Origin of the sequence: Patulibacter defluvii (genome assembly GCF_034096925.1) — a bacterium.
GTDB classification, from domain to species: Bacteria; Actinomycetota; Thermoleophilia; order Solirubrobacterales; family Solirubrobacteraceae; genus Patulibacter; species Patulibacter defluvii.
The window spans coordinates 227,198-283,221 of record NZ_JAWZSQ010000002.1 but is presented as its reverse complement, the minus strand read 5'-3'; the positions used below and the strand labels follow the sequence as shown (position 1 = coordinate 283,221).

At 74.9% G+C, this 56,024-nt stretch carries 51 protein-coding genes (2 of these 51 running past the window's edge); 21 read left to right on the top strand and 30 right to left on the bottom strand.

Going from position 1 to position 56,024, the window contains the following annotated elements; all coding sequences use genetic code 11:
• A protein-coding gene (locus SH587_RS03425) for a TetR/AcrR family transcriptional regulator (RefSeq protein WP_320669160.1) crosses the window boundary here: on the bottom strand, nt 1-433 show its 5' portion. The gene continues 209 nt to the left of window position 1, outside the view; only the first 433 of its 642 coding nucleotides appear in the window; the start codon lies at nt 431-433; the stop codon falls past the left edge of the window.
• Nucleotides 434-587: 154 nt separating this feature from the next.
• Here SH587_RS03425 and SH587_RS03420 point away from each other — a divergent pair, with 154 nt between their 5' ends.
• Entirely contained in the window at nt 588-1,457 is an 870-nt protein-coding gene (locus SH587_RS03420; protein WP_320669159.1) for an esterase/lipase family protein, read from the top strand.
• Here SH587_RS03420 and SH587_RS03415 read toward each other — a convergent pair.
• Nucleotides 1,454-2,863, bottom strand: a complete 1,410-nt coding sequence (locus SH587_RS03415; protein WP_320669158.1) for a cytochrome P450 — start codon at nt 2,861-2,863, stop codon at nt 1,454-1,456. The two genes, SH587_RS03420 and SH587_RS03415, sit on opposite strands and share 4 nt — an antisense overlap.
• A gap of 71 nt (nt 2,864-2,934) precedes the next feature.
• Here SH587_RS03415 and SH587_RS03410 point away from each other — a divergent pair, with 71 nt between their 5' ends.
• Nucleotides 2,935-3,585 (top strand): TetR/AcrR family transcriptional regulator, encoded by a 651-nt coding sequence (locus tag SH587_RS03410; protein WP_320669157.1) that lies wholly within the window; start codon nt 2,935-2,937, stop codon nt 3,583-3,585.
• 17 nt (nt 3,586-3,602) lie between these two features.
• Here SH587_RS03410 and SH587_RS03405 read toward each other — a convergent pair whose 3' ends face one another.
• Entirely contained in the window at nt 3,603-5,600 is a 1,998-nt protein-coding gene (locus tag SH587_RS03405; RefSeq protein ID WP_320669156.1) for a hypothetical protein, read from the bottom strand.
• A 224-nt stretch (nt 5,601-5,824) separates the two neighbouring features.
• On the opposite strand from SH587_RS03405, the gene SH587_RS03400 reads away from it, so the two are divergent.
• Both SH587_RS03400 and SH587_RS03395 read left to right on the top strand, forming a co-directional pair.
• A complete protein-coding gene (locus SH587_RS03400; RefSeq protein WP_320669155.1) occupies nt 5,825-6,721 on the top strand; it encodes an SDR family oxidoreductase in 897 nt (298 codons plus the stop codon).
• Entirely contained in the window at nt 6,718-8,241 is a 1,524-nt protein-coding gene (locus SH587_RS03395) for an aldehyde dehydrogenase family protein (RefSeq protein ID WP_320669154.1), read from the top strand. The genes SH587_RS03400 and SH587_RS03395 overlap by 4 nt, the downstream gene beginning before the upstream one ends.
• A gap of 13 nt (nt 8,242-8,254) precedes the next feature.
• Here SH587_RS03395 and SH587_RS03390 read toward each other — a convergent pair whose 3' ends face one another.
• Nucleotides 8,255-9,286: an AraC family transcriptional regulator gene (locus tag SH587_RS03390; protein WP_320669153.1), complete on the bottom strand. Its 1,032-nt coding sequence runs from the start codon at nt 9,284-9,286 to the stop codon at nt 8,255-8,257.
• Nucleotides 9,287-9,392: 106 nt separating this feature from the next.
• Between SH587_RS03390 and SH587_RS03385 the strand changes: the two genes are divergently transcribed.
• A complete protein-coding gene (locus SH587_RS03385; RefSeq protein WP_320669152.1) occupies nt 9,393-10,271 on the top strand; it encodes an SDR family NAD(P)-dependent oxidoreductase in 879 nt (292 codons plus the stop codon).
• Nucleotides 10,272-10,357: 86 nt separating this feature from the next.
• Here the strand turns inward: SH587_RS03385 and SH587_RS03380 are convergent, their stop codons facing one another.
• The 9 genes from SH587_RS03380 to SH587_RS03340 all read right to left on the bottom strand — a co-directional run bounded on the left by SH587_RS03380 (nt 10,358) and on the right by SH587_RS03340 (nt 22,248).
• Entirely contained in the window at nt 10,358-11,542 is a 1,185-nt protein-coding gene (locus SH587_RS03380) for a serine hydrolase domain-containing protein (protein ID WP_320669151.1), read from the bottom strand.
• Nucleotides 11,543-11,631: 89 nt separating this feature from the next.
• A complete protein-coding gene (locus SH587_RS03375; RefSeq protein WP_320669150.1) occupies nt 11,632-13,104 on the bottom strand; it encodes an MlaD family protein in 1,473 nt (490 codons plus the stop codon).
• Nucleotides 13,101-14,474 (bottom strand): MlaD family protein, encoded by a 1,374-nt coding sequence (locus SH587_RS03370; RefSeq protein WP_320669149.1) that lies wholly within the window; start codon nt 14,472-14,474, stop codon nt 13,101-13,103. Before SH587_RS03370 ends, SH587_RS03375 begins: the two co-directional genes overlap by 4 nt.
• Entirely contained in the window at nt 14,474-15,874 is a 1,401-nt protein-coding gene (locus SH587_RS03365) for an MlaD family protein (RefSeq protein WP_320669148.1), read from the bottom strand. The genes SH587_RS03370 and SH587_RS03365 overlap by 1 nt, the downstream gene beginning before the upstream one ends.
• Nucleotides 15,871-17,253 carry an MlaD family protein gene (locus tag SH587_RS03360; RefSeq protein WP_320669147.1) on the bottom strand — a complete coding sequence of 461 codons (1,383 nt, stop codon included), beginning with the start codon at nt 17,251-17,253 and terminating at the stop codon, nt 15,871-15,873. The genes SH587_RS03365 and SH587_RS03360 overlap by 4 nt, the downstream gene beginning before the upstream one ends.
• Nucleotides 17,250-18,713 carry an MlaD family protein gene (locus tag SH587_RS03355; protein WP_320669146.1) on the bottom strand — a complete coding sequence of 488 codons (1,464 nt, stop codon included), beginning with the start codon at nt 18,711-18,713 and terminating at the stop codon, nt 17,250-17,252. Before SH587_RS03355 ends, SH587_RS03360 begins: the two co-directional genes overlap by 4 nt.
• Complete coding sequence (locus SH587_RS03350) at nt 18,710-20,056, bottom strand: MlaD family protein (RefSeq protein ID WP_320669145.1); 1,347 nt, start codon at nt 20,054-20,056, stop codon at nt 18,710-18,712. The genes SH587_RS03355 and SH587_RS03350 overlap by 4 nt, the downstream gene beginning before the upstream one ends.
• 339 nt (nt 20,057-20,395) lie before the next feature.
• The gene (locus tag SH587_RS03345) at nt 20,396-21,268 is read right to left on the bottom strand and encodes a class I SAM-dependent methyltransferase (protein WP_320669144.1); all 873 of its coding nucleotides are present in this window, start codon (nt 21,266-21,268) and stop codon (nt 20,396-20,398) included.
• Between the two features lie 53 nt (nt 21,269-21,321).
• Nucleotides 21,322-22,248 carry a nitrilase-related carbon-nitrogen hydrolase gene (locus SH587_RS03340; RefSeq protein WP_320669143.1) on the bottom strand — a complete coding sequence of 309 codons (927 nt, stop codon included), beginning with the start codon at nt 22,246-22,248 and terminating at the stop codon, nt 21,322-21,324.
• 172 nt (nt 22,249-22,420) lie between these two features.
• Here SH587_RS03340 and SH587_RS03335 point away from each other — a divergent pair, with 172 nt between their 5' ends.
• Together SH587_RS03335 and SH587_RS03330 are read left to right on the top strand one after the other, a co-directional pair.
• On the top strand, nt 22,421-23,392 hold the full coding sequence (locus SH587_RS03335; RefSeq protein ID WP_320669142.1) for an agmatinase family protein: 972 nt from the start codon (nt 22,421-22,423) through the stop codon (nt 23,390-23,392).
• 6 nt (nt 23,393-23,398) lie between these two features.
• A complete protein-coding gene (locus tag SH587_RS03330; protein ID WP_320669141.1) occupies nt 23,399-23,956 on the top strand; it encodes an Lrp/AsnC family transcriptional regulator in 558 nt (185 codons plus the stop codon).
• A gap of 7 nt (nt 23,957-23,963) precedes the next feature.
• Here SH587_RS03330 and SH587_RS03325 read toward each other — a convergent pair whose 3' ends face one another.
• Genes SH587_RS03325 through SH587_RS03310 form a run of 4 tightly spaced genes read right to left on the bottom strand, consistent with a single transcriptional unit; the run spans nt 23,964 to nt 28,869 of the window.
• The gene (locus SH587_RS03325) at nt 23,964-25,241 is read right to left on the bottom strand and encodes a nitrilase-related carbon-nitrogen hydrolase (RefSeq protein WP_320669140.1); all 1,278 of its coding nucleotides are present in this window, start codon (nt 25,239-25,241) and stop codon (nt 23,964-23,966) included.
• Nucleotides 25,238-26,203, bottom strand: coding sequence for an agmatinase (speB, locus tag SH587_RS03320; RefSeq protein WP_320669139.1), 966 nt, complete (start codon nt 26,201-26,203; stop codon nt 25,238-25,240). The genes SH587_RS03325 and speB overlap by 4 nt, the downstream gene beginning before the upstream one ends.
• A gap of 30 nt (nt 26,204-26,233) precedes the next feature.
• Nucleotides 26,234-27,412, bottom strand: coding sequence for a M24 family metallopeptidase (locus SH587_RS03315; RefSeq protein WP_320669138.1), 1,179 nt, complete (start codon nt 27,410-27,412; stop codon nt 26,234-26,236).
• Nucleotides 27,412-28,869, bottom strand: a complete 1,458-nt coding sequence (locus SH587_RS03310) for an APC family permease (protein WP_320669137.1) — start codon at nt 28,867-28,869, stop codon at nt 27,412-27,414. Before SH587_RS03310 ends, SH587_RS03315 begins: the two co-directional genes overlap by 1 nt.
• 95 nt (nt 28,870-28,964) lie before the next feature.
• Here SH587_RS03310 and SH587_RS03305 point away from each other — a divergent pair, with 95 nt between their 5' ends.
• The 4 genes from SH587_RS03305 (at nt 28,965) to SH587_RS03290 (ending at nt 33,562) form a co-directional block, all read left to right on the top strand.
• Nucleotides 28,965-29,984: a LacI family DNA-binding transcriptional regulator gene (locus tag SH587_RS03305; RefSeq protein ID WP_320669136.1), complete on the top strand. Its 1,020-nt coding sequence runs from the start codon at nt 28,965-28,967 to the stop codon at nt 29,982-29,984.
• 130 nt (nt 29,985-30,114) lie between these two features.
• Complete coding sequence (locus SH587_RS03300) at nt 30,115-31,449, top strand: citrate synthase (protein ID WP_320669135.1); 1,335 nt, start codon at nt 30,115-30,117, stop codon at nt 31,447-31,449.
• A gap of 154 nt (nt 31,450-31,603) precedes the next feature.
• Complete coding sequence (locus SH587_RS03295; RefSeq protein ID WP_320669134.1) at nt 31,604-32,803, top strand: calcium-binding protein; 1,200 nt, start codon at nt 31,604-31,606, stop codon at nt 32,801-32,803.
• Nucleotides 32,804-32,959: 156 nt separating this feature from the next.
• Entirely contained in the window at nt 32,960-33,562 is a 603-nt protein-coding gene (locus tag SH587_RS03290; protein WP_320669133.1) for a GNAT family N-acetyltransferase, read from the top strand.
• On the opposite strand, the gene SH587_RS03285 is transcribed toward SH587_RS03290, so the two are convergent.
• Nucleotides 33,559-34,812 carry a serine hydrolase domain-containing protein gene (locus SH587_RS03285; RefSeq protein WP_320669132.1) on the bottom strand — a complete coding sequence of 418 codons (1,254 nt, stop codon included), beginning with the start codon at nt 34,810-34,812 and terminating at the stop codon, nt 33,559-33,561. The genes SH587_RS03290 and SH587_RS03285 overlap by 4 nt on opposite strands.
• A 102-nt stretch (nt 34,813-34,914) precedes the next feature.
• On the opposite strand from SH587_RS03285, the gene SH587_RS03280 reads away from it, so the two are divergent.
• Nucleotides 34,915-35,670, top strand: a complete 756-nt coding sequence (locus SH587_RS03280) for a methyltransferase domain-containing protein (RefSeq protein WP_320669131.1) — start codon at nt 34,915-34,917, stop codon at nt 35,668-35,670.
• A 105-nt stretch (nt 35,671-35,775) separates the two neighbouring features.
• Nucleotides 35,776-36,246, top strand: coding sequence for a hypothetical protein (locus SH587_RS03275; protein WP_320669130.1), 471 nt, complete (start codon nt 35,776-35,778; stop codon nt 36,244-36,246).
• A gap of 8 nt (nt 36,247-36,254) precedes the next feature.
• Here the strand turns inward: SH587_RS03275 and SH587_RS03270 are convergent, their stop codons facing one another.
• On the bottom strand, nt 36,255-37,157 hold the full coding sequence (locus SH587_RS03270) for a LysR family transcriptional regulator (RefSeq protein ID WP_320669129.1): 903 nt from the start codon (nt 37,155-37,157) through the stop codon (nt 36,255-36,257).
• A 111-nt stretch (nt 37,158-37,268) separates the two neighbouring features.
• Here SH587_RS03270 and SH587_RS03265 point away from each other — a divergent pair, with 111 nt between their 5' ends.
• Together SH587_RS03265 and SH587_RS03260 are read left to right on the top strand one after the other, a co-directional pair.
• The gene (locus SH587_RS03265) at nt 37,269-38,024 is read left to right on the top strand and encodes an SDR family oxidoreductase (RefSeq protein ID WP_320669128.1); all 756 of its coding nucleotides are present in this window, start codon (nt 37,269-37,271) and stop codon (nt 38,022-38,024) included.
• A 43-nt stretch (nt 38,025-38,067) separates the two neighbouring features.
• Nucleotides 38,068-39,258, top strand: coding sequence for a low temperature requirement protein A (locus SH587_RS03260; protein ID WP_320669127.1), 1,191 nt, complete (start codon nt 38,068-38,070; stop codon nt 39,256-39,258).
• Here the strand turns inward: SH587_RS03260 and SH587_RS03255 are convergent.
• A complete protein-coding gene (locus SH587_RS03255) occupies nt 39,255-40,847 on the bottom strand; it encodes a long-chain-fatty-acid--CoA ligase (protein WP_320669126.1) in 1,593 nt (530 codons plus the stop codon). The two genes, SH587_RS03260 and SH587_RS03255, sit on opposite strands and share 4 nt — an antisense overlap.
• Before the next feature lie 132 nt (nt 40,848-40,979).
• Entirely contained in the window at nt 40,980-42,491 is a 1,512-nt protein-coding gene (locus tag SH587_RS03250) for a flavin-containing monooxygenase (protein ID WP_320669125.1), read from the bottom strand.
• Between the two features lie 111 nt (nt 42,492-42,602).
• Between SH587_RS03250 and SH587_RS03245 the strand changes: the two genes are divergently transcribed.
• Nucleotides 42,603-43,622 carry an AraC family transcriptional regulator gene (locus tag SH587_RS03245; protein ID WP_320669124.1) on the top strand — a complete coding sequence of 340 codons (1,020 nt, stop codon included), beginning with the start codon at nt 42,603-42,605 and terminating at the stop codon, nt 43,620-43,622.
• Between the two features lie 18 nt (nt 43,623-43,640).
• Complete coding sequence (locus SH587_RS03240; RefSeq protein WP_320669123.1) at nt 43,641-43,955, top strand: YciI family protein; 315 nt, start codon at nt 43,641-43,643, stop codon at nt 43,953-43,955.
• On the opposite strand, the gene SH587_RS03235 is transcribed toward SH587_RS03240, so the two are convergent.
• The 4 genes from SH587_RS03235 to SH587_RS03220 are packed head-to-tail and all read right to left on the bottom strand — an operon-like array spanning nt 43,947 to nt 46,924.
• Entirely contained in the window at nt 43,947-44,624 is a 678-nt protein-coding gene (locus tag SH587_RS03235; protein ID WP_320669284.1) for a M48 family metallopeptidase, read from the bottom strand. The two genes, SH587_RS03240 and SH587_RS03235, sit on opposite strands and share 9 nt — an antisense overlap.
• Nucleotides 44,625-44,650: 26 nt before the next feature.
• Nucleotides 44,651-44,887, bottom strand: a complete 237-nt coding sequence (locus SH587_RS03230; RefSeq protein ID WP_320669122.1) for an antitoxin — start codon at nt 44,885-44,887, stop codon at nt 44,651-44,653.
• A gap of 55 nt (nt 44,888-44,942) precedes the next feature.
• Nucleotides 44,943-45,869 carry a methylenetetrahydrofolate reductase [NAD(P)H] gene (gene metF / locus SH587_RS03225; protein WP_320669121.1) on the bottom strand — a complete coding sequence of 309 codons (927 nt, stop codon included), beginning with the start codon at nt 45,867-45,869 and terminating at the stop codon, nt 44,943-44,945.
• A 50-nt stretch (nt 45,870-45,919) separates the two neighbouring features.
• Complete coding sequence (locus tag SH587_RS03220; protein ID WP_320669120.1) at nt 45,920-46,924, bottom strand: MBL fold metallo-hydrolase; 1,005 nt, start codon at nt 46,922-46,924, stop codon at nt 45,920-45,922.
• Between the two features lie 145 nt (nt 46,925-47,069).
• Between SH587_RS03220 and SH587_RS03215 the strand changes: the two genes are divergently transcribed.
• Entirely contained in the window at nt 47,070-47,432 is a 363-nt protein-coding gene (locus SH587_RS03215; RefSeq protein WP_320669119.1) for a hypothetical protein, read from the top strand.
• Entirely contained in the window at nt 47,429-48,607 is a 1,179-nt protein-coding gene (locus SH587_RS03210; protein ID WP_320669118.1) for an aminopeptidase, read from the top strand. Before SH587_RS03215 ends, SH587_RS03210 begins: the two co-directional genes overlap by 4 nt.
• A 160-nt stretch (nt 48,608-48,767) precedes the next feature.
• Here the strand turns inward: SH587_RS03210 and SH587_RS03205 are convergent, their stop codons facing one another.
• Both SH587_RS03205 and SH587_RS03200 read right to left on the bottom strand, forming a co-directional pair.
• Complete coding sequence (locus tag SH587_RS03205; RefSeq protein ID WP_320669117.1) at nt 48,768-49,430, bottom strand: helix-turn-helix domain-containing protein; 663 nt, start codon at nt 49,428-49,430, stop codon at nt 48,768-48,770.
• A gap of 62 nt (nt 49,431-49,492) precedes the next feature.
• A complete protein-coding gene (locus SH587_RS03200; protein WP_320669116.1) occupies nt 49,493-50,176 on the bottom strand; it encodes a LuxR C-terminal-related transcriptional regulator in 684 nt (227 codons plus the stop codon).
• Nucleotides 50,177-50,364: 188 nt separating this feature from the next.
• Between SH587_RS03200 and SH587_RS03195 the strand changes: the two genes are divergently transcribed.
• Both SH587_RS03195 and SH587_RS03190 read left to right on the top strand, forming a co-directional pair.
• Nucleotides 50,365-51,036, top strand: coding sequence for a helix-turn-helix domain-containing protein (locus tag SH587_RS03195; protein WP_320669115.1), 672 nt, complete (start codon nt 50,365-50,367; stop codon nt 51,034-51,036).
• A gap of 89 nt (nt 51,037-51,125) precedes the next feature.
• The gene (locus SH587_RS03190) at nt 51,126-51,923 is read left to right on the top strand and encodes an SDR family NAD(P)-dependent oxidoreductase (RefSeq protein ID WP_320669114.1); all 798 of its coding nucleotides are present in this window, start codon (nt 51,126-51,128) and stop codon (nt 51,921-51,923) included.
• A 106-nt stretch (nt 51,924-52,029) separates the two neighbouring features.
• Here SH587_RS03190 and SH587_RS03185 read toward each other — a convergent pair whose 3' ends face one another.
• The 3 genes from SH587_RS03185 to SH587_RS03175 all read right to left on the bottom strand — a co-directional run.
• On the bottom strand, nt 52,030-52,815 hold the full coding sequence (locus SH587_RS03185) for a glucose 1-dehydrogenase (protein ID WP_375341725.1): 786 nt from the start codon (nt 52,813-52,815) through the stop codon (nt 52,030-52,032).
• Nucleotides 52,816-52,847: 32 nt separating this feature from the next.
• Nucleotides 52,848-53,912 (bottom strand): 2,3-butanediol dehydrogenase, encoded by a 1,065-nt coding sequence (locus tag SH587_RS03180; RefSeq protein ID WP_320669112.1) that lies wholly within the window; start codon nt 53,910-53,912, stop codon nt 52,848-52,850.
• A gap of 85 nt (nt 53,913-53,997) precedes the next feature.
• Nucleotides 53,998-56,024 carry the 3' portion of an ATP-binding cassette domain-containing protein gene (locus SH587_RS03175; RefSeq protein WP_320669111.1) on the bottom strand. 520 nt of this gene lie beyond the right edge of the window, so 2,027 of the gene's 2,547 nt are visible here — the last part of the coding sequence; its start codon lies off the right edge, out of view — the gene reads right to left on this strand; the stop codon is at nt 53,998-54,000.

The window sequence follows — 56,024 nt, the reverse complement described above, 5'->3', positions numbered from 1 at the left end:
AGCGGCGGTTCGTCCGCCGCTGGCGTTCGACGGTCGGACTGGTGGCGCTGCCCTGGCCGAAGAGCACCTCGGCCCGGCGGGGGTCGGCGGCGAAGGCTCGCGCGAACGCCTCCAGCAGCCGCCGCGAGCCGGCCTCCTCGTCGTCCGGCGCGCCGGCCAGCGCGCTGGCCATCTCGGCCTGGGCCTCGGCCGTGACCTCGCCCATCAGCGCCAGGTAGCAGGCCTCGCGACCGTCGAACAGCTCGTAGAAGCTCTTGGTGCTGACGTAGGCCGCCTGGCACAGCTGCTCGATCGAGACCTCGCCGAAGCCGCGGGCCGCGAACAGCTCGAGCGCCGCGTCGAGCAGCGCGCGGCGCCGCTGCTCGCGTCGCTCGTCGGCGGTCAGGCCGCGGATCCGGCGCGGCGCGGCGGGCGTTGGACGGGCCGGGGGCACGCGTCGCACGATAGTCCGCCGGCCCGACCAGGACCGCCCGCGGACAGTTTGGAAAAGATTTCTTGTTCTGAACCGGTCGACATGTTTGAATGCTTTCGTCGGCCGTGGCGAGCGCCCGCCGCCGCGATGCTTCCCTTCTGAGGAGAGGGTGTCCATGCGCAGTTCGTCCGTCCCCCGTCGCCTGCTGGCGGCGCTCGTGACCGCGGTCGCCGCGGTCGCCGTTCTGTCCCCCGCCGCCGCGTCGGCCGCCCCCACCAGCGGCTGGAACGACTGGTCCTGCCGGCCCAGCGCCGCCCACCCCGAGCCGGTCGTGCTCGGCCACGGCCTCGGCGCCAACGGCGTCGACAACTTCCTGGTGCTGGCCCCGGCACTGAAACTCGCCGGCTACTGCGTGTACTCGACGACCTACGGCGGCACCACGTTCCTGGGCGACCTGGTCGGCGGCCTCGGCGACATGCGCCAGAGCGCCCGCGACTTCGGCGCCTTCGTCGAGCGCGTCCGCTCCAGCACCGGTGCCGCGCAGGTGAACGTCGTCGGCCACTCCGAGGGCACGACCGTTCCCGCCTACTACGCGAAGGTCCTCGGCGGCGCGCCGAAGGTCAAGCGCTTCGTCGGCTTCGGCGCCAACTACCGCGGGACGACGCTCTCCGGGCTGGGGACGCTGGCCAAGGCGCTGAAGCTGCAGCCGGTGCTCGACGCCGTCGGCTGCCAGGCCTGCTCGCAGTTCCTCCAGGGATCGGACTTCCTGAACGAGCTGAACACCGGTGGCACCGCGGCCGCGCCGGGACCGGTCTACACCAACATCGTGACCAAGTACGACACCGTCGTCACGCCCTACACCAGCGGCTTCATGAACGCGCCCAACGCGACCGACCTGGTGCTCCAGAAGTCGTGCCCGGTCGACTTCAGCGGCCACGTTGGCCTGGCCGTCGACCCGAACCTGATCAGCCTGGTGATCAACCGGCTCGCCCCCGAGCACGCCCCGCGGCCGATCTGCGTCCCGTACTGGGCGCTCGGCGCCTAGTACCGCCGCGTCATCCGCATCCGCAGGCCCCCGCGCGGACTCAGCGTGGGGGTCTTGTCGATCTGCAGCCGGTGGCCGGGCGGGAGCGCCAGGTCGCGCTCCCGCAGCAGCACCGTCGCCACCGCCTTCACCACCAGGTGGCCGAAGCGCTTGCCGATGCAGATCCGCTGGCCGCCGCCGAACGGCATGTAGGCGCCGCGCGGCAGCGCCCGCCGGGCCTCGGGGGCGAACCGCTCGGGGCGGAAGGCGGCTGGCTCGGGGAAGACGTCGGGCAGCCGGTGGCTGACCCAGGTCGAGTACGTGACGTGGGTCCCCGCCGGCACGTGGTGGCCGGCGAACTCGAACGGGCTGACGGCCAGCCGCGGGCCGAACCAGACCGGCGGGTACAGCCGCAGCGTCTCCTCGAAGGCCATCTCCAGCTCCGGCAGCTCGCGCGCCAGCTGGTCGACGCCGGGGTCGGCCCCGCCCAGCACCCGCCGCTCCTCCTCGCGCACGCGGGCCAGCACCCGCGGGTGCCGGGCCAGCTCGTGGAGCAGGAACGAGATCGTCGAGGAGGAGGTGTCGTGGCCGCCGAAGAGCATCGTGCAGAGCTGGTCGCGCAGCTCGCCGTCGCTGAAGCCCTGCCCCTCGTCGTCGCGGGCGGCCAGCAGCATGCCGAGGATGTCGCCGCCGTCGCCGGGGTCGCGGCGGCGACGGGCGATCTCCGCCAGCAGCATCGCGTCGAGCTCCGCCCGCGCCCGCAGCATCCGCGCCCACGGCGTCCCCGGCCCGCGCAGCGGCAGCGACCAGAGCGGGCTGTCGAGGTAGGCCAGCGCCCGCTCGAAGGCCGTCGCCAGCGCGTGCCCGCGGTCGCGGTCGTGGGGGTCGATCCCCACCAGCGCCCGCATCGAGATGCTCATCGACAGGTCGCGGGCCCAGGCGTAGAGGTCGGCCGTGCCGCCGACCGGCAGCGCCGCGACCGCCCGCCGCGCCTCGTCGACCATCACCGCCACCGCGTCGTCCATCCGCTTGCGGTGGAAGGCCGGCATCGCGATCGAGCGCGCGCGGTCGTGGTACTCGCCGTCGGTGGTGATCAGGCCGTCGCCGAGCAGCGGGATCAGCTCCTCGCCGAACATCCCCCGCCGCCAACTGAAGTGGTGCGCGCCGGAGACGGTCACGAAGTGGTTCGCCTCCGGTCCGATCATCGCCACCACCGGCCGGTGCAGGATCCGGTGGGTGAAGATCGGCCCATAGCGGGCGTAGGCGGCCAGCGAGTTGCCGAGCGGGTCGCGCTGCCAGGCCATCGTCCGCCGCAGGCTGACCCGGGTCTCGCCCGGGGGCAGCGGCGCGCGCCGCCGCAGCTCGGCGACCGCTTCGGTGGCCATCCGCGGCAGGTCGAAGGGCCGTTCCGGGGTGGGGGTGCGCATTCGTCCGCCTCCGCAGCTCTTTGACAGGGCGCCCTGTCAGAACATAGAAGTCGACAGGAGAGCCTGTCAAGATGAATCGCGTGCCGCCGCCCGTCGTCCGCCCCTACCGCGGGATCAGCGCCGAGCAGCGGCGGGCCGACCGCCGGCGGCGGCTGCTCGACGGTGGCCTCGACGTGCTGGCCGAGGTCGGCGTCGCCGGCCTGACGATGACCGCCGTCTGCGCCCGCGCCGGCCTCACCGAGCGCTACTTCTACGAGAGCTTCCGCGACCGCGACGGCCTGCTCCGCGCGCTCAGCGACCAGCTCGCCGACGAGGTCACCGACGCGATCCGGGGCGCGATCGCCCGCGCCCCGCGCGACCTCTTCGCCGTCTCGCGGGCCGCGATCCTGGCCGCGGTCCAGCTGCTGGCCGACGACCCGCGCAAGGCCCGGGCGATGCGCGAGACGCTCGGGACCGAGCTGGTCCGCGAGCGCCAGGAGCAGCTGATCGCGCTGACCGTCGACCTGCTCTCGGAGCAGATCCGCGCCCTCGGCGACCCCGCCGCGATCGACCCGACGCGGCTGCGACTGGCGACGACGGTGATCGTGGCCGGCACCCTCCACGCGGTCGGCGACTGGATCCAGGCCGACGACCCCGCCCCGCTCGACGAGCTGGCCGACGAGGTCGCCCGGCTCTGCGTCGCCGCCGCCGGCACGGTCACCTCCCGCTCGCGTGGCGGTTGACCCCCGGCGTTCGGGTCTCAACCGCCACGCGAGCGAGAGGGCTGGGCGGGCGGGGGCGAACCGCAGGGGCGGTAGCGGCGGACGTGGCGCACCGTTCGGGCGCGACCATGGCGCCGCACCGTCGCCGTCTCGACCAGCCGCACGACCGACCGCGGCCGCCCGCGCAGGTCGACGACCGCGGTCAGCCGCCCGCCGCGCCGCGTCACCCGCACCGAGCGGCCGGCGACCGTCACCCGCGCGCGGCGGGCGTCGGCCGGACGCACGCGGATCCGGAACCGTCGCCGGCTGGCGCACGCCCGCGGCGGCGGGGCAGCGGCCCGCGGCCGCGTCGGCGCCAGCCGCTGGACGAACGCCGCCGCGGCCCGGCTGAGCGGCTCCGGCCGGCCGTCGGGCTGGCGCCAGGCGGCGTAGGTCGCGTCCAGGTGGTCGTAGCCCGGGAGCACCACCCGGGTGGTGTCGCGACCCGCCAGCTCGGGCGTCCCCAGGCCGGGCGCGAAACCGTGCTCGGCGTCGAGGTAGAGCGCCGGCCGCCGCGCCAGGTTGGCCGGGATCCGGTGGCGGGCCGTGCCGCCGCGGTCGCCGAGGTTCGCCGCCACCACGTCGGTCAGCAGCCGCAGCGGGAAATACCACTCCCAGCCGTCGACGTCGGGCAGCGTCATCGCGCGGGCGAACTGGCCGAGGTCGGTCGCCTCCTGGCCGCGGTCGCTGTAGCGCAGTTCGGGCCGGTCGGCCGGGAAGAGGCCGCCCGCCGGCAGCCGATCGTAGGCGGTCCAGCCGTAGGTGGCGCCGCGGTCGGTCGGGCGGACCGTCGTGCCGCCGAGCAGCCCCGCCGGGCTCATCGGCGTGCCGTAGGGCAGCGGAAAGTCCTTCGCCGCCACCGGGCCGCCGGCCGGCGCCCCGAGACTGGCCCGGAAGTAGGCCACGCCGGAGCGATCGTCGTCCGCCACCAGGCCGAGCGCGGCGGCGTTGGTCGCGCGCAGCTCGCGGGTGGCGGGCGCGCCGAGCACCTGGGCGAGCGGATCGTCGACCATCGCCGTCAGCAGCAGCCCGCCGAAGGAGCCGCCCGGCAGGTCGGCGAGGATCGTGCTGCGCGCGTCCGGCGCCACCCGGGCCGCCGACGCGAGCGCGTCGGTGGCGATGAACGCCTGGTCGAAGGGCGAGTAGGGCACGGCCGGCGCGACCGTCCCGAGCAGGTCGCCGATCCCCAGTCCGAGCGGCCCGGTCAGCGCCCCGACCCCGTCGAGCAGCAGGCCCGGCGCCGCGCCCAGCAGCTCGGTCCGGGAGTCGAGGACGACCAGCCCGGCGCACAGCCGCCAGCCCTGGTCGGCGGTCGTCGCCGGGTCGCCGTCGAAGTCCCACTGCGCGAGCTGGCCGGTGATCAGGCCACCGAGCGAGTGGCCGCCGCAGAGGACGCGGTCGCGCAGCGGCGCCGGCACCCGGGCGATCACCGTCCGCCAGTCCTCGAGCGTGCGGCCCAGCCCCTGGTGGGCGAGGAAGGCGACGTCGCCCGCCGCCGGCGGGGCGAACCGCGCCCCGGCGAGCGGACGCCCGCGCAGGTAGTAGTCGGCGGCCAGATCGGGGTTCGGCGAGGCGGCCGCCGCCCGCAGCCCGCGGTGGTCCTCCAGGCAGTTGGCGCGGCGGTCGATGACCCAGACCTCGACCCGCTGCCCGCGCAGCGCCGCCGCTCGGACGATGTTGCGGGCGACCGGCTCGAGCCCGCCGGCCCCGGCCTCGAAGCCCGGCATCAGGGACACGATCGCGTCGGCCGCGGCGGGGTCGTCCGGACCCGAGGCCGGCCGGGCGCGCAGGTAGCCGAGCCGGCCGCAGGCGGCCGGTCGCGGCCCCGCCGCCGCCGGCAATGGGGCGACGAACCGCACCAGCCCGGTCCGGACGCCGTCGGCGTCGGGAGCGCTGGAGGTCAGGGCCGCCTCGCCGGGCAGCGCCGAGACCGGCGCCGCGCCCAGCAGGCAGGCGACCGCGACGGCGAGGGGCAGGACCGGCCGGAGGCACCACATCGCCGGCATCTTATAGACCGTCCGTCCTGTTTCTTACTTCCAGCACGACCCGGCCCCCCGGCTCGCGTGGCGGTTGACCCCCGGCGTGCGGGGGCGATCCGCCACGCGAGGTGGCGGGGGCGGCGGGGGGGGGGCGGGCGGTTCGGGGTGGCGTGGCGCGATCGATCAACCCCGCGGCTCCGCCGATCATGGTCGCGGGCGGCCCCGGCGCCTAGCGTCGGCCCATGCCCCGCCACGTCCTCACCGGTCAGCTCGTCGCCGTCACCGGCGGCGCCCGCGGCATCGGCCGCGCGACCGCTGCCGCGCTGCTCGCCGCCGGCGCCCGGGTCGCGATCGGCGACCTCGATGCCGAGCTCGCCACCCGCACCGCCGACGAGCTGGGCGGCGGCCGGCCGGACGCGATCCGCGCCTACCCGCTCGACGTCACCGACCGGGCCAGCTTCGCCGCCTTCCTCGACGCCGCCGAGCGCGACCTGGGGCCGCTCTTCGCGCTCGTCAACAACGCCGGGATCATGCCGATCCGGGCCTTCGCCGACGAGGACGACGCGACCACCGACCGGATCGTCGACATCAACCTCCACGGGGTCCTGACCGGCTCGAAGCTGGCGCTGCCGCGGATGCGGGCCCGCGGCGCCGGCCACCTGGTCAACGTCGCCTCGCAGGCCGGCCGGATCGGCGCCGCCGGGCTCGCCACCTACTGCGCCACCAAGTTCGCCGTGGTCGGCTTCTGCGAGGCGCTGCGGATCGAGCTGCACGGCAGCGGGATCGACGTCTCGTGCGTGATGCCGGCCGTCGTCGACACCGAGCTGACGGCCGGGATCGAGGGCGCGCCGCGGCCGCTGCGGATCGCTCCCGAGGACGTCGCCGCCGCGATCGTCGGCACCCTCCGCCGGCCGCGGCCCGAGGTCTACGTGCCGCGCTTCCTGGCCCCCGCCTACCGCGCCGGCGGGGCGCTGCCGCCGCGGGTCCGCGACCGCGCGCTGCGGCTGGTCGGCAGCGACCACCTGATGGTCGACGCCGCCGACCGGGCGGAGCGGATCGGCTACGAGGCGCGGGCCGCGGCGCCGGTCCAGGGCCACAGCCAGCGCGACGACGCCACGACCGCCGGCGACCGCCGATGACCGTTACCGCCACCACCGCCGCGACCCGCCACGCCGTTCGCTCACCCTCCGACGGCACCGTCGTCGGCGAGGTCGCCTGGGCCGACGCGGACGCCGTCGCCGCGACCGCCGCCCGGCTGCGTGCCGCCCAGCCGGCCTGGCTGGCCCTCGGCCCGCGGGGGCGCGGCGCCGCCCTCGCCCGCTTCGGGCGCTGGCTGGCCGACGAGCGGCCGCGGCTGGAACGGCTGCTGATCGCCGAGACCGGCAAGTCGGCGAGCGACGCCCGGGTCGAGATCCCGATGATCCTCGAGCTGCTGGCCTACTACGGCCGCCACGCCGGGCGCTTCCTGGCCCCCGAGCGGCGGCCGCCGGCCTCGGCGCTGGTCGCCCACAAGCGGGTCACCGTCCACCGCCGTCCCTACCCGCTGGTCGGGGTGATCGCGCCCTGGAACTACCCGATCGCGATGGCGCTGCTCGACGCGGTCCCGGCGCTCGCGGCCGGCTGCGCGGTGCTCGTCAAGCCGTCCGAGCTGACCCCGCTGACCACCGCCGAGATCGTCCGCGGCTGGCGCGCGCGGGCCGGGGCGCCGGCGGTGCTCGACGCGGCGCTGGGCGCGGTCGCGACCGGCGAGGCGGTCGTCGACGCGGTCGACATGGTCCAGTTCACCGGCTCGTCGCGTGGCGGCCGGGCGGTGATGGAGCGAGCAGCGCGGCGGCTGACGCCGGTCAGCCTGGAGCTGGGCGGCAAGGACGCGATGCTGGTGCTCGACGACGCCGACCTCGAGCGAGCGGCGAGCGCCGCTGTCTGGGGCGGGCTCTTCAACGCCGGCCAGACCTGCGTCTCGGTCGAGCGGGTCTACGTCCACGAGACGGTCCACGACCGCTTCGTCGCGCTGGTCGTCGACCAGGTGCGGGCGCTGCGCCAGGGCAGCGGCGACGGCCACGACCTCGGCGCCCTGATCGACGAGCGGCAGCTGGCGACCGTCGAGCGGCACGTCGCGCAGGCGCGGGCGGCCGGCGCGCGGGTGGCGATCGGCGGCGGCCGACGGCCGGGTCCCGGCTGCTTCCACGAGCCGACGGTGCTGGTCGACGTCGACCAGGCGATGGACTGCATGCGCGAGGAGACCTTCGGCCCGACGCTGCCGATCATGCGGGTCCGCGACGAGGAGCAGGCGGTGGCGCTGGCCAACGACTCCGCGTACGGCCTCTCGGCGTCGGTCTTCACCCGCGACCGCGAGCGCGGCCGGCGGATCGCCGCCCGGCTGGAGTGCGGCGCGGTCAACGTCAACGACGTGATCGTCAACCTGATGACGACGACCGCGCCGCACGGCGGCTGGAAGACGTCGGGGATCGGGGCCCGGATGGGCGGGGCCGAGGGACTGCGGAAGTTCTGCCGCACCGAGGTCGTCGTCGAGAGCCGGATCGCGCTCCGCCACGAGCCGCTCTGGTACGCGGCCGGCGACCGCGTGCGGGCGCTCGCCGACCGGCTGCTGGTCGGCCACGCGCGCCGCGCCCTGCGGCGGCTGGAGCGAGCTGGCTGAGCCTGGATCCAGGCTAAGCGGCCGCGTCGGCCCGGAAGCGCCCCGGCGGCTGGCCGGTCCAGCGGGTGAAGGCGTGGGTGAAGCTGGTCGCGTCGACGTAGCCGAGCCGCGCCGCGACCTCGCCGACGGTCAGCGCGGTGCCCCGCAGCAGCTCAGCGGCCAGCGCCTCGCGGACCTCGTCGCGGAGGCTGCTGAAGCTGGTCCCGTCGGCGGCCAGCCGCCGCACCAGCGTCCGTGGCGAGACGTGCAGCTCGCCGGCGACCTCGGCCAGCCCCGGCATCCGGTCGGGCCGCGCCAGCAGCCGCGAGCGGACCGCGCCGGCGATCCCCGCCCGCTCGCGGCGACGGGCGACCAGCTCCGCGCAGGCCCGCTGGGTGGCGCGCCAGGTCAGCTCGTCGGCCTGCGGCAGCGGGGTCTCCAGCAGCGACCGCTCGACGGTGATCGCCGTCTGCTCGCGACCGCCGAGCAGCCGGACCTCGGGGATCGCCGCGGCGACCAGCGACGCCCGCTCGGGCGGCAGCCGGGTGGTGACGGTCAGCGGCGGCACGCCGCCCGCGATCGCCTGCATCACGATCGCGGCCGAGGTCAGGTCGCGCTCGGCCAGCAGGTCGCGGACGTCGGCCGGGACGTGGTCGTCGTCGATCACCAGCCGCACCTGGCGGCCGTCGTCCTGCAGCCGCGGCCGGACGAAGGCGAAGGTCAGCTGGACGTAGCGGAGCCCGACGTCGATCGCCGCCCCCCAGGTCGGGCTGGTGAGGACCGCGAAGCCCCAGATCCCCATGCTGGCCAGGGTGTAGCGGCGGCCGGCGTCGACGCCGATCCCGGGCACGTCGCCGAGCCGCGCGACCAGGTTGCGGGCGACCTGCAGCTCCTGGCCGGCCGCGATCCAGCCGTCGGGATCGTCGAGCGTGGCCGGCGCGATCCCGCTCCCGGCCAGGCAGTCGGCCACCCGCAGCCCGCGGTCGACGCCGACGGCGACCAGCACCCGGACCCCGTTCGGGCCCCGGGGGAAGTCCCACCAGCGATCGGGCGCGGGCGACGACATGCCCTCAGCGCGGATCGTAGGTGCTCGGGGGACGGGCCATCGCCCCACAACTTACAAGCCGTCTGGCTTGCATGTTGTTTCCCTCGCTGGTAGACCACCGCCCCAGATGCCCACCGTCCTGCCCACCGACGCGATCGCCCGCCTGGTGTTCGGCCCCGCCAACACGCCCGGCCGCACGCTGCGCCGGCTGCGCGCGCCCTCGCTGGCGGCGACCGTCGCCGGCCGGGTGGCGCTCGTCACCGGCGCCTCGTCCGGGGTCGGCGCCAGCGTCGCCCGGCGGCTGGCCGCGGCCGGGGCGACCGTCCTCCTCGTCGCCCGCTCGGCCGACGCGCTGGCCGTGGTCGCCGACGAGATCGCCGCCGCCGGCGGTCGGGCCGAGGTCCGCCCCTGCGACCTGGCCGACAGCGCGGCGGTGGCGACGCTCGCGGCCGACGTGGTGGCGGCCCACGGCGGCGTCGACGTGCTGGTCAACAACGCCGGCCGCTCGATCCGCCGGCGGGTCGCCCAGAGCGTCGAGCGCGGTCACGACTACCGGCGGACGATGCAGATCAACTACTTCGGCGCGGTCGACCTGACGCTCGCGCTGCTGCCGGCGATGCGCGAGCGCGGCGGCGGGCGGATCGTCAACGTGCTCTCGACCGCCGTCCACGCCGGGGTCCCGCGGTTCTCCGCCTACACCGCCTCGAAGACCGCGCTCGAGGGCTTCTCCCGCTGCCTGTCGCTGGAGGAGCGCTCGCACGGGATCCGCGTCACGACGGTCAACCTGGGCCTGGTGCGGACGCCGATGATCGAGCCGACCGCCGCCTTCGCCGACGCCCCCGCCCAGACCCCGGACGACGCCGCGCGGCTGGTGCTGGAGGCGATCGTGACCTCGCCCGCGCGGTTGACCACGCGGATGGGCGCGGCGCTGGCGGTGATGGTCGCCGTCGCCCCAACCGCGACCGACGCCCTGCTCCACGCCGCCTACCGCCGCGGGACGGCCTGACCCCCGCCCCCAGGCCTCGCGTGGCGGTTGACCCCCGGCGTGCGGGGGCTATCCGCCACGCGAGCGGGAGGGCGGGCGAGCGGGGTCTAGGCCGCCGCCCGCTCGCCGACCTGGGCGTAGACGGCGCCCTCGAACCCCAGCGCGGTGCCGACGATCCCCTGGTCGAAGAAGGGGAACGCCTGTGCGAGGACCGCGCCGCAGACCCCGCTGGCCCGGTCGATCCAGTAGTAGCAGTTGGTCAGGCCGGCCCAGTCGCCGGTGCCGGCGCGGCGCATTCCCGGCACGTCGACCAGCAGCAGGTGCAGGCCCAGCCCCCAGTCCTGCGGCAGCGGCAGGAAGGCGACGTCGTTCGACAGCAGCGGGTTGGCCGAGCGGATCGCCTCGGGCGTCGCGATCCCGTCCAGCGAGGGGGTGAAGAGCAGCTCGGCGGTGGCCGGCTCCAGCACCCGCACACCGTCCAGCTCGCCGCCGCGCAGCAGCGCGCGCATGAAGCGGGCGTAGTCGCCGGCCGTCGAGTAGGCGCCGCCGCCGCCGCTGATCAGGCCCGGATCGCGGGGCACGTCGAGTCCGTTGGGCTGCAGGGTCCCGTCGGGCATCCGCGAGTGCAGCGGCGGCAGCCGCGCCGCCGTCGCCTCGTCGACCACGAACGTCGTCGCCGTCATCCCCAGCGGGCCGAAGAGGCTCTCGGCCAGGAACGCGTCCAGCCGCTGGCCGCTGACCTCCTCGATCACGCGCCCGACCCAGTCGGTGCTCGTCCCGTACTCCCAGACCGTCCCCGGATCGTTGACCAGCGGCACGGTCAGCAGGCTCGGATCGAAGGCGAGCGCCTCGGGCGTCCCGGTCAGCTCGTGGTAGCGGGCCAGCTTCTCGTTCAGGAAGCTGTAGCCGAAGCCGGCGGTGTGGTTCAGCAGCTGGCGGACCGTCGCCGCGCTGGCCGGCGGCCGCAGCCGCGGCGTGTCGCCGTCGAAGCCCTCCAGCACCCGCAGCTCGCCGAACGCCGGGACGATCGAGGCGACCGGCGCGTCGAGGTCGAGCGCGCCCCGCTCGACCAGCTGCAGCGCCCCGGTCGAGGTCAGCGCCTTCGTCATCGAGGCGATCCGGAACGGGGTCGACGCCTCGACCGCCGGCCCGTCCGCGGCCAGCGTCCCGAACGGCGACTCGTAGAGCACGCCCTCGGCGTCGGCGGCGATCGCGACGCCGCCGACGTGGGCGCCGCCCGCCACCGCCTCTCGCAGCAGCGCGTCGACGGGAGCGGGATCGAACTCGGCCATGGCGCGACGCTACCCGGCGGAAATCGGCCATGGATGGGCTTTCCGCACAAGCCGCAGGGCCCGCGCGACACCCGCGTCCCTGCCGCCGCTCAGCGCTCCGGGCGGACCGTCGCCGGCGGGTCGCGGTGGACCTGCGGGAAGCCGGTCCGGCGGCCGCCCAGCTCCTGCGGCTGCTGAACCCGGCAGGGCGGCGCCTCCTTGCCGGCGTTGCGCGCGACCAGCGTCGCCAGCAGCCCGCTGAGGATCCCACCCGGCTGGGCGCCGCTGGTGCACGGGCGGTCGTCGAAGACGGTCATCCGCCGCGGGTCGGCGATCCAGCCCGGGTTGCCGTAGGCGTTGCCGCGATTGGTCGCCAGGCGCGTCGGCCAGACCGCCAGGCTCTCCGGGTTCAGCGGCAGCGTCTGACGCAGGTAGTGGAACCGGCGGCCGCCGGCGCCCTTGGTCGTCGCGTGGGTCGCCGAGGCCGGGTTGGCGAAGAAGCCGCGCAGCTCGCCGGTGTAGCGGCCCAGGAACTCGAGCGTCGGGTTGACCTCGCGCAGCAGCGGCTCGACGCCGGCGATCCACGGCCGCAGCTCGTCGACCACCCGAGTCAGCGCCGGCAGCCCGCGCCGCGACTCGGCGATCACCGGGTCGAGAGCGACGAACAGCGCCCGCAGCTCCGGCGCCAGCCGCTCCAGGTCGCGCAGCGTCGGGGTCAGCTCGGCCGCGACCGGCAGCATCCGCCGCACCAGCGGGTCGGTGTCGCGGGCGAACCGCCCCAGCCGGTCGGCCGTGCGGCGGACCTCGGCCTGGAACGGCGGCAGCGCGCGGATCGCCGCCTGGAGCGCCGACGAGCGGCGGTCGGTGATCTCCATCAGCCGGTCGCCGTCGACGATCAGCCCGGCCAGCTCGCCCTGCCGCTCGCTGAGCGCGCCGAACGCCCGGCCGCTGTCGCGCACCAGCCCGCGGACCGCCTGCCGCTGCTGGTCGAGGACCCGCATCAGCGACGTCAGGTCGTCGGCGAAGGGCGAGAAGCTGCCGAGCGCCGCCGACAGGTCGGCCGCGCGGCCGTCGAGGGCCAGCGCGCCGCTGCGGATCCAGCGGCCCATGTGGGTCCGGGTCTCGCGGTCGAAGGTCCGCAGCAGCTCGTCGAACTCGACCGTCGGCCGCACGCGCGCATCGGCGATCCGGCCGCCGTCGCGCAGCACCGCGCCCCGCCGGTGGCCGCCGCTCAGCTCGACGTAGGTCTCCCCCAGCAGCGTCTTCGCCCGCAGGGTCGCGCGGACGTTGGCCGGCAGCGGCGCGAACCGCGGCTCGATCTCCAGCACCGTCTCGGTCCGGCCGCTGCGCTTGTCCGGGTCGAGCTGCTTGACCTTGCCGACCGAGACGCCGGAGATCCGCACGTCCGACTCGGTCGCCAGCTGGGCGCCCTCGGCGAAGCTGACGTGGACCCGGTAGCCCTGCGGCCGCAGCGGCGTCGGGCCGCCGAACGCGGTCCACAGGTAGAGCAGCAGCCCGAAGCAGCTGAGCGCGAACGCCACCATCACGGCGATCCGCGCGGGCGAGGGCGGATGGACGTTCACCGGCCGGCTCCCTTCGCCAGCGGACCGCCGGTGGCGTCCTCCGCCTCGAGCGTCGGCGGCGGGCAGGCGCTGGTCTTCCCCAGCTGGTCGAGCAGCGTGCCGAGGAAGGCCAGCGACGGGTTGACCTCGCCCAGCTGGCTCAGCGTCGCCAGCGACGAGCAGCTGAGGTTCAGCCGCGTGCGCCGGATCGGGCCGTGGGCGTCCTTGGTGCTGTAGACCCAGGGCAGGTTCTGGTTGACCCACAGCTGGTAGAAGAGGAAGCCCCGCTCCTTGCCCGGCGGGTCGTAGGCGATCATGTTGAGGAGCCGGCGGGTCTCCTCGCTGAGGGCGTCGCTGTCGGGGTGGATCTCGTGCGCCCGCTGGGCCATGTCCTGGAGCCGCCGCGTCGGCCGCCGGGTGTCGCGCGCGAACGGCGTCAGCTGGCGGCGGACCACCGGCTCGGTCCGGCGCAGGAACGGCCGCGAGGCCCGCAGGCTCGGGGCCAGCTCGCGCGCCAGCGGCGAAAGCGCCGCGGTCGCCGGCCGCAGCTCGTCGGCCAGCCGCGTGCCCGAGCCGAGCGCGCCCTCGGTCGCCGCCAGCGTCGCCGGCAGCTCGCGCAGCGCGGCCCGCAGCTCGGCCTCGCGGCTGCCCATCGTGCCGAGCACGCCGTCGCTGGTGCGGACCGCGCGGACGACGTCGCCGCGGTGCTCCGCCAGCGCGTCGACGACCCGCCGCAGAACCGTCACCGATCGCCGCACCTGGCGCTGACGGTCCTCCATCGCGGCACCGATCCGGCGCATGTTGTGGGTCAGCGGCGAGAGTCGTTCGAGGGTCGTGGCCAGGTGGCGGCCGTCGCGGTGGAGGCCGCGGCCGAAGCCCTCCAGCAGCAGCTGCATCGCCAGCCGCGTGTCGCTGTCGAGCGAGGCCAGCAGCTCGTCGAGATGGACGTTGGTCGCCGTCCGCGCGTCGGGGATCCGCATCCCCGCGCGCGCCGGGCGTGCCCGCGGGCTGCCGGGCTGGAGCTCGATGCTCATGTCGTAGAGCCCGCTCTTCGGCCGCAGCAGCGCGGTCGCGTCCTCGCGCAGCAGCCGCGCGTGGCGCTGCTTGACCCGGATCGTGGCGACGGCGATCCCCCGCTCCAGCCGCACGTCGGTGATGTCGCCGACGTCGACGCCCGCGATCAGCACCTGCTGGCCCTGGCCCGGCGTGACCGCCTGGGCGGTCGACAGCTCGACGCTGTAGGTGCGGTACGGGTCGGCCCCGCCCGGCAGCCAGCCGGGCAGCGCGACCCGCTGGTTGACCAGGATGTAGCCGGTCACGACCAGCGACAGCACCAGCAGCCCGGCGATCACCGCGACGGTCGCGCCGTGGGCCCGCAGCAGCCGCCGCATCACTCGACCCCCCGCACCGACTCGGCGCTGTTGGGGTCGGGCACCGGCTGGGTCCAGCAGGCCACGTCGTCGCGGTAGGGCGGGCGGCGGGCGGGACGGACCGGGCGGACGCCGACGGCGGCGTCGGTCGCGCCGGGCGCCAGCTGGCCGAGGGTGCCGTCGGCGCCGAACTGCAGCAGCGACGGGCCGACGCCGATCGCGACCCGCGAGTAGTTGCCGCTGCCGCTGAAGTTCTGCGACTCGCCGGCGGCGCCGGAGATGCCGTACCAGAAGCCCTTGTAGTTCTCGACCCCGAGGCTGAAGCGGCCGTCCTGGATCTTCACGTTGCCGGCCGGGACGATCACGTTCGCGACACACTTGGCGATCTCGTCCGCGCCCGGCGCCGAGTCGGTGCCGTCGTCGGCGAAGCCGATCAGGTCGGGGACGGCCGAGCGCATGTCGCGGACCCAGCCGCCGAGCGCCGCGTTGCCGGCCAGCGTGCGGGCCGAGGCCACCCACGGGCGGGCGGCGTCGATCGTGGCCGGCGTCTCGCGGACGCCGGGCAGCAGCTCGCCGGCGATCCGCCGCACGCCGGGCAGCGCGCCGGCCATCGAGCGGTGAAGCCCGTCGCTGCGCTCCAGCACCGCCGGCAGCCGCCGGATCGCCGCCCGCAGACCGGCCTGCTCGGCGGCGAACGCGCCCATCGTGCGGTCGAGGCCGCGGACCGCCCCCTGGATCCGGGCCGCCTCCGGCGCCAGCGCGTCGGAGAGGGTCGCGACCGCGCTCACCAGCCCGGCCAGGTCGCCGGGACGGTCGCCGCGGCTGGCCTCGGCCAAGAGCGCCCCGGTCCGCAGCGCGACCGGCGAGTCGGCGATCACGCTCCGCATCGCCAGCACGGTCGCGTCGCTGGAGATCCCGTTGCCGAAGCCCTGGACCGTCTCCTGCAGTCGCCGGCGGGTGGCCGTCCGGAAGGTGCCGATCACGCGGTCGACCTGGACCGCGACGGTGGTGCTGGCGGCCGGGATCGTGCCGCCGTCGGGCATCGCCTCGGCCCCCGGGGTGCCCGGGTGCAGGTCGACCAGGAAGTTGCCCTCGAGGAAGATCCGCGGCCGGATCTTCAGCTCGGCGTCGCGGCGGATCGGCGGCGCCTGGTCGTCCAGGTCCATCCGCACGATCGAGGTCCGGCCCGGCCCGCCGTCGACGGCCACGACCTTGCCGACCGTCACGCCCGCGACCCGCACCGGCGCGCCCGACTTCAGCGAGGCGAGGTCCTCGACGACCGCGTTCAGCCGCTGCGGGCTGCTGCCCGGCAGCCGGTCCTTGAACATGATCGCCCCGACGATCACGGCGGCCAGCAGCAGGGTCGCGATCCCGGCCAGGACCGGCGAGCGCGGCGGGGCGGAGAGCGGCCGCCGCCTCACTTCGCGCCTCCGGTGATCATCGGCCGGCTGTCGGTCCGCTGGATGCCGGGCACGTTGCCGATCATCTGGCCCGGCCGGTAGCCCTCGTTGCCGGCCTCGCAGTCGCCGCCGGAGCCCGGCTGGCCGGTGTGCGGCAGGCCGTTGTGGTGCAGCTGCGGGCCGGGGTCGGCGCGGGGCGCCATCCAGATCGGGGTCAGGATCAGGCCGGCGCGCTGCCAGGTGCCCCACTGGTTGCCCTCGGCGATCACCGAGCTGGCGTTGCGGCCGAAGAGCGCGATGTAGTTGCAGCGGACCTGGGTCGGGCCGAGCGCGTCGACCAGCGGCCGCGCGCGGTCGACCAGCCGGTCGGCGGCGGCCAGCCCACGCGAGACCAGCGGGTCGTCGGCCGTCCGCTGGACGGCGGCGACCGTGTCGTCGAGCGGGGCCAGCAGCCGCGGCAGCCGGCGGTTGGTGCCGACGCCGCGGTCGAAGGCGGCGCTGAGCACCGGCGCGGCCCGCTCGAGCGCGGCGATCCCCGGCTCCAGCCGCGCCATCAGCCGGCCGCTGCGGCGCAGGAACGGCCGCGCCACCGGCAGCTCGCGCTGGAGCGAGCGCTGGGTGGCGACGCCGGTCCGCAGCAGCTCCTGGAAGTGCGGCCGGGCGACGGCGGCGAGCGCGCTGAAGGTGGCGTCCATGTGCCGCAGCAGCGAGCTCTGGGTCTCGGCGACCGGGGCCACCTCGCCCGCGGTCCGGGCCAGCGCGCGGAGGGTCGCCGCCAGCTCGCTCGCCGGATCGGCCAGGTTGGCCATCGCCGGCGACAGCCGCTCGAACGCCTCGGGCAGGACGGCGACCAGCCGGTTGAGATCGCGGCCGCGACCGGCCAGGCCGCTGCCGAAGGCGACGATCCCGCGCTGGAAGGCGGCCCGCGTCGGGGCGTCGTAGACCGAGGCCAGCTGGTCGAGGTCGACCGGCTCCTCGACCGCCTGCTCGACGCGCAGCCGACCGCCGGCGGGCAGCGTCCTCGGCGAGCGGCCGCGCCGCAGCTCGACGTACTTCAGGCCGAGGGCCGACCGCGGCCGGATCAGGACGGTGGTGTCGGCCGGCAGCGGCTCGGCGGCGCGGTCGAGCTGGAGCGAGGCGACCGCCACCAGCCGCCCGTCGCGCCGGACCTCGGGCTCGACCGCGGTCACCATCCCGATCCGGGCGCCGCCGAGTCGGACGTCGTTGCCGGGGGTCATCCGCTGGCCGTCGCGCAGCTCGACCTGGACGTCGTAGGTGCGCACGAACGGCAGCCCGGTGTTGGCGTTGTAGGCCAGCACGACGGCGACGATCGCGACCAGCAGCGTGGCGGCGCCGATCAGCACCGGGCTGGCGGCGAGCGAGGAGCGGCGGACCCTCACCGTCCACCGCCTCCGGCCGCGCGGGCCTGGCGGACCCGCTCGCGCAGCGCCCGCAGCTGCGGGTCGCGATCGGCGCCGCGCAGCAGCCGCGCGGGCGGCGTGCCGTCGAGCACCTGGGCGGTCAGGCGGTCGCTCAGCGTCGCCCGCGGTCCGAGCGCCTCGGCGGCGGTGCGGACGGTGCCGGGCGGGTTGGTCTGCGGCGTGCCCGGCTCGACGGTGCCGGTGGCGCAGCCGGCGACCGGCGCCTCGGCGTAGGAGGAGCAGCGGGTGAGGACGGCGAGCGCGCGCAGGTAGTGGCCGACGTCGTCGAAGCCGTTGATCGCCATCCCCTGGTAGAAGGAGTAGTCGAGCAGCCGCTTGCTGCCGCCGCTGGTCCGCAGCGACTCGGCGAGGGCGCGGGCGGTGCGCAGGACGGGGGCGGCCTTGGTGGTCAGCCGCTCCAGCTGGGCGACGACCGGATCGGCGGCGACGAGCGCCCGCCGGGCCCGCGCCGAGACGGCGCCGAGCCGCACCATCGGGGCGGTCGCGGTGCGCGAGAACTCGCGCATCGAGCGCAGCAGCGCGGTCGCGGTCGGCGCGGTCCGGCGCAGTCGCGCGACGGTCGGCACGGTCCGGTCGCTCATCCGCCGCAGGTCGTCCATCGCCGGCGTCACCTGGCGCAGGGTCGCCGGCAGCCGGCGCAGGTTCTCGTCGAGATCGCCGCGACGCTCGAGGATCGCCTCCTGGAGGTCGGCCGAGCGACGGAGGAAGCCGACCAGCCGCTCGCGCGAGCGGGCGACGGGCTCGAGCGCGCGCTCGCCGTCGGTGACCATCTGGCGCAGGGCGCGGGTCTGGCCGGCGATCAGCTCGAGCACGCGGTTGCTGTCGCGGAGGCCAGGAAGGGCGGCGCGGAGCGCGTCGTCCAGGTCCTCGCCGCGACCGGCCAGGCCGATCCCCAGCTCGTTGAGGATCACGGCCAGCCGCGCCCGCTGCGGCTCGCGCCACATGTTGCCGACCAGGTCGAGGTCGATCGGCTGGCTGGTCCGCTCGACCGGCAGCGGGTGCTGCGGCTGGCCGTCGACGTCGATCGTCCGCAGCAGCGGCGGGGCCGGGCTGTCGGGCGCTCGGGCCTGGGTCGGGCGGCAGTCGACGTAGCGCTCGCCGATGATCGACTGCGGCAGGATCGCGCACTCGGCGTCGGTCCGGAAGGCCTGGAAGCCGGGGTCGTCGATCCGCAGCACCAGCACGGCGCGGCCGCGGCCGTCGACGTCGACCGACTCGACGCTGCCGACGCGGGCGCCGGCGACCCGGACGTCGACGTCGGCGACGACCGCGAAGGCGTTGCGGAAGGTCGCGCGGACGCGGTAGCTGCCGTCGTCGCCCTGGCCGTCGCCGTCGCCACCGTCGGCGGCGAGCGCGGCGGCGGCCACGGCCAGCAGCAGGGCGGCGAGCGCCGCGATCGTCAGCAGCCGCCGCCTCATGATCCGGGCAGCACCGCCTTCGGGTCGCAGTCGAGCGTGCCGTCGGCGTCGCGGAAGGGGTTGGAGCGGTCGGGCAGGGTCTGGGCGTTGGCGCCGGGGCAGCGGCGGACGGCGCGGTTGTCGTCCGAGTAGAGCCCGGTCAGCGGGCCGGTCAGGCCGAGCAGCCGTCGGAGGCTGTCGCCGAGCAGCTTCGAGTCGGTGACGGTGTTGCCGTTGAAGATGCCCTGGGTGCGGGCGACGTGGCCGTTGGCGTCGTAGCTGGCGGTGGCGCCGGAGAAGGTCCGGGCCCAGCCGACGATCTCGGGCGCGTAGGGGCGGATGAAGCCGGCGACCGGGCGGCTGGCGGCGGCCGCGCGGCGGCCGTTGCGCAGAGCCGGCGTGGCGGCGTCGGCCAGCGGCGGCGTGGCCCGCAGCAGCTCGACCAGGTCGTCGTCGGGGCCGCGGTCGCGGGCCAGGCGACGGAGGCCGGAGACGGTCGGGACGAGGTCAGCGACCAGCGGGCGCAGATCGCGCAGCAGCGGCGGGGTCTTGGCGGCGGCCGGCTTCGAGGCGGCGACCAGCGGGTCGAGCCGGTCGAGCGTGCGGCGGACGTCGGCGAAGGTGGTCGAGGCGCGGCCGAGGCTGCCCGGCAGCCGGTCGAGCGACCGTTCGAGGGCGGCGCCCTCGTCGGCCATCGCCGCCATCGTGGCGCGGGTGTGGCTGACCGCGCCGGTCAGGCTGTCGCGCTCGGCGGCGAGCGCGCCGACCACCCGCGCGCCGCTGACCAGGAAACGGTCGAGCGTCTGCTGGTCGCGGGCCAGCTCGTCGAACAGCCGGCCGCTGCTCTGGAGCATCGTCGGCAGGTAGCGGAGCGAGCGGTTGGCGTCGCGCTCGCGGCCGGCCAGGGTCCGTGAGCCGCCGCGGAAGAGCCGCTGGAAGCCGCGGCGGGTGGCGGGGTCGAAGCTGTCGAAGAGCTGGTCGAGGTCGACGGCGGGGGTGACGTCGTCGGCGTCGAGGGTGGCGCCGTCGGCGAGCGCGGGAGCGGAGTTGGGGCCAGGGCTGACGGAGACGACCCGGTTGGCGATGCCCGACATCGAGACGGCGCGGACGGCGGCGGTCGTGCCCTCGTGGAGCGGGAGGGCGGCGTCGTCGTCGATCCGGAAGCGGACCTCGGCCCGGAGGTCGTCGGTGATCCCGATCTCGGAGACCAGCCCGACCCGCCGGCCGCCGATCTGGACCTCGTTGCCGTCGACCAGCTGACCGGCGTTCGGCAGCACCACGCGGTAGGTCGCCCCACCGCCGCCGCCGAGCAGCACGACGGCCGCGACGACGACCGCCGCGACCAGGGCGACGACCGAGATCATCCGTGCAGGGGTCACGCGGTCGGCCGACCCGCCTGCTCGTCGTGGGCGGCCGTCGGCCGCTGCGCCTGGCGCTGCATCTCCCCCTCCTGGCGTCGCGCCCGCACCGTGCCCCGGCGCCCATCGAGCGGCGACGCGACAAACTTACAGATCTGTAACTCGCGAGTGCAAGTCCGCCAAGGGCGGCCGGCGGCGCCAGCGGCCGGCCGGGGGCGAAACGTCACACGCCCGGCGGAGCCGCCCGAGGCGTGCGACGTTGGCCGTCACCCTCGGTGGCGAACGTCGCACGGCAGCGGGAAGGTGGGTGGCGTGCGACGTTCGCCCCGCCGCCCCGCCCCGCGATCAGTCGTCGCGGGGCTGGCCGAGGCCCGGGCGCACGTGGCGGTCGAGCATCTCGGGCACCGGCGGGATCTGGCCGCCGCGGGCGCGGCGCATGCGGCCGCCGACCGCCCGCCGGACCGGCGCCAGCGCCTGCTCGGCGCGGCCGGTGAGCGCCCGCTCGACCCGCCGCAGCCCCCGCTCGGCCGCGGTCGCCGGGAACCGCGCGGCGACCGTCGCCCGCAGCTCCTCGTGGAGCGTCTCGCCGATCAGCAGCTGCTCGCTCGTCGCCAGCTCGCCGGTCCAGAAGAGGCCCTGCAGGTACTCGTGGACGGCCAGCTCGCGGGCCATCGACGGCGTCACCCGCACGGTCCGGTCGTTGTGGACCGAGTGCTGCTTGTGGATAAAGGTGATCGACGCCCCGTCGGGCCCGGCGTCGGCGACCCCCTCAACGCTCGGCCCGGCGCCCTCGATCCGGCAGAACCAGTGGTGGTGGCGGTTGCCGACGTAGGGCCCCTCCCCCGGCAGCCGCCAGACCAGCTCGCCGAGGATCGAGGGGACCTCGAGGTAGCCCGCCTTCGCCACCCTGTTCATCTCCTGCAGGACCCAGATCGGGTCGCGCAGGTCCTCGAGCGTGGTGACGCACATGACGAGGTCGAACTGGTCGTCCTCGAACGGCCACGGTTCGCGGGCGCAGATGTCGCGTACCACCCAGGTGTCGTCGCCGAACCGCTCGCGATCGCCGCCGTAGGAGAAGCCCATCTTCCCGCGGGTGGCGAACGGCATCGCGTCGATCACCCAGTCGGCGCGGTTGAACGGTGCCGCCCAGCCCCCGACGTCGAGCACCAGCGCGTCGTCGGGCAGGGCCAGGATCCGGTCGGTGGCAGCAGGGAGCACGCGCGGGAAGGTACCCGCTCGCCGGGCGCGCCGCGAACGACCGCGATCGAGGCTCAGCCGGCGACCGGCGCGACCAGCGATCCGTAGGCGTCCGGACGGCGGGTGCCGAGGAAGGGGAACAGCTCCTGCCAGTCGCGGCGCTGGTCGAGGTCGAGGTCGGCCACCAGCACCGCCGGCCGGTCGCGCGGGGCCCGGACCAGGACCCGGCCGTAGGGGTCGGCGATGAAGCTGGAGCCGTAGAAGGTCAGCTCGCCCTCGGCCCCGGTCCGGTTGACGGCGACCACGAACAGCCCGTTGGCGATCGCGTGGCCGATCATCGACTGCCGCCACAGCGGCTCGGTGTCGAACTCGGGGTGGTCGGGCTCGCTGCCGATCGCCGTCGGGTAGGCGACCAGGTCGGCTCCGGCCAGCGCGTAGCCGCGGGCCAGCTCGGGGAACCACTGGTCCCAGCAGGTGGGCAGGCCGACCCGCGCCTCGCCCACGCCGTAGACCGGCAGCGCGTCCTCGCCGGCCGGACCGGGCCGGAAGTGGTGGTCCTCGTAGTAGCCGGCGGTGACCGGGATGTGGAGCTTGCGCGTGCGGCCGACCAGCTCGCCCGAGGGCGCGGCCAGGATCGCCGTGTTGAAGCCGAGCCCGCCGTCCTCGGCCCGCTCGTAGAGCGACGCGTGGACGTGGATCCCGACCTCGGCCGCGACCCGGGTGGCGAACTCGCTGGTCGGGCCGCCGGGCAGCGGCTCGGCCCGCTGCGGCTGCGGATCGCGCGTGACCGCGAAGTACGGCGACAGCGTCAGCTCCTGCAGGAAGACGACCTCCGCCCCGGCCTCGGCCGCGGTTCGGATGCCGCGCTCGAGCGCGGCCCGGTGGGCGGCGGGATCGGGGTCCCAGGCCAGCTGCACGGCGCCGACCCGCAACGGTCGACGCTCGGGCGGGCGGGTGCGGGCCGGGGACGCCGGGATCTCGGGGGCGACGAGCAGCTCCATGGGGTCGATAGTAGCTCGCCGATCCGGCCCTCCGCAAGCCGATTCTGTCCCAATTCAGGCACAAATTGCGCCAATTCAGTGCCGAATCTGCGCCTTGATCGTGACAAGATGTCCGACTATCGTCCTCGGCGGCGCCAGCGATCGCCGCCACGACCACGACCCGGGAGCCCCCATGACCCAGACCTCCGCGCACGAGTCCTTCGGCAGCATCACCAGCGGGGTGATCTCGGCCCTCGGGGCGCCCCACGTGCCGACCGACCAGCTGGCGGCCAGCGGCGCCCGCGCGGCCTTCCTCGGCTTCCCCTTCGACGGCGCCAACGCCGCGATCGAGCGGCCCGGCTCGGCCAACGGCCCGCGCGCCGTCCGGATCGCCTCGAACATGTGCTTCCCGTGGTCGTTCGAGTGGGACATCGACCTCTTCGACGCCTACGGGCTGGTCGACTGCGGCGACGTCCCGCTGGCGATCGGCAACGTCGTCCGCACCCACGAGCTGGTCCAGGCCGAGATCCTGAAGGTGCTGCGGGCGGGGGCGATCCCGATCGCGATCGGCGGCGACCACTCGCTCTGCATTCCCGGCGCCCGCGCGCTCTCCGAGCACCTCGGTCCCGACAAGAAGATGGGCTACCTGCAGATCGACGCCCACCTCGACGCCGGCGACGAGATCGGCGGCGAGCGGCAGAGCAACTGCAGCGGCCTGGTCCGCGCCAGCGAGCTGCCGAACCTGGCGCCGGAGAACATGGCCGTGGTCGGCGTCCGCGGCACGATCAACGTGCCCGACTGGTGGACGGCGGTCCGCGAGCGCGGGATCCCGACCTACCCGATGCACGTGGTCCGCGAGCGGGGCGTGGTCGAGACCTTCGAGGAGGTGCTCGACCGGGTCTGGGACGGCGTCGACGGGGTCTACGTCACCTTCGACACCGACGCCGTCGATCCCGGCTTCGCCCCCGGCACCACCGGGCCCGAGCCGGGCGGCTTCACCAGCCACGAGATCCTGCAGGTGGCGCGGATGATCGGCGAGCGCGGCCTGACCGCGATCGACAACGTCGAGGTCGCGCCCGCGTACGATCCCAGCGGCGCGACCGCCCGGCTGGTCTGGGAGGTCCTGTCCCAGATGCTCTACGCCCACGCCAAGCACCACCTGTAGGCCCCCGTGTCCACCCCGCCCGACGACGATCCCCAGGAGCAGCTCGACGCCACCGACCGGGCGATCCTCGCCTGCCTGCGCGAGGACGGGCGGATGGCGAACTCCGAGATCGCCCGGCGGCTGGGCGTCGGCGAGAAGACGATCCGGCGGCGGATCCAGCGGCTGGGCGACGAGCGCGGGCTGCGCGTCGTGCCGGTGGTGGATCCCGACCGGATGGGCCTGCGGACCTGCATCTACATCGGCCTGCGGGTCGAGCTGTCGCGGGTCGAGGAGGTCGCCGCCGCGGTCCGCGCGCTGCCCGAGGTCCGCTACCTGGCGATCACCACCGGGCCGTGGAACCTGCTGGCCGAGGCCTTCGTCGGCTCCAGCGAGCACCTGGCCGACCTGCTGATCTCGACCTTCGGCCACCTCGACGGGGTGACCGCGGTCGAGTCGTTCAACGTCCTCCGGATCGCCAAGTTCGGCTACGAGTGGGAGGCCCCCGAGCCGCCCGCCGAGCGCCCACCCGGCGTCAGCATCGCCCACCCCACCCCGCGCGAGCAGCTGGGCGGGGGACGGCCGTAGGCGCCCGCTACTGCGCCACCGCGCCCCAGTCCTCGGGCGTCCGGCCGAGCTGGCGGAAGATCCCGAGCGTGTCCTCGTGGTAGATCCACTCCGCGATCCGGTCGTCGGCGAAGCGGAGCAGGTCGACACCGGCGATCTCGATCGCGCGGCCGGTCCCGGGGATCCCGTAGAAGTCGCCGCGGTGGGTGCCGCGGAGGACGAAGCGGGACGCGACCCAATCGTCGCCGGCGATCAGCAGGGTCACCTCCTCGGTCATGTCGGGGAACGCCTGGCGCCAGGTCCGCACCAGCCGCTTGAAGCCCTCGCGACCGCCTGGCCAGTCGGCCGGGAACTGGGCGTGGACCAGGTCCTCCGCCACCAGCCGGTCGGCCGCCGCCTCGTCGCCGGCGTTCCAGAACTCGGCGTAGAACTGCTCCGCCAGCGCCGCGTGGCGGGCCGCCCGCGGACCGCTCGCCCGCACCACCGCGCCGCCGTCCGGACCGGCCACGGCGCCGGCGTCCGCGCCCGCCACCCGCACCGGCAGCCCCGGCCGCAGCAGCTCCAGGTAGTCCGACTGCTCGCCCGCCGGCCGCGCCGCGACGGTGACCTCGGCCAGCGTCACGCCCTCGTCCGGACCGGCGTCGACCACCACCGTCCCGTAGGCGTCGACCACGCAGCTGCCGCCGACGAACGCGTAGCCCGACTGCTCGCCGACCCGGTTGACGTAGACGTGCGGCAGGCCGTTGTCGAGCGCCCGCGCGCGCGCCGCCAGCCGGTGGACCTCGGCGAACGGCTCCATGTTCGCCGAGGCGGTCACCAGCAGGCCCGCCCCGGCCTGGGCCAGCGCCCGCGCCGGCTCCGGGAACTCGATGTCGAAGCAGTTCAAGAGCCCGCAGGCGACGCCGCCGATCGGCGTCACCGTCAGCTCCTCGCCGAGCGCGAACGCGGCCCGCTCGCGGTCGCCGAAGAGGTGGGTCTTGCGGTACGTCCCGACCACCGTCCCGTCGGGACCGACCGTCGCGACCGCGTTGGCGACCCGGCCGTCGGGCCGCCGCTCGGCGAACCCGAGCACGATCGCCGTCGACGAGCCGGCCGCGATCGGTCCCACGATCGCCGCCAGCTCGTCGACCGTCGTCGCCGTCGCGGCCACGCCCTCCGGGTCGTAGCCGTGGAGGAACAGCTCCGGCAGCACGACCAGGTCCGCCTGCGGGTGGTCGGCGACGATCCGGGCGATCACGGCCGCGTTGGCCGCCACGTCGCCCGGGGTCGGGGCCAGCTGGCCCAGCGCCACCCGCAGGACGGTCATCGCCCGCACCCAGCGTGGAAGGCCATCGCCTCCAGCGCCACCCGGCCAGCGATCAGCGAGGTGCTCGGGGTGCCGTCCAGGCTCGGGGCGGTCTCGACCACGTCGACGCCGACCAGGCCGCCGGACGAGATCCCGCGGACCAGCTCGATCGCCTCGCGCGAGGTCAGGCCGCCGGGCGTCGGGCAGCAGGTGCCGGGCGCGTGCGCGGCGTCGAGCGAGTCGACGTCGAACGACAGGTAGATGCCGTCGCCGGCGCCGGCGACCTCGCGGGCCTGGGCGACGACGTCGGCCGTCCCCCGCTCCCACAGGTCCTCGATCCAGACGATCGTGATCCCGTGCTGCTTGCAGAAGTCCAGCTCGGCCGGGGGGTTCATCCAGCCGCCGATCCCGATCAGGATGATCTTGGCCGGATCGAACCCGGCGTCGACCGCGCGCGAGACCGGGCAGCAGTGGTTCAGCAGCTCGCCGCCGACGTCCGGCGCGGTGTCGAGGTGGGCGTCGATCAGGACCAGGCCCGGATCGGCGACGTGCTCGCGAACCGCCCGCACCGCCGGGATCGTGATCGAGTGGTCGCCGCCGAAGGTCACCGGCAGCGTGCCCGCGGCCAGGATCTGGCCGATGTCGTGGGCGGCGTTGGCGAAGGTCCGCTCCGGGTTCGCCAGCGCGATCGTGGTGTCGCCGCAGTCGACCGGCTTCAGCGCCGCGGCCACGTCGAACTCGTACTGGGCCAGGAACGGCGTGTACTGGCAGGAGATCTCGCGGATCCCGCGCGGGCCGTAGTTGGCGCCGGTGCGGCTGATGTTGGTCGCGTCCCACGGCATCCCGTAGATCGCCGCGCCGGCCCCCGCCGCGCGCAGCGCCTCGGTCTCGGCCGGCACGTGCGGGAAGCCCATGAACGAGCCGGAGAGGCCGGCGTGCAGCAGGCTGCTCCACATCGTCGAGGGGGTGTTCTGGTCGGACATGCTCACCTTCTGGTTGGGATTGGACCGCGATCAGGCGGCGCGGATCAGCTGCTCCAGCGCCGGCGGCTCGGTCAGGCGCCGCAGCCCGCTCGCCTCGACGGCGAAGTTGTCCTCGACCTTCAGGACCACCGGACGGCCGTCGACGAGGACGGTCGTCTCCGGCTCGAGCGCGATCACGAAGCCCTCCTCGAGCGCCGCGTCGCGGTCGACGAGGTCGGGCCGGTGGAGGGTCGGCAGCTCGCAGCCGCGGAGCCCGACGCCGTGGCCGATCGCGTAGGGGGTGGTGCCGAGGCCGTGGCCGGCCAGGTGGTCGTTGACGGTCGCCACCAGCTGCGAGGCGCGGACGCCGGGACGAGCCGCGGCGATCACCGCCTCGTAGGCCTCGAGCAGCCGCTCGTAGGCGGCGACCACGACCGCCGGCGGCTCGCCGACGAAGCCGGTCCGGGCCGCGTCCGACGCGTAGCCGCCGCGGCCGTAGCAGCCGATGTCGAAGAAGAACGCCTCGTTGGCGCGCAGCCGGGCGCCGTGGGCGAACCAGTCGCCGGTGCCCTTGCGGACGTTGCAGACCGCGTGGGTCAGGAACTCGGCGCCCATCCGCTGGGCGTGGGCGTTGGCCACCGCCAGCAGGTCGTGGTCGGTCGCGCCGACCGCCGCGGCGTCGAGCGCGGCGGCCATCGCCCCCGCGTTGACCCGCGCGGTCGCGCCGATCAGCTCGATCTCGATCGGGTGCTTGACCTGACGGGCGAGGAAGAGCGCGGTCGCCGCCGGCCGGAAGCCGACGTGGGGCAGCGCCTCCTCCAGGCCCAGCAGCAGCGCCGGGTCGAGACCCTCGTAGCCGACCGCGTGGGCGCCGCGCCGCCGCAGCTCGGCGGCGACCGCGGCGACCCAGACGCCGGGGTGCCCGACCGCCGGCGACCACGAGGGCAGCGGGTGCTCGGCGCGGACCTGCGGCAGGTCGGGATAGGGGTCCAGGACGGTCTCGCCGCCGGAGGGGCCGAAGACGTCGGCCAGGCCGTCGCGGTCGACGACGACGGCGAACCAGTCGTGCGCCTCGCTGATGATCTGGGCCCGGAAGTCCGTCGCGTAGCGGATCTGGTCGGGCCCGGTCAGCAGCAGGTGGTCGACGCCCAGCTCGTCCATCGTCGCCGCGACCCGCGCGCGCCGGTGGGCGCGCAGCGCGTCGACGTCGACCGTCGGCCAGGCGAACATCAGTCGCCGGCTCCCGGCTCGGCCTGGGCCAGGCCCGGCGCGGTCGGGTCGCCCGGCGCCGCCACCGGTCCGCGGACGGTCGCCCGGCGGACGATCGCGCCGATCACGGCCAGCAGCGCGAAGACGATGAACGGGGCGTAGTCGACGTACCACTCGACGCCGCCGCGCGGCCAGACGATGTTGATCGTCTGAACCAGCAGCCACAGCAGCGCCGCCCACGAGATCGCCACCCCGAGCGGGCCGGAGAGGAACGGGCCCGGCTGCCAGCGGCCGCGGATCCGGGCGATCGCGAGGCCGATCACCGGGAACGTGAAGACGACGTAGAAGCCACCCGACGTGAAGGTGATCAGCGTCGTGTAGATGTCGGTGCCGGCGAAGGCGAAGACGATCGCCGCGGTCACGAACGTGATCAGGATCGAGCGGGTCGGCATCCGGTCCTCGCCCGAGAGCCGCCGAAGCCAGCCCGAGGCCGGCAGCTGGCCCTCGCGGGCCAGGGCCCAGATCACGCGCGAGACGGCGGCCTGGATCGCCAGCAGGCTGGCGAAGAAGCCGATCACGAACAGGCACAGCAGCACCCGCGTGACGTCCTCGCCGAGCTGGACCTGGAGCGTGGCCACGACCGGGTCGGCCACGTCGCCCTTGGTCACGGCGGCGAAGTCGGGGGTGGCGAGGATGATCGCGAGGCTGGCGAACATCACGACGCCGGCGACGGCCAGCAGCGAGACGGCCATCGCCTTCGGGACGGCGCGCTCCGGCTCGCGGACCTCCTCGGCGATCGAGCCGGCGCTCTCGAAGCCGAGGAACGACCAGCCGGCGTAGGCGACGGCGAGCAGGATCGGGACCGAGGCGAAGGAGACGTCGGGCGCGGCGGAGAGGCCGTCGGTGAGGACGCCGAGGCCGTGCTCGCGGTGGAAGAGCAGCAGCCAGACGCCGATCCCGATCGAGCCGATCACCTCGGCCGCGATGCAGAGGCCGACGACCAGCTTGATCACGTGCCGGCCCTGGGTGTTGCCCCAGGTGGCGAGCGCCAGCAGCACCAGCGCGATCAGGACCAGGGTGGTCTGCGAGGCGCCGTCGACGCCGGCGACTTGGGCGACGAAGCCGGCCCCGCCGTAGGCGACCGCGGCCATCGCGATCGAGAGCACCCAGATGTAGGCCCAGCCGGCGAACCAGCCGAAGCGGTCGCCGACCAGCCGCCGCGACCACTGGAAGACGCTGCCCTCGTAGGGCCAGCGGGAGGCGAGCTGCCCGAACGTCAGCGCGACCAGCATCTGGCCGGCGAGCGTGATCGGGAAGCCCCACCAGAAGCCCGGGCCGACGGTCGACAGACCGATCGCGAAGATCGTGTAGAGCGCCACGATCGGCGACACGAACGCGAACGCCATCGACACCGCCGAGCGGAGCGTGAAGTCGCGGACGAGCCGCTCGCCGGCGGGTCCGGTGTCTGCTTCTCCCATTACCTCTCCTCCTTGCTGAACCGGTTCAGGTGAACCGGTTCAGCACACTAGCGTCAAGCCTTTCCGATGTCCACCCGGATACGCTCGGCGCTCGCGTGGCCTCCACCAGTCGTCCACCCACGGTCGCGGACATCGCGGCCCGCTCAGGCGTCTCGAAGGCGACCGTCTCGCACGCCCTGAACGGGTCCGGCCGGGTCAATCCGAACACCCGCGAGCGGGTGCTCCAGGTCGCCGCCGAGCTCGGCTACTCGGCCAACGTCCACGCCCGCAACCTGGCGACCGGCCGCCACATGACGGTCGCGCTGCAGGTCTCCGGCCCCGCCGGCCGGCTGCTGGTGCCGGACTCGGCCTACTACATCGAGGTCCTCAACAGCGCGGCCGCGACCGCCCTCGCGCGCGGCTACGTGCCGATGCTGACCCCGACCAGCATCTCCGCCCCCGCCGCCGACGCGCTCGCCGTCGACGGGGCGCTGATCATCGACCCGGGCCGCAACGACGTCCTCTTCTCGACCCTCCGCGCCCGCGGCCGGCGGGTGGTGACGACCGGCCGGCCGATGCAGGCCGCCGGCGACGCGTCGTGGGTCGACAACGACCACGTCACGCTGACCCGGCTGGTGCTCGACCACTTCGTCGCCTCCGGCTACGAGCGACCGGCGCTGCTGACCACCAGCTCGTCGCACTCCTACGCCCAGGACCTGGTCCGCGGCTACCGGGCCTGGATCGCCGAGCACGACACGCCCGAGCTGCTGGTCCAGATGCGCGGCACGCCGACCGCCGAGCGCGCGATCGCCGGCGCCGCCGACCTGCTCTCGCGGCGGCCGCGACCGGACGCGATCTACGCCACCTTCGACATCTTCGCCCTCGGCGCGCTGCGCGCCGCGACCGCCGCCGGGCTGCGGGTGCCCGAGGACCTGGGGATCGCCTCGACCGTCGACAGCGAGGCGATGCGCTCGGTCGCGCCGACGATCACCGCCTGCCGCCTGCACAGCACGCGGATCGGCCAGCTGGCGATGGACCTGCTGGCCGACGAGCTCGAGGGCGCGCAGGCGCCACGGCGGGTGCTGGTCCCGGCGGAGATCGCCGCGCGCGCCTCGACCGCCCGTTCTGGCGCGTAGCAACTCGACCGCGCGCGACGCGGACGGCGGTCCCGGACGAACGGGGTGACGTATTCCCCCATCACAACGAGTTGTGGAGCCGGACCTCATAGACTGGGCCCGCACGCGGAGGGAACGAACGAGGAGCCCCATGAGCGAGACCCAGGAGTCGGCAGGCACGACGTCGGTAGCCACGGCGCAGGAGTCGTTGACCGTCGTCGACAACCGCACGGGGAAGAGCTACGAGGTCCCCATCACCGACGGCACCGTCCGGGCGATGGACCTGCGCCAGATCAAGGTCGACGACGAGGACTTCGGCCTCATGACGTACGACCCGGCGTACACGAACACGGCGTCGTGCCGGTCGGCGATCACCTTCATCGACGGAGACAGGGGGATCCTCGAGTACCGGGGATACCCGATCGAGCAGCTCGCCGAGCAGGCGACGTTCCTCGAGGTCGCCTACCTGCTGATCTTCGGCGAGCTGCCGACCAAGCAGCAGCTGGACGAGTGGACCCACGCGATCACGACCCACACGTTCGTGCACGAGAACGTGAAGTCGTTCGTGGAGGGCTTCCGCTACGACGCCCACCCGATGGGCATGCTGCAGGCGTCGGTGGCGGCGCTCTCGACCTTCTACCCGGAGGCCAAGGAGATCCACGACGAGCAGGTCCGCTACGAGCAGATCGTCCGTCTGATCGCCAAGGTCCCGACGCTGGCGGCGTTCGCCTTCCGCCACGCGAAGGGCATGCCCTACGTCTATCCGGACAACGACCTGAACTACGCCGAGAACTTCCTCGGCATGCTGTTCAAGATCGCCGAGCTGAAGTACCAGGCCGATCCGCGGATCGCCAAGGCGCTCGACGTGCTGCTGATCCTGCACGCCGACCACGAGCAGAACTGCTCGACCTCGGCCGTGCGCTCGGTCGGCTCGTCGCAGGTCGATCCGTACTCCGCCGTCGCCGCCGGCGTCGGTGCGCTCTACGGCCCGCTCCACGGCGGCGCCAACCAGAGCGTGCTGGAGATGCTCAAGCGGATCGGCTCGGTCGAGAACGTCTCCGGCTTCATCGAGGGCGTCAAGGCCGGCAACGAGCGGCTGATGGGCTTCGGCCACCGGGTCTACAAGAACTTCGACCCGCGCGCGAAGATCATCAAGAAGGCCGTCGACGACGTCTTCGAGGCGACCGGGACGACCAACCCGCTGCTGGCCGTCGCCCAGGAGCTGGAGCGGATCGCGCTCGAGGACGACTACTTCGTCAAGCGCAAGCTCTACCCGAACGTCGACTTCTACTCGGGCCTGATCTACGAGGCGCTCGGCCTGCCGGTCGAGATGTTCACCGTCCTCTTCGCGATCGGCCGCACCCCCGGCTGGGTCGCGCAGTGGCTGGAGATGGTGCAGGACAAGGAGCAGAAGATCGCCCGTCCGCGGCAGATCTACACCGGCGATCGCACGCGCGACTACGTGCCGATCGACCAGCGCGGCTGAGGCTGGATCCCGCCCCGCGTCACCGAGCGCCCGCCGATCCGGCGGGCGCTTCTCGTCGGTGGGTCGGACGGCGCGGTCCGGGAACCCGCGTACGCCGTCGCGGGGATCGCCTAGATTGGCGGAGCCCGCCTCGTCCCGACCCCCCGGAGGCCCGATGTCCCCCACCGTTCCCCGCCCGCCGCGCCCGCTGTGGACCGCGGGCGGGCTGCTGCTCGCGGTCGCCGCCGCGACCGGCGCCGCCGCTCCCGCCGTGGCCGGCACGGTCAGCACCAGCGGCAACGACGTGGTCTTCGCCGCCGGCGCCGGCGAGCGCAACCAGCTGCGGGCCGGCACCTCGCAGCCGGGCGGGATCCTCTCGCGCCCGAACTGGGCCGGCTACCTGAGCGACGACGGCGCGCCGCTGGCCACCGGCCCCGGCTGCCGGCCGGCCGACGTCGTCGGAACGATCTGCGACGTCGGCGGCCCGACCGGCTTCCGGATCGACGTCGGCGACGGCGACGACGACGTCAAGCTCTACGACGAGGGCGACTCGCCGGCGACCGCCGTCGTCCGCGGCGGGCCGGGCAACGACGCGCTCGGCGGTCTCGACGCGCGGATCGACCTCGACGGCGGCCCCGGCGACGACATCCTCTCGCCCGACTACGTCACCAGCACCGGCGGCCCGCCGAGCCCGGCGCCCGGCGGCGTCGTCCGCGGCGGCCCGGGCACCGACACCGTCGACTACCAGCAGGTCGGCGCCCGCGGCGGCCTGACGGTGACGCTCGACGACCAGCCGAACGACGGCACCGCCGGCGAGGGCGACAACGTCCACGCCGACGTCGAGAACGTCGTCGGCAGCGCCTACAACGACAACCGGCTGACCGGCAGCGCGACCGCCAACCGGCTGGAGGGCGCCGGCGGCGACGACCGGCTGACCGGCGGCGGGGGACGCGACGTGCTCCGCGGCTGGGGCGGCAGCGACACGCTCGACGCCCTCGACGGCAGCGGCGGCGACCGGGTCGAGTGCGGCGACGGCGCTGACGTCGCCCAGGCCGACGCGGGGGACGTGCTGAGCAAGGACTGCGAGAAGGTCGTGCTGGCGCCGGCGCTGCGCTCGACCAGGCTCCGCTACCGCGGCAAGCGGGTGGCGATCGCGCTCAGCTGCCCGCGGACCAGCCGCGGCACCTGTGCCGGCAGCGTCCGCCTGACCACCGCCGACGGCCGCGCGCTGGCCCGGGCCGGCTACCGGCTCCGCCGCGGCGCCCGCGCCACGGTGACGGTGAAGCCGCGCCGCCAGCCCGCCCGCCGGGCGACGCTGGTGATCGCGCCGAAGGGCACCGCCCCGGTCGCGGGGCGGGCCGTCACCGTCCGCTGAACCGGGCTCTGGAGGCCGCAACGGTGACGCCGGCGTCATCGTTGCGGTTCCCAACGGTTGCTCGTCGAACGATCTGTGACCGATGCCACCCGGGCGGCCCGGCGTCGTGTGACGGCGGCCACCGCCAAACCGTTTCACCGCTGAAACGCTGGGAGCGTGCTCCTGCCCCTCCACGACGGAACCACCGTGCTGCTGCGGCGGATCGTGCCGGAGGACGGGCCGTTGCTGCGGCGGGCGCACCGGATGCTGTCGGAGGAGACGGTCCGCAACCGCTTCCTGAGCGCCAAGCCGGCCCTGACCAGCCGCGACGTCCGCTACCTGACCGACGTCGACTTCGTCGACCACGTCGCGGTGGTCGCCGTCGACCCGCAGCGGCCGGAGGCGATCCTCGGCGTCGCCCGCTGGATCCGCGACCCGGCCGATCGGTCCCAGGCGGAGGCGGCCTTCGTCGTCGCCGACGCGCTCCAGGGCCAGGGGCTCGGCAGCGCGCTGGCGATCGCCCTCGCCGACCTCGCCGTCGAGCGCGGGATCGACGCCCTCCGCGGCTCGATGCTGGCCGGCAACCGTGGGTCGGAGGCGCTCTTCCGCACGATCGGCGCCGGCGAGCTGACCGTCGCGCGGATGGGGATCACCAACGAGGTGGTCGCCCCGCTGCCCGCCCACGACGATCGGCTGGAGCGGCTGGCGAGCCGCCGGCGGCTGGCCGCGCGCCGCCGTGGCCACGCGGGCGGGCGGCCCGCCGTCCGCCGCGCCGCCTAGCGCTCCCGCCCCCGCGCCCGTTCCCGCCGCTGGCGCCGCAGGACGGCGATCGTCATCTGGCTCAGGCGGTAGAGGAGCAGGTCGCCGAACGGCGTCTGCGCGGGGTAGACGCGGTTGGTGACGAAGGCCACCGAGACCCCCGAGGCCGGGTCCGCCCAGGCCCCCGAGCCGGCGTAGCCGAAGTGCCCGAAGGCCCGTGGCAGCCAGCTGCCGGGAACGAACGCCTGGTGGTAGCCGAGCCGCCAGATCATCGGGATCAGCAGGTTCAGGTCGGGCGCGCGGGACTCGACCCGCTCCAGCCGGCTGGCGGTCGACGACGAGAGCAGCGTGCGGCCGTCGACCGTGCCGCCGTTGGCCAGCGCGCCGTAGAGCGTGGCCAGCGACTCGGCGGTGAAGAGCCCGTTGGCACCCGGCATCACGGTGTCGAGGGCGGGGGCGTCGCGGCCGCTGAAGGCGCGGCTGATCGCCGGCGTGTAGAGCGATTCGAGCGTCCGCCGGGGCGGGCCGAAGCCGGGCAGCAGCGCCGAGAGCACGGGGACGGTGGCGACCAGCGGCCCGATCGCCCCGATCAGCGGCGGGACCCGGTCGCCGCCGCCGTCGCGCGGGCGGCCGAAGTGGAGCCCGTCGACCCCGAGCGGCGCGGCGACCTCGTCCTGCAGCAGCTCGTCGATCCCGCGGCCGGTGATCGCCCGTGCGAGCCCGCCGACCAGCCAGCCGTAGGTGATCGAGTGGTACGCCGAGCGGCCGGGCCGGTGGTCGGGCGTGCGGGCGGCCAGCCGCTCCTCGGCCCCGACGTGGTCGAGCAGCGACGGCAGGTCGGGCGCGATCGGCAGCAGCCGGTCGAGGCCCGCCTGGTGGGTCATCAGCTGGCGGACGGTGATCCGGCCCTTGCCGCCGGCGGCGAACGCCGGCCAGTAGGTCGCGACCGGCTCGTCGTAGTCCAGCCGGCCCTGGTCGGCCAGCCGGTGGAGGACGGTCGAGGCGACGCCCTTGGTGGTCGAGAACGACAGCCCGAGCGTGTCGCGCCGCCACGGGACGCCCCGCTCCGGATCGGCGCTGCCGGCCCAGATGTCGACCAGCACCCGGTCGCGCCGCCGGACCACGAACGAGCCGCCGCCGCGACCGGTCGCCCGGAAGACGCGGCCGAAGAGCCGGGCCAGCGGCTCGAAGCCGGGCTCGACGTGCCCCTGGACCCCGGCGGGCAGCGCGCCCGTCACGGGACCGGGGTCGGCGAGTGGCTGGGTCGTCATGCGCGGACGCTATCCGCCGCGGCGGCGGTGGCCGTGGGACTGGCACCCCGCCGTCCGACCTGCCACCGTTCCCGCACCACCCGACCGGGAGCCCCCGCCGCGATGTCGACCACCACCACGCCGTCCGCGCTCAGCCGCACCGCCGCCCTGCTGCGGACCGGCGGCGAGCAGCCGCCGATCGTCGACGGCTACCTCGACCTGCTGCCGGTCGACACCGTGCGGCCGACCGTCGGCCAGCGGGCGATGCGGTCGGCGCTGCTGCCGCAGATCTACGAGCGGCTGTGGCGGCCGATCGGCTTCCAGGCCTTCACCGGCCGGACCACCGCCGCCGAGCACGCACAGCTGCTGGAGCTGCTCGACCTGGCGCCCGGCGACGCGGTCCTCGACGTCGCCTGCGGGCCCGGCAACACCACCCGCCGGCTGCAGGACGCGGTCGGACCGGAGGGGCTGGTGGTCGGCTTCGACGCCTCGGCCTCGATGCTCGCCCGCGCCGTCCAGGACAGCGACCACCCCGCCGTCGCCTACGTCCGCGGCGACGCCCACCGGCTGCCGTTCGCCGACGGCAGCTTCGACGCCGTCTGCTGCTACGGCGCCCTCTACCTGATCGAACGCCCCGACGAGGTGATCGCCGAGCTGGCCCGGGTCCTGCGCCCCGGCGGCCGCGTCGCCGTCCTCACCACCTGCACCCGCGGACCGTGGCCGGCCCGCCAGCTGCAGGTCGCCGGCCGCCACCTGACCAGCGTCCGGATGTTCGACCGTCGCGACGTGCCGCGGGCCTTCACCGCCGCCGGCCTGAGCGGGGTCGAGCAGCACGTCCGGGCCTTCTCGCAGGTGGTCGCCGCCCGCCGCGCCGCCTGACCGGCACACACCGACGTCCACCGTTCGGGGGACCGGCCGCTCGCCCCGTCCGTCCGCCGATCGGGCGATGGTCGCCGCCGCCCCCGGCGCCCAGAATGGACGCCGGTGAGCACCGTCCGCGACCCCTACCTGGCGCACGCCGACTCGCGCCGCCAGCTGTTCGTCTGGGTCGACCCCTGGAGCTGGCAGGTCCAGATCGGCAGCTCGATCGCGACCGTCGAGCGGCTGCGGACCGCCGAGCTGCTGAGCGCCCTCCGCGGCCCCGCCACCAGCGCCACCGCGACCGCCCGCGGCCAGCGCCCGCGCTGGACCAGCGGCCCGCGCGACGGCTTCGGGCTCTCGATCACCGACCGCCTGACCGGCGCCCTGCGGCTGGAGATCCGGCGCCCCCGCGACCCCGAGCGCGACGCCGACCTGCCAGAGCACGACCCCGGCCACGACCGCTGGTTCGACGACCTCCCACCCGAGCTGCGCGGCGGCTACGCCCACGGCCCGACCGTCGTCGACTGGACCGACCTGTCGTTGGCCGCCGCCCGCGAGCTGGCCGACCGGCTCGAACGGCTGGTCGCCGGCTGAGGTCGCCCTCAGCCGTCGTCGCCGGCCCCGAGCAGCGGCTCCGGCAGCGCGCTCGGCGCGACCGCCGGGACCAGCGCCGAGAGCGGCGCCGCCGGCCGCTCGTCGAGCGCCACCACCCGCACCCGCTCGCCCGCCGCCGGCCCCGGCGGCGCGGTCACGAACGCGAACTCCCCCGGCCCCTGGACGTGGGTCACCGGCGGCGCGCCGTGCATCGCGCTGACCCGCGTCCGCGGCGCGAAGCCGGCCGCCCGGCAGAGCTCGGTCAGCCGCCGCGCGTAGCCCGACCGCTCCGGCGGCGCCCAGATGATCAGCAGGTGCCCGGCGAGCGCGGTCAGCGGCAGCCGCTCGCGATCGGCGAACGGGTCGTCGCGGTGGAGCGCCACCCGCAGCTCCTGCCCGTGGCCGTCGAGGACCCGCGCCGCGACCCCCTCGGTCGGCGCCAGCCAGCGCCCGAGCCCGAGGTCGAGCGTGCCCTTGCGCAGCAGCTCCGGCAGGTCGTCCGGCCAGCGCTGGGTCACCGTCACCGTCAGGTCGGCGTGGTCGCGGCGGATCGGCTCCAGCAGCGCCATCACCTCCTCGCCGCTCAGCGCCGGCGTGTGGCCGACCCGCAGCAGCGGCTCCCCGGCGGCGCGGCCGGCGATCCGGGTCCGCGCCCACGCGCCCTCGGCCGCGGCCAGCAGCCCCGGCGCCTCGGCCAGCAGCACCCGGCCGGCCGGGGTCAGCGCCACCTGGCGGGTGCTGCGCTCCAGCAGCGTCACCCCCAGCTCGCGCTCCAGCCGCTGGATCGACGTGCTGAGCGCCTGCTGGGCCAGCTGCAGCCGCTCGGCGGCGCGGGTGAAGTTCAGCTCCTCGGCGACCGCGACGAAATGGGCCAGCTTGCGCAGGTCGGTGATCGGCGGGAGGCGGGTCATGGGCGGCGGCCGGCCCCACCGTAGCGGCGGCCGCGATTGACCGCCGTCCGCTGTCACGCCACCGACGATCGCTGTTTCCGCTCCGGCCGGCCCGTTCGTAGCGTGGCGGCCATGCCCCACCACTCGCTCGAAGGCCAGGTCGCCCTGATCGCCGGCGGCGCCAAGAACCTCGGCGGCCTGCTCAGCCGCGAGCTGGCCGCCCGCGGCGTCGACGTCGTCGTCCACTACAACAGCGACGCCACCGCCACGGCCGCGGAGGAGACGGTCGCCGCCGTCCGTGCCGCCGGTCGCGAGGCGATCGCCGTCCAGGGCGACCTGACCCAGGTGGCCCAGGTCGAGGCCCTGTTCGACGCCGCGATCGACCGCTTCGGCCGCGTCGACATCGCCGTCAACACGGCCGGCAAGGTGCTGAAGAGGCCGATCGTCGAGACGACCGAGGCCGAGTACGACGAGATGTTCGCCATCAACAGCAAGGCGGCGTACTTCTTCCTCCGCGAGGCCGGCAAGCGGCTCGAGGACGATGGCCGGATCCTGACGATCGTGACCTCGCTGCTGGCCGCCTTCACCGGCCTCTACTCGACCTACGCCGGGGCCAAGGCGCCCGTCGAGCACTTCACCCGCGCCGCCGCCAAGGAGTTCGCCGCCCGCGGGATCTCGGTCGTCGCGCTCGGTCCCGGGCCGATGGACACGCCGTTCTTCTACCCGGCCGAGGACGACCAGTCGATCGCCTACCACCGCTCGCAGAGCCTCAACGGCGAGCTGACGAAGATCGAGGACATCACGCCGATCGTCGAGTTCCTCGTCTCCGACGGCTGGTGGATCACCGGCCAGACGATCTTCGCCAACGGCGGCTACACGACCCGCTGAGGCCGTACGCTCTCGGCCGTCCCCTCCCCGTCCCCCAGGTTCGATGGCCACCACCCTCCGCCGCTCACAGGGCGCCCAGCCCGTCACCACCCTCGAGCTGTTCTACGACCTGGTCTTCGTCTTCGCGATCACCCAGGTCTCGCACCTGCTGCTCGGCCACCTCAGCTGGGAGGGGGCCGGCCAGGCGGCGATCGTGCTGCTGGTCGTCTGGTGGTCGTGGAACTTCACCACCTGGGCGACCAACGAGCTGGATCCCGAGTCGACCCCGGTCCGGCTGCTGCTGCTGGGGTTGATGCTCGCCTGCCTGCTGATGGCGATCGCGATCCCGGAGGCGTTCGACGACCGCGCGCTGCTGTTCGTCGGCGCCTACGTGGCGATCCAGCTCGGGCGCCACGCCTTCCTGGCCTTCGCGGCCGCCGAGGCGGGGACGGTCGAGCGCCAGCGGGCGTCGCGGATCCTGGCCTGGTTCGCGACCGCCGGGGTGCTGTGGATCGCCGGCGCGCTGGCCGACGGCAGCGCCCGGACCGTGCTCTGGATCGCCGCCCTGGCCGTCGACTACGGCGGGCCGCTGGCCCTCTACTGGGTGCCCGGCGGCCGGCGGATGGACGGCGGCGCCTGGCAGGTCGAGAGCGGCCACTTCGCCGAGCGCTTCCAGCTGTTCGTGATCATCGCCCTCGGCGAGTCGATCGTGCTGACCGGCGCCACCAGCTCGGAGCTCGACCTGGACCTGGCGCGGGCGGCCGCGATCGCGCTCGCCTTCGCCGGCAGCGCGGCGCTCTGGTGGCTCTACTTCGCCTCGGTCTCCTCGATCGCCGAGGGCACCCTGGAGCGGGCCCGCGACCGGACGACCGTCGCCCGCGACGTCTACACCTACCTGCACGTGGTGCTGGTGGCCGGGATCGTCGTCAGCGCGGTCGGGGACGAGGTGGTGATCGCCCACCCGAGCGACGAGCTGCCCTCGCCGCAGCTGATCGCGCTGGTCGCCGGGCCGGCCCTCTACCTGCTGGCCCAGGCGCTGATGCGGTGGCGGATCGACCGCTCGCTCAGCCGCTCGCGGCTGCTCGGGGTGCTGGCTTGCGGGGCGATCGGGCTGCTCGGCAGCGCGACCCCGGCGCTGGTCGTCGCCGCGCTGCTGGCGCTGCTGCTGGCCGCGATCGTGGTCCTCGACGAGCGGGCCCGTCGTCGGCGGCGGGGCGCGGCCGACGACGAGCTGGAGCTGTCCGCCCGCGACTAGGCGACGCTGCGCTCGCGGCCGGCCCAGAACGGCTCGCGGAGGGTCGTCTTGAGGATCTTGCCGGCGCCCGAGCGCGGCAGCTCGTCGTGGCGGACCTCGACGCTGCGCGGGCACTTGTAGTTCGCGATCAGCTGCTTGCAGTGGTCGATCAGGCCCTGCTCGTCGAGCGTCGCGCCCTCGCGGACGGTGACGACCGCGTGGACCTGCTCGCCCCACTTCTCGCTCGGGATCCCGATCACCGCGCACTCGACGACGTCGGGGTGGGCGGCGACCGCGTTCTCGACCTCGGCGGTGTAGACGTTCTCGCCGCCGGTGACGATCATGTCCTTCAGCCGGTCGACGACGAAGACGAACCCGTCCTCGTCCATGTAGCCGGCGTCGCCGGTGTAGAGCCAGCCGTGGCGGAGCGCCTTCGCGGTCTGCTCGGGCAGGTTCCAGTAGCCGGCCATCACGTTGTCGCCGCGGCCGCAGATCTCGCCGACAGTACCGCGCGGCAGCTCGTTGCCGTCGTCGTCGAGGATCGCCACGTCGACCCCGATCACCGGCTCGCCGCCGGAGCGGGTCTTGCCGGCCAGCGGCCCCTCGAAGACGTGCCGATCGGCCGAGAGCATGGTCAGGATCGGCCCCGCCTCGCTCTGCCCGTAGGCCTGCACCAGGCCGGCTCCCGGCAGCAGCTCCTGGGCGGCTTGGATCACCGACTCGGTCATCGGCGAGCCGCCGTAGAGCAGCCCCCGCAGCGAGCTGAGGTCGTGCTGGCGGGCGGCCGGGTCGACCACGAGCAGGCCGATCATCGTCGGCACCAGCAGCGCGTGGGTGACCGCGTGGCGCTCGATCGCGACCGCCGTCCCCTCGGGCGTGAAGCGGTCGACGATCACGTGGCTGGAGCCGGACACCAGCGCGCCGAACATGCCCGCGCCGTTGGCCAGGTGGAACATCGGCCCGACGTGCAGGTAGCGGCTCTCGCGCGAGAGGCCGAGCGTCGGCAGCGCGTGGAAGGCGTCGATCAGCAGGTTGGTGTGGCTGAGCATCACGCCCTTCGAGCGGCCGGTCGTGCCGCCGGTGTAGAAGAGCCCGGCCAGCTCGTCGCCGCCGCGGTCGCGGGGCTCGATCGGCGCGCTGCCGGCGACCAGGTCCTCGTAGGCCAGCAGGCCCTCGGGGGTCTCGCCCTCGCCGGCGAAGACGACGTGGCGCAGCGTCGGCACCTGCTCGCGGAGGACCGGCACGACCGGCGCGAAGGCGTCGTCGACCAGCAGCACCTCGGCCCCCGAGTCGGTCAGCCAGTAGACGATCTCCGGCGGCGCCAGGCGCACGTTGACCGGCACGAAGACGCCGCCGGCCCACGGCACGCCGAGGAAGAACTCCAGGTAGCGGTCGCTGTTGAGGCCGAGGAACGCGACCCGGGTGCCGTAGCGGGCGTCGCCCTCGGCGGCCGGATCGCCCGACCGCACCCCCAGCTCGACCAGCGCGCCGGCCAGCCGCGCGCTGCGGTCGGCCAGCTCGCGGTGGGTCCGCTGGCGGTCGAGGAAGCGCGTGGCGATCCCGTCCGGATCGAGGCGGGCGGAACGGGTGATCGTCTGCGTGATCTTCATGCGGGCTCCGTCGGAGGGGACGCGGGGGTGGGTCGACGCTATCCGCGACGAGCGCGAACGCGCCAGTGGCCGATCGACCACGGGGCGCCGCCGGACTGGGGCGGGAGCACAGTCGCGGCGCGCGGGCGGGGCTCAGGCGACCGGCGCCGAGGCCGGCACGCGCGGGTGCTGGTGGTACTCCTCGGGCCGGAAGCGGGCCGTCGCGCGGCCGTAGGCGACGTGCGATCCGGGCCAGACCTGGGTCACCTTGCCGCTGGCGGTCGCGTACCAGCCGGGGCAGCCGGTGGTGAAGACCGTCCGCTGCAGCCGCGCCTGGACCTGCTCGTTGTAGCGCCGGTGGACGTCCTCGCGGACCTCGACCGCGGCCACGTCGGCGGCCCGCAGGTGCTCGACCGCCTGGCGGATGTAGGCCGCCTGCTTCTCGAGCAGGAAGATGATCGTGTTGGTCAGGCTGCCGGTGTTCGGCCCGTAGACCATGAACAGGTTCGGGAAGCCGGGCGTGGCCAGGCCCAGGTAGGCCTCGGGCCCGTCCGCCCACTGCTCGTGCAGGTCGCGGCCCTCGCGGCCGCGGATCCGCATCGGCGCCAGGTACTCGGTCGGGGTGAAGCCGGTCGACCAGACGATCACGTCGGCCGCGACCGCGGTCCCGTCGCTGGTCACCAGGCTCTCGGGCGTGACCCGCTCGACCCCGGCGGCGACCACCGAGACGTCGTCGCGGGCGATCGTCGGGTACCACTGGCTGGAGAGCAGCACCCGGTTGCAGCCGAGCGCGTAGTCGGGGGTGACCGCGGCGGCCTTCGCCGGATCGCCGACCTTGCGCCGGATCGAGCGCCGCAGGTGCGCCTCCCACAGCCGCCGGACCGGGTCGATCCAGCGGTAGATCAGCGGCACCCGGGCCTCGAACCACCACCACATCGCCAGGTGGTAGAGCTGCATCAGCAGCGGGATCCGGGTCAGCAGCACCTGCTCCAGCCGCGACGGGGTCCAGTCGTACTTGTTGACGATCCAGTTCGCCGAGCGCTGGACGACGGTCACGTGCGCGGCCTGATCGACGATCGCCGGCACGATCTGGACCGCGCTGGCGCCGCTGCCGACGACCGCCACCCGCTTGCCGCGCAGGTCGACCCCGTGGTCCCACTGGGCGGAGTGGAACTGGGCGCCGGCGAAGTCCTCGCGGCCGGGGACGTCGGGGATCTTCGGCCGGCTCAGCTGGCCGTTGGCGCAGGCGACGACGTCGAAGGTCTCGCGGCGGCCGTCGGCCAGGGTCAGCGTCCAGGTGCCGTTGGCGTCGTCGTGCTCGGCGGCCTCGACCGCGGTCCCGAAGCGGACGTGGTCGAGGATCCCGAAGCGGCGGGCGACGTCGTCGAGGTAGGCGCGGATCTCGGCCTGCGAGCCGAAGCGGCGCTTCCAGTCCTCGTTCAGCGCGTAGGAGAACTGGTAGATGATCGACGGCACGTCGCAGGCCGCGCCGGGGTAGGAGTTGGCCTGCCAGACGCCGCCGACGTGGTCGTGGCGCTCGAAGACGGTGAAGTCGGCAACGCCGTGGCGCTTCAGCTCGATCGCGGTCGCCAGGCCGCCGAAGCCGGCGCCGACGATCGCGACCCGCAGCGGGCGGACGGGCACGGAGGGGGTGGTGGCGGTCATCGGCGGACGGTCCTCGGGTCGCGGAGCGGATCCTGCCGCACCACCGTAGGCGCGCCGGCCGCCGGCGACCATGCGCGCGCCTGACGTAGTCTTGTGAATCGAGGACAGCGCGTGGACGCTCCGCCGAACCGACCCTCGTGGGACTACCGCCGCGGCACCGCCGGGGTGCGGCTGATCCTGGCCGTCGCCGCCGACCACGGCGTCACGGCGGAGGCGTGCCTGGCCGGCAGCGGCGTCGACCGCGCCGACCTCGACGACCCCGACCGGCTGATCGAGGCCGGGCAGGAGCTGGCGATCGCCCGCAACCTGCTGCGCTCGGTCGGCGACCGGCCGGGGCTCGGCGTCGAGGCCGGCCGCCGCTACACGGTCGGCGCGCTCGGGCTCTGGGGCTTCGCGCTGATGGCCAGCCCGACCGTCCGCGAGGCGCTGCGGCTGGGCGTCCGCTACGCCCAGCTCTCGTTCGCGTTCATCCAGGCTGACTTCGCCGAGGACCGCCGCGGTGGCCACGTGGTGCTGGGCGACGCCGAGATCCCCGCCGACGCCCGCGGCTTCTTCGTCGAGCGCGAGCTGACCAAGATCGTCTCGCTGGCGCCGGTCGCCTTCGGCCGCAGCATGCCGCTGCGGGTCGAGACGACCTTCACCGGCGCCCGCGCCCGCGCGCTGCACCGCGCGCTGCCCGAGGTCGAGCTGGTCGGCGGCGCCGCGGCCCACGTCCTCCACCTGCCGCCGGCGGTGCTCGACCAGCCGCTGCCGCAGGCCGACGCCGCCACCGTCCGCGCGCTCGAGCGCGACCTGACCGAGATGCTCGGCCGCCGCCACGAGCCGGGCACGACCGTCTCGCGGGTGCGGGCGATGCTGCTGACCTCGCGCGCGGCGACCGGCCTGCCGGCGATCGCCGCCCGGATGCACGTCCACCCGCGGACGCTGCGGCGGCGGCTGGCCGACGAGGGCACCACCTTCCGGGCGCTGCGCGACGAGGTCCACGAGACGCTGGCCCGCAACCTGCTGGTCGAGGCCGGGCTCTCGGTCCAGGAGGTCGCCGCCCACCTCGGCTACAACGACGCCGCCGCCTTCTCCCACGCCTTCAAGCGCTGGACGGGGACGACGCCGGGATCGCTGCGCGGCGCCTGACCTGCTTCGCTGTCGGCCATGAGCAGCGACGCCGGCGAGCAGTTCCTCGTCCTCTACCGCTACGTCGAGCAGATCGAGACCCTGCGGGGGCCGCACCGCCCCGCCCACCTGGAGCACCTGCGGGGGCTGGCCGAGCGCGGCCTGCTGCGGTTGGCCGGGGCGACCGGCAACCCGCCGACCGGGGCCGCGATCGTGCTCCGGGTCCGCGACCGCGAGGCCGCCGAGGCGCTGATCGCCGAGGACCCCTACGTGCGGGCCGGGCTGGTGCCGGAGTGGAGCGTCGAGCCGTGGAACGTGGTCGTCGACGCGGACGCCGGCGCGCCGTCAGCCTGAGGCCGGCGCCAGGTACAGCCGCAGGTCGCCGCCGTGCTCGCGGAGCCAGGCGGCGGGCTCGCGCCAGCCCGGCCGGTGCTGCTCCAGCAGCCGCCAGAAGGCCGGCCCGTGGTGGGCGTGGACCAGGTGGCAGGCCTCGTGCCAGACCACGTAGTCGAGGCAGGCGTCCGGCGCCAGCAGCAGCCGCCACGAGAGGCTGATCGTGCCGCTGCTGGAGCAGCTGCCCCAGCGGCTGCGGGTGTCGGTGATCCGCAGCCGCGCCACCCGCCGGTCGAGGACGGCCGCCGCGGTGGTCAGCAGCGGCTCGGCCCGCTCGCGGGCGCGGGCCCGGTACCAGGCCTCCAGCGCCCGGTCGCGACGAGCCGGGTCGGCCGGCGCCAGCAGCCGCTCGCCGTCGCGGTGGACCCGCGTGCGGCCCGGCTCGGGGACGACGGTCAGCGTCTCGTCGCCGAACGGCAGGCCGTCGGCGCGGCGGGCGGCGAAGGCCAGCCGGCGGGCATCCAGCTCGGCCAGCCGCGGGGCGATCCAGCCGGCCAGCTCGCGCAGCACGCGGTCGGCCTCGCGCGCCGGGGCGCGGGCCGGCAGCACCACCACCAGCCCGCGGTCGGGCTCGATCCGGACCGAGGCCCGGCGCGCCCGCCGTGAGCGGCGGACGGTGTGCGGCGGCAGCGGGGCCGCCGCCGCGTCGGCGCCGCTCAGCGGCCGCCCTCGGCGTTGCCGGCGTCGGCCTGGCCCTTGGCGGGCTCCTCCGGCGTCGCCTTGTCGATCGCGTCCTTCAGCTTCTCGGCGCCACCGCTGATCTTGTCGCGGTGCTTGCCGCCGGTCTTCTCGTCGGCGAGCTTCGCGGCCTTGTCGATCGCGCTCTCGATCTTCTCCTCGTTCTTGCCGGCGAAGTCCTTCGCCTGGCCGACGAGCTTCTTGAAGTCCACCATGCCGCGTCTCCTGAAATCGTCCGTTTGGACGCTGTCCACGTCCTCGGCGTGGACCCTACCGCGCCGCGCCGGCGCCCTCGCCCGCCGCGGCGAACGGCGACCGCTCCCAGGGGCGGTGGAGCCGCAGCGACGAGAGGATCGCCCGCGTCGAGGGACTGCGGTTCATCGTGATGAAGTGGATGCCCGGGGCGCCGTGGGCCAGCAGGTCGGCGCACTGGAGGGTCGCGTAGCTGACGCCGAGGTCCTTGATCGCGTCCGGATCGTCCTCGCGCAGGTCCAGCTCGCGCTCCAGCCCCTCGGGGATCCGGGCGCCGATCTTCTTGGCGAAGCCGCGGGCCTGGCCGATCGCGGTGATCGGCAGGATGCCCGGGATCACCGGGACGTCGACGCCCTCGGCCCGCAGCCGCTCGACGAACGCGTAGTAGTCGCGGTTGTCGAAGAAGATCTGGGTGATCAGGAAGCGGGCGCCGGCCGCGACCTTCGCCTTCGCCGTCTCGACGTCGTCGTCGGCGTGGCGGGCGTCGGGGTGCGGTTCGGGGTAGGCAGCGCCGCCGATCGTGAAGTCGAACTCGTCGGCGATCAGCCGGGTCAGCTCGGGCGAGGAGCCGAAGCCGCCGGGGATCGGCTCGAAGCGGCCCTCGCCCCCGGGCGGGTCGCCGCGCAGCGCCAGCACGTTGTCGATCCCGGCGTCGCGCATCTGGCCGAGGATCTCGCGGATCTCGTCCTTCGTCCCGCCGACGCAGGTGAAGTGCGCCATCGCCTCGAGCCCGTGCTGCTCGCGCAGGTTCTTGACCACGTTGATCGTGCGGTCGCGGCCGCTGCCGCCCGCGCCGTAGGTGACCGAGACGAACGACGGCCGCAGCTCGCGCAGCGTCTCCAGCGCCTCGTGCAGCCGCTCCTCGGCCTCGTCGGTCTTCGGCGGGAAGAACTCGAAGGAGAACGACGGCTCGTCCGCCGCGGCGATGATCTCGTCGATGCGCATCGTCGGCGAATGGTACGACCCCGCCGGCCGGCGGGGTCGTCCTCGGCCCGTCAGCCGGCGACGCGGCGGAAGCGGTCGGGCGTGCTGTCGACCTTCTCGACCCGCCCCTGGGCCACCAGGTGGTCGAGCAGGCAGAGCATCTCGGTCAGCAGCCAGCTGCCGTTCTGGGGCGTGATCGCCTCGCCGAAGGTGTGCGGCGCGACCTCGAACGCGGTCCGCGGCTCGCCGTCGCCGAGCGCCTCCTCGGTCCGCCGCAGCCGCTCGGCGACCAGCTCGCGGTTGGCCCGGATGTGGCCCTCGACGTCGGTGAAGGTGCGGCCGTGGCCCGACAGCACCAGCCGCGCGTCGAGCTGCTCGATCTTGTCGAGCGAGGTCAGGAAGTCGCCGACCGGATCGGGCCGGTAGCCGTAGTCGAAGTAGAGCGAGATCCGGCCCAGCAGGTGGTCGCCGGAGATCAGCATCCGCCGCTCGGCGTTGAACAGGCAGACGTGGGACGGGGCGTGGCCGGGCGTCTCGATCGTCGTGAACGGGCCCAGGTCGGTGGTCACCACGACCCCGTCGCGCAGCTCGTGGTCGACCTTCAGCGCCCCGGCGATCCCGAGGTCGTCGCTGCGGCGGGCGGCGCTCAGCGCGCGGACCGGCTCCTCGGGCACGCCCGACTGCAGCGCCACCTCGACCCGCCGCTGCCAGTAGGCGTCGGGATCGGCCAGCCACTTGGTCAGGTGGCCGTGGTCGGGGTGGCACCAGACGTCGGCGCCCGACCGCAGCACGATCGGCGTCGTCTGCCCGCAGTGGTCGACGTGGGCGTGGGTGATCACCACGTGGCGGACCAGCTCCGGCCGCAGGTGGACCATGTCCATCGCCCGCTCCAGGTGCGCCATCGAGCCCGGTTGGTGCATCCCGGTGTCGAACAGCACGACCCCGTCGCCGGCCGCGACCACCCAGGCGTTGCAGTGCGGCACGCCCGGCCAGGGCAGCGGCAGCCGCAGCCGCCAGACCCCCGGGATCACGCGCTCCCCGCGCCCCAGCTCCTTGGCCGCCCGACCGCTGCTCATCGGGGGAGGTCGGAGGTCGCGGCACGGTCCATGGCACCGGTGACGTTAGTCGACGCGCCAGCGCTTCCCACGGCCGCGCGGGCCGGCGGCGCCCCGCGCGCGCGTAGACTCGTCGCTGCCGCGGCGAGCGTCGCGGCCGCCCGCCATGGCCCGCAAGCGCAAGGACACCCCGCCGAAGCTGCCGACCGTCCACCAGCGCAGCGACGACGGCCGCCACGTCCTCGAGCTGCGCTGCGCGATGACGGCCCGCACGCGGACGCTCTACGCCGAGACCTTCGGCGGCGGCACCGGCCAGGCGTCGAGCACGCGCGAGGACGCCTGGCACCGGGCGGTCGAGTTCCTCTTCGAGCGGCTGGTCGTCGGCTGGACGATCGACGACGTCCCGACGACCGGCCAGAAGCAACTCCTGATGCGGTTCCGGGTGGCGTCGCCGGAGGAGCGGGCCTGGGTCCGCACCGCCCTCCGCGCCCACCTGGCCGACTGGTTCCCCGAGATGCAGGCGCCATGACCGACGACACGCACGACTTCGTCGACCTCGACGAGGAGCAGGACGACGGCCCCTGGGACGAGCGAGCCGCCGACCAGGCCGAGGTCGCGGCCGAGCTGGACGCCGCCCGCTTCGCCGACCTGCTCGTCGGCTACTGCCTGGAGAGCGAGCCCGGCGACCAGGTGCTCGTCCGCTCGACCGACCTCGCCGCACCGCTGCTGATCGAGCTCCAGCGGGCGCTGCTGGAGCAGGAGGCGTGGCCGCTGCTGCGGGTCGAGCTGCCGGGCCAGGTGGCCGCGTTCTACGAGCACGCCCGCGACCGCCACCTGGACGGGATCGCCCCGCTGCAGCTGGAGGAGGCCCGCCAGGCCGACGCCTCGCTCTCGGTCCAGGCGCCCGAGGACACCCGCGCGCTGGCGGAGATCGACCCCGACCGGCTGGCCCGCGCCGCCCGTGGCCGTCACGAGGCCCGCGAGCTGACGCTGTCGCGGCGCTGGGCGACGACCCTCTGGCCGACCCGCGCGCTGGCCGACCAGGCGGGGATGGGGCTCGGCGAGCTGGCCGCCTTCGTGCGCCGCGCGACCTTCCTCGACCACCGCGAGCCGATCCGCGCCTGGACCGGGCTGCGGCAGTTCCAGGCGCGGCTGGTCGAGCGGCTGGAGGAGGTCGAGGAGCTGCGGATCGAGGCTCCCGGCACCGACCTGACGCTGCACGTCGCCGGCCGCACCTGGGTCAACAGCGACGGCCGCCGCAACATGCCCTCGGGCGAGGTCTTCACCGGCCCCCACGAGGCCAGCGCCAGCGGCCGGATCCGCTACACCGTGCCCTCCTCCCCCGCCGGCGTCGAGGTGACCGGCGTCGAGCTGGTCTTCGAGGACGGCGAGGTGGTCGACTTCCAGGCCGACCAGGGCGAGGACTACCTCGGCCGCGCGCTGCGGACCGACGAGGGCGCCCGCCGGCTGGGCGAGGTCGGGATCGGCACCAACTTCGGGATCGACCGCGCGATCGGCGTGATCCTCTTCGACGAGAAGATCGGCGGCACCGTCCACACCGCGCTCGGCCGCTCCTACCCGGAGACCGGCGGGGCCAACGTCTCCGCCCTCCACTGGGACCTGATCTGCGACCTCCGCCAGGGCGGCCGGCTGTGGGCCGACGGCGAGGTCCTGCAGGAGGACGGCCGCTTCGTCGGCCTCTAGATGGGTGATTCCGCGCTCTCGCGGCGCGATGCACGTCCCGGACGGCGCGGATCCGCCACCGGGCACCTCGGTCAGGCCACCAGCCTGGCTCTCGGCACCCGACGGCGCCCCGCATCCGCCCCGAACGCACCCCGCATCCACGATTTCGCGGAATCACCCATCAAGCCTGATCGGCGCCGCTGCGGCCGACGACCGCCGTCACCACCCGCACCGGCGTGCTGCCGACGGTCCACAGCCGGTGCGGCCGGCCGGCGTCGAAGACCAGCGCGTCGCCGGGGTCCAGCTCGTGGACCTCGTCGCCGATCGCGATCGCCAGCCGGCCCTCGATCACCACCAGGTACTCGCGGCCGCGGTGGCGCATCAGCGTGTCCTCACGGCACGAGGTCCCGCCGACCTCGTAGGTCATCTCCAGGAACTCGACCTCCGGGTCCTCGCCGGCGGTCAGCCGCTCCCACGAGACGCCGGTGGCGAGCGAGATCGCCGGCCGGTCGGCGGCCCGCAGGACGGGGCCCGACGAGGGCGGCCGCTCGCGCGCGGCGCCGTCGCGCTGGGCGCGGGGGACGCTGACGCGGGCCGGGGCGGGCGCGGTCAGCTCGCCGGCCAGCAGCCCGTCGAGCGAGACCCCGAGCGCACGGGCGATCGCGTAGAGGCTGGCGACCGAGGGGCTGGCCCGCTCGCGCTCGATCTGCGAGATCAGGCTCGGCGAGACGCCGGCGGCCTGGGCGAGGGCGCGGGCGCTGAGGCCGGCGGCCTCGCGACGGGCCCGCAGCGACGGGCCGAGCCCGGGCGGGACCGAGCCGGCGGGCGGGCGCTCAGGCGACACGGCCACGCTCCGTCGTGACCGCAGCTGAACGGTCGATCACAGCGTTGCTGAACATCGGGCGCTCAGAGCAGGCCCAGCTCGCCGAGCTTCGAGACCGCCTCGACCCGGTTGCGGGCGCCGAGCTTGCGGAGCGCGCTCTGCAGGTAGGACTTGACCGTGGTCGGGGCCAGGAAGACGACCTCGGCGATCTCGGCGTTGCTCTCGCCCTTCGCCGCCCGCCGCAGGATCTCGTGCTCGCGCGGGGTCAGGGCCGGGCCACGCAGCTTCGACGCCGCCCGCCGCAGCGCCTCGTCGAGCCCGTGGCCGTTGACGACCTCGCCGGCGACGACCCGCGCCAGCACCTCGGAGAGCCGCTCGGCGCTGGCGTCCTTGCCGAGGCAGCCGTCGACGCCGAGCAGCCGGGCGTCGTCGCGTAGGGTCGGCGTCACCTGCTCGGCGAAGAGCACGATCCGGGTTCCCGGGGCGACCGCCCGCAGCCGCCGGACGGCGTCGGAGAGCAGCATGTCGGGCAGCCACGGATCGAGCAGCACCAGGTCCGGGCGGATCCGGCGGGCGGCGTCGATCCCGTCCTGCCCGCACTGCGCGGCGCCGGCGATCCGCAGCCGCTCGTCGGCCCCGACCAGCAGGCTCAGGCCGAGGTGGACGACCGGGTGGGCGTCGACCACGAGCACCGTCACGGGGCGGGCGCGGCGACGCGAACGGGGCGCCACCGCGACCGGGGCGCTCGTGCTGACCAGTTCCAACATCACTCCTCCTCCTCTGTTCAGTGTGACTGTACATCCCTGGTCACGCGACAGCAATGCTGATGTTGGGGCCGTGCCCGATCGGAGGTTGTGCGACTCCGAGGCAGCGACGAGAATCAGCGCCGTGTCCGTCCCGCTCCCCGTCCGACCCGCCCGCGGCCGCCTCCGGCCGATCTCGTAGGGTCCCGGCGATGGGTCAGCGGACGAGCGCCCCCACCCCCGCCGGCGGCGACGCCGGGCTGACCGAGCAGGTCGGCGCCCGCCTGCGCGAGCGGCGGGTCGCGAAGGGCCTCTCTGCGCGTCAGCTGGCCGAGGCGATCGGCGTCTCGCCGAGCATGGTCTCGATGATCGAGAACGGCCGCACCAACCCCTCGGTCGGGACGCTGCTGGCGATCGTCGGGGTCCTCGACACCTCGCTCGACGCGCTCTTCTCCCCGACCGCGGCGGCGGCCGACGACGAGCAGCGCGCCGAACAGCAGCCGCCGCGCCCGGCCGGCGGCGAGGGCCCGGTGCTGCGGGCGGCCGACCGGCCGACGATCGAGCTGGCCAGTGGCGTCCACTGGGAGCGGCTGACCCCGACCGAGGAGGGCGGCGTCAGCTTCATGCACGTCCGCTACGACGTCGGCGGGGCCTCGTGCCTGGAGGACGCGCTCCAGCGCCACAGCGGCCGCGACTACGTGGTCCTGATCGAGGGCCGGCTCGGGGTCCGGGTCGGCTTCGAGAGCTACGAGCTGGAGGCGGGCGACTCGATCGTCTTCGACGCCACCACCCCGCACCGGCTGTGGACGATCGGCGACCAGCCGGCGATCGCGATCGTGGTCGTGATCGGCCGCAGCGGCGACCCGTCGCCGCCGCGGACCTGAGCGGTCCGGCCCCGAAATACCTCCGTTCGGAGGCTGCCGCCGCCCGGCCGAGCGGCGAAGCTGGAGGTCCGTCCAACGGAGAGGAACCCATGTCCGCATCCCCGTCCGACCGCTTCGCCGGCAAGGTCGTGATGATCGTCGGCGCCGCCCGCGGCGTCGGCCTGGCCACCGCCCAGGCCTTCGCGCGCGAGGGCGCGACGCTGGCCCTGGCCGACATCGACCCCGCGATCGAGTCGGTCGCGACCGCGCTCGACGGCGTCGGCGACGACCGCGTGCTGGCCCGCCGGGTCGACGTGACCGACGGCGAGCAGTGCCGCGGGCTGGCCGCGGCGACGGTCGAGCGGTTCGGCCGGATCGACGTGCTGGCGGTCGTCTCCGGCGTGCTCCAGAAGACGGCCCGGATCTCCGACCTGCCGATCGAGGAGTTCGACCGCGTGCTGGCGGTCAACACCAAGGGCCCGCTGCTGATGGCCCAGGCGGTGCTGCCGCAGATGCGCGAGCAGGGCGGGGGCCGGATCGTCAACGTCGCGTCGTGGTTCGCCTACAACGGCCACGCCTACTTCGGCGGCTACTGCGCCTCGAAGTTCGCGCTACGGGCGATCACCCAGGCGATCGCCGAGGAGGAGGCCGAGCACGGGATCACCGCCAACTGCGTCTCGCCCGGCAACGTCGACACCGAGATGCACCGGCGCGCGCTGCGCGAGGAGGCCGAGAGCCGCGGGATCACGGCCGAGGAGATGAAGGCGATCGAGTGGGCGAAGATCCCGCTCGGCCACGCCTGCCCGCCCGAGGACATCGCCGACGCGATCGTCTTCCTCGGCTCCGACCAGTCGCGCTACATGACCGGCGCCTCGCTCGACGTCAACGGCGGCGTGCTGCTGCGCTGAACCGGCGTCATCCCACCCCCGCCCCCACGAACTGGCGTCGTTCCGCCCCGGATAGCGGGGCGGATTGACGCCACTTCGGGAGGGGAGGGATGGATTGACGCCACTTCTAGTGGAAGACCATCCCGCCGTCGACGTTGATCGACTGGCCGGTCAGGTAGTCCGAGTCGGTCGAGGCGAGGAACAGCGCCACCCCGGTCAGGTCGTCCGGGGTCGAGAGCCGGCCGAGCAGGATCCCGGCGCCGAAGCCCTCCAGCGCCTCGCCCTTCTGCTGGGTCTCGCCGATCGCGATGAACTCGTCGTCGAGCTGCTCCCACAGCTCGGTGGTGACGACGCCGGGGCAGAACGCGTTGACCGTGATCCCGTCGCCGCCGAGCGCGTTGGCCGCCGCCTGGGTCAGCCCGACGACCGCGAACTTGCTGGCCGAGTAGGCCGCGAAGAGCGGGAAGCCGCTCTTGCCGGCGATCGAGGCGGTGTTGACGATCTTGCCACCGCCGCCCTGGCGCCGGAACTGCTCGGCGCCCTCCTGGGTCCCGATCAGCACCCCGCGCGCGTTGACGGCCATGATCCGGTCGAAGTCCTCCTCGGTCGTGTCGAGGAAGCGGACCGTCTTCGAGATCCCGGCGTTGTTGAACAGCACGTCGAGCCGGCCGTAGCGCTCGACGGTGGCCGCGATCGCCGCCCGGAAGCTGGCCCGGTCGGTGACGTCGACCGCCACCCCGTGGGCCTCGCCACCGGCGGCGACCAGCGCCTCGGCGGCGGCCGTCGCGCTCGCCTGGTCGATGTCGGCGATCACGACGCCCGCGCCCTCGCCCGCCAGCCGGGCGGCGATCGCGCGGCCGATCCCGCGCCCGGCACCGGTGATCAGGACGGTCTTGCCGTCGAGCTTCCCCATCGTCTGCTCCTCGTTCGGGTTCCGGGGGCCGCTCACCGCGGCGCCACCAGGATCTTCGTCTGGTCGCCCGCCGGGTCGGTCAGGACGTCGAAGCCGCCGCTGACGACCGCGTCGAGCCCGACCCGGTCGCTGACCACCCGCTCGACCGGGAACCGGCCGCTGGCGATCTGGGCCATGATCCGCGGCCACTCGTGGACGTCGTAGGCCCAGACGCCGACGAGCGAGATCTCGCGCTCGGCCAGCCGCATCGGGTCGATCGCCGAGAGCCCGACGTGGAGCCCGACCTGGGCCACGGTGCCGCGGGTGCGGACGGCGCCGATCGCCGTCTGCAGCCCCGCCTCGCTGCCCGAGCACTCGAGCGCCACGTCGACGCCGAGCCCGCCGGTCGCCTCCTGCAGCCGCTCGACCACGTCCTCGGACGTCGGGTCGATGATCGCGGCCGCGCCCAGGTTCTCGGCCCGCGCGCGGCGGCGGGCGTTCGGCTCCGACAGGTAGACCTCGCCGGCGCCGGCGGCCTGGGCGGCCAGCACGCTGAGCGCGCCGATCGGCCCGCCGCCGGTCACCAGCACCCGGTCGCCGGGGGCGACGCCGCCGCGCTGGGCGCCGTAGGCGGCGACGGCGGCCGGCTCGATCAGCGCGCCCTGCTCGTAGGAGACGCCGTCCGGCAGCCGCCACGCCTGGTAGCGCTCGACCACGCCGCGGGTGGCGAAGCCGCCCCACTCGTGGCTGAGGCCGAAGCAGGCCATCCGCGTGCAGAGGTGGTTCATCCCGCGGACGCAGAAGGCGCACGAGCCGCAGTAGGCCAGCGGCATCACCGAGATCCGGTCGCCGGGGCGCAGGTCGTCGACCGCGCTGCCGACGGCGAGCACGTCGCCGGCCAGCTCGTGGCCCATGATCTGCGGCAGCTGCGACCCGTTCAGCGGGTGCGGCGCGGCGGGCGTCACGATCGGCCCGGCCACGTACTCGTGCAGGTCGGTGCCGCAGATCCCGCACCACTGCGGCTCGATCAGGACCTGGGTCGGGGCCAGGTCGCCGTTCGGCTCGGGGACCTCCTCGACCCGGATGTCGCGGACTCCGTGGAAACGCGCTGCGCGCATGCTCACCTCTCCGTCGCCGCGTTCGGCGACCGCTCGTCGTGATCGAAGGATGCTCCCCCGCGCGGGGAACCCGGGCGGACGCGGGTCACCACGCCCGCCGCCGCCCGCGCCGCGCCTGGGTGTAGAGCCCCGCCGCCAGCAGCGCCAGCAGCCCGACCGCCCAGTACTGCCAGGCCTGCGAGAGCCCCAGGAAGGTGGTCGCGTTGGTGATCTGCTGGATCAGGAAGGCCCCCAGCAGCACGCCCACGAACGACCCGCGGCCGCCGAACAGGCTGGCGCCGCCGAGCACCACCGCGGTGATGCAGGTGAGCGTGTAGGAGGTGCCCTGCGACGCGTCGCCGATCCCCAGCTGGGCCATCAGCAGGACCGCGCCGACGAAGGTCATCAGCGAGGCGCCGACGTAGGCCAGGATCACCGTCCGCCGGACCGGGACGCCGACCGCGTGGGCGGCGTCCTCGCGCGATCCGGCCGCCCGCAGCCGCAGCCCCCAGCGGCGCCGGCGGAGCCCGTGCTCCAACCCGATCGCGACCGCCACCGCAACCAGGAACGCGACCGGGATCCCGGCGACGGTGGTCTGGATCGCCGAGGTCACGCCCTCGCTGATGTAGCCGCCCTGCTCCGGCCGCAGCAGCTGCGAGAGCCCCTGGAGCGCGATGTAGGTGGCCAACGTGGCGGCGATCGGCGTGAAGCCGGCGAACCGCACCAGGCTGCCGTTGAAGGCCCCGACCAGGGCCGCGATCGCGATCATCAGCGCGAAGCCGAGGATCATCGTCCCGGTGCCCTTGCCGTCGACGACGAAGAACGACGCCACGACCACCAGCAACCCCGCCAGCGGCCCGACCGAGAGGTCGATCCCGCCGGTCATGATCACCAGCAGCTGGCCGAAGCTGATGAAGATCAGCACCGACAGCAGGGTCAGCATCGAGGTGACGTTGAACGAGGACAGCACCCGGGCGTTGTCGCCGTAGGTGTAGATCCCCAGCAGCACGATCACCGCCACCAGGATCGCCGCCGGCCCGTAGTCGGACGAGGCGAAGCGGCGGACCGCGGCGAGCGCCCCGGCGCCGCCGGCCTCCTCGTCGTCGCGGCGGACGGCGGTCGCGGTGACGATCGCGCGCGCCATCGCCTCCTCGGTCACGTCGTCGCCGGCCAGCTCGCCGACCACCTGCCCGCGGGAGAAGACGACGATCCGGTCGCAGAGCCCCTCCAGCTCGATCGAGTCGGAGGAGACGACCAGCACCGGGATCCCGCTGGCGGCCGCCTCGCGGAGGATCCGGTAGATCTCCATCCGGGCGCCGGCGTCGACGCCCTGGGTCGGCTCGTCGGCCAGGATCAGCGTCGGCTGGGCGAGCATCGCCCGCGCCAGCACGACCTTCTGCTGGTTGCCGCCGGAGAGCGACGAGACCGGCGTCTCCAGCGAGGCGGTCCGGATCCGCAGCTCGTCGCGCTGGGCGGCGACCGCGCGCCGCTCCGCCGCCGGCTGCAGCACGCCGCCGCGGGCGAACCGCCCGAGCGAGGCGATGCTGGCGTTCTCGCGCACGGAGAGGTTCATCATCAGCCCCTCCTCGTGGCGGTCGGAGGGCAGGTAGGAGATCCCGGCGGCCCGCGCGCGGCGCTCGCTGCCGAGCCGGATCGGCTCGCCGTTCAGCCGCGCCGTGCCGCGCGCCCGCTCGAGTCCCGCGAGCGCCCGCAGCAGGTCGGCCTGGCCGTTGCCGGCGATCCCCGCCAGCCCGACGATCTCGCCCGGCGCGATCCGCAGGTCGACGTCGGCGAAGCCGCGACCGCTGAAGCCCTCCAGCTCCAGCACCGGCGCCTCGTCGGTACCCGGCGGGCGCTTGTCGGGGAAGGTCGCCTCGATGCTGCGGCCGACGATCAGCTCCAGGATCCGGTCGTCGCTGAGGGCGTCCATCGCGCCGCTGCCCTGGACGGCGCCGTCGCGCATCACCGTCGCGCGGTCGGCGATCTCGCGGACCTCGGGCAGCCGGTGGGAGATGTAGACGATCGCCGTGCCCTGGGCGGCCAGCTCGCGGACCAGGTCGAGCAGCGCGGCGGCGGCGTCGCGGCCGAGCGGCGCGGTCGGCTCGTCGAGCACCAGCACCTTCGGGTCCTGGG

Coding starts and splice junctions, on each gene's coding strand:
- SH587_RS03420 (WP_320669159.1), top strand. CDS start 588: ATGCGCAGTTCGTCCGTCCCCCGTCGCCTGCTGGCGGCGCTCGTGACC.
- SH587_RS03415 (WP_320669158.1), bottom strand. CDS start 2,863: ATGCGCACCCCCACCCCGGAACGGCCCTTCGACCTGCCGCGGATGGCC.
- SH587_RS03410 (WP_320669157.1), top strand. CDS start 2,935: ATGAATCGCGTGCCGCCGCCCGTCGTCCGCCCCTACCGCGGGATCAGC.
- SH587_RS03405 (WP_320669156.1), bottom strand. CDS start 5,600: ATGTGGTGCCTCCGGCCGGTCCTGCCCCTCGCCGTCGCGGTCGCCTGC.
- SH587_RS03400 (WP_320669155.1), top strand. CDS start 5,825: ATGCCCCGCCACGTCCTCACCGGTCAGCTCGTCGCCGTCACCGGCGGC.
- SH587_RS03395 (WP_320669154.1), top strand. CDS start 6,718: ATGACCGTTACCGCCACCACCGCCGCGACCCGCCACGCCGTTCGCTCA.
- SH587_RS03390 (WP_320669153.1), bottom strand. CDS start 9,286: ATGTCGTCGCCCGCGCCCGATCGCTGGTGGGACTTCCCCCGGGGCCCG.
- SH587_RS03385 (WP_320669152.1), top strand. CDS start 9,393: ATGCCCACCGTCCTGCCCACCGACGCGATCGCCCGCCTGGTGTTCGGC.
- SH587_RS03380 (WP_320669151.1), bottom strand. CDS start 11,542: ATGGCCGAGTTCGATCCCGCTCCCGTCGACGCGCTGCTGCGAGAGGCG.
- SH587_RS03370 (WP_320669149.1), bottom strand. CDS start 14,474: ATGCGGCGGCTGCTGCGGGCCCACGGCGCGACCGTCGCGGTGATCGCC.
- SH587_RS03355 (WP_320669146.1), bottom strand. CDS start 18,713: ATGAGGCGGCGGCTGCTGACGATCGCGGCGCTCGCCGCCCTGCTGCTG.
- SH587_RS03350 (WP_320669145.1), bottom strand. CDS start 20,056: ATGATCTCGGTCGTCGCCCTGGTCGCGGCGGTCGTCGTCGCGGCCGTC.
- SH587_RS03340 (WP_320669143.1), bottom strand. CDS start 22,248: ATGGAGCTGCTCGTCGCCCCCGAGATCCCGGCGTCCCCGGCCCGCACC.
- SH587_RS03335 (WP_320669142.1), top strand. CDS start 22,421: ATGACCCAGACCTCCGCGCACGAGTCCTTCGGCAGCATCACCAGCGGG.
- SH587_RS03325 (WP_320669140.1), bottom strand. CDS start 25,241: ATGACCGTCCTGCGGGTGGCGCTGGGCCAGCTGGCCCCGACCCCGGGC.
- speB (WP_320669139.1), bottom strand. CDS start 26,203: ATGTCCGACCAGAACACCCCCTCGACGATGTGGAGCAGCCTGCTGCAC.
- SH587_RS03315 (WP_320669138.1), bottom strand. CDS start 27,412: ATGTTCGCCTGGCCGACGGTCGACGTCGACGCGCTGCGCGCCCACCGG.
- SH587_RS03310 (WP_320669137.1), bottom strand. CDS start 28,869: ATGGGAGAAGCAGACACCGGACCCGCCGGCGAGCGGCTCGTCCGCGAC.
- SH587_RS03300 (WP_320669135.1), top strand. CDS start 30,115: ATGAGCGAGACCCAGGAGTCGGCAGGCACGACGTCGGTAGCCACGGCG.
- SH587_RS03295 (WP_320669134.1), top strand. CDS start 31,604: ATGTCCCCCACCGTTCCCCGCCCGCCGCGCCCGCTGTGGACCGCGGGC.
- SH587_RS03285 (WP_320669132.1), bottom strand. CDS start 34,812: ATGACGACCCAGCCACTCGCCGACCCCGGTCCCGTGACGGGCGCGCTG.
- SH587_RS03280 (WP_320669131.1), top strand. CDS start 34,915: ATGTCGACCACCACCACGCCGTCCGCGCTCAGCCGCACCGCCGCCCTG.
- SH587_RS03270 (WP_320669129.1), bottom strand. CDS start 37,157: ATGACCCGCCTCCCGCCGATCACCGACCTGCGCAAGCTGGCCCATTTC.
- SH587_RS03265 (WP_320669128.1), top strand. CDS start 37,269: ATGCCCCACCACTCGCTCGAAGGCCAGGTCGCCCTGATCGCCGGCGGC.
- SH587_RS03260 (WP_320669127.1), top strand. CDS start 38,068: ATGGCCACCACCCTCCGCCGCTCACAGGGCGCCCAGCCCGTCACCACC.
- SH587_RS03255 (WP_320669126.1), bottom strand. CDS start 40,847: ATGAAGATCACGCAGACGATCACCCGTTCCGCCCGCCTCGATCCGGAC.
- SH587_RS03250 (WP_320669125.1), bottom strand. CDS start 42,491: ATGACCGCCACCACCCCCTCCGTGCCCGTCCGCCCGCTGCGGGTCGCG.
- SH587_RS03240 (WP_320669123.1), top strand. CDS start 43,641: ATGAGCAGCGACGCCGGCGAGCAGTTCCTCGTCCTCTACCGCTACGTC.
- SH587_RS03230 (WP_320669122.1), bottom strand. CDS start 44,887: ATGGTGGACTTCAAGAAGCTCGTCGGCCAGGCGAAGGACTTCGCCGGC.
- metF (WP_320669121.1), bottom strand. CDS start 45,869: ATGCGCATCGACGAGATCATCGCCGCGGCGGACGAGCCGTCGTTCTCC.
- SH587_RS03220 (WP_320669120.1), bottom strand. CDS start 46,924: ATGAGCAGCGGTCGGGCGGCCAAGGAGCTGGGGCGCGGGGAGCGCGTG.
- SH587_RS03215 (WP_320669119.1), top strand. CDS start 47,070: ATGGCCCGCAAGCGCAAGGACACCCCGCCGAAGCTGCCGACCGTCCAC.
- SH587_RS03210 (WP_320669118.1), top strand. CDS start 47,429: ATGACCGACGACACGCACGACTTCGTCGACCTCGACGAGGAGCAGGAC.
- SH587_RS03200 (WP_320669116.1), bottom strand. CDS start 50,176: ATGTTGGAACTGGTCAGCACGAGCGCCCCGGTCGCGGTGGCGCCCCGT.
- SH587_RS03195 (WP_320669115.1), top strand. CDS start 50,365: ATGGGTCAGCGGACGAGCGCCCCCACCCCCGCCGGCGGCGACGCCGGG.
- SH587_RS03190 (WP_320669114.1), top strand. CDS start 51,126: ATGTCCGCATCCCCGTCCGACCGCTTCGCCGGCAAGGTCGTGATGATC.
- SH587_RS03185 (WP_375341725.1), bottom strand. CDS start 52,815: ATGGGGAAGCTCGACGGCAAGACCGTCCTGATCACCGGTGCCGGGCGC.
- SH587_RS03180 (WP_320669112.1), bottom strand. CDS start 53,912: ATGCGCGCAGCGCGTTTCCACGGAGTCCGCGACATCCGGGTCGAGGAG.